47 protein-coding genes and 1 pseudogene are annotated in these 44,754 nt (G+C 30.5%); 10 read left to right on the top strand and 38 right to left on the bottom strand.

Going from position 1 to position 44,754, the window contains the following annotated elements:
* Positions 1–110: 110 nt before the first annotated feature.
* The 13 genes from virB11 to CQA38_RS08360 are packed head-to-tail and all read right to left on the bottom strand — an operon-like array spanning position 111 to position 11,103.
* On the bottom strand, positions 111–1,109 hold the full coding sequence (gene virB11, locus CQA38_RS08305) for a P-type DNA transfer ATPase VirB11 (protein ID WP_137633540.1): 999 nt from the start codon (positions 1,107–1,109) through the stop codon (positions 111–113).
* Positions 1,109–2,299 (bottom strand): type IV secretion system protein VirB10, encoded by a 1,191-nt coding sequence (virB10, locus tag CQA38_RS08310; RefSeq protein ID WP_137633541.1) that lies wholly within the window; start codon positions 2,297–2,299, stop codon positions 1,109–1,111. Before virB10 ends, virB11 begins: the two co-directional genes overlap by 1 nt.
* Positions 2,292–3,278: a P-type conjugative transfer protein VirB9 gene (virB9, locus tag CQA38_RS08315; protein WP_137633542.1), complete on the bottom strand. Its 987-nt coding sequence runs from the start codon at positions 3,276–3,278 to the stop codon at positions 2,292–2,294. The genes virB10 and virB9 overlap by 8 nt, the downstream gene beginning before the upstream one ends.
* The gene (locus CQA38_RS08320; RefSeq protein ID WP_137633543.1) at positions 3,275–3,928 is read right to left on the bottom strand and encodes a type IV secretion system protein; all 654 of its coding nucleotides are present in this window, start codon (positions 3,926–3,928) and stop codon (positions 3,275–3,277) included. Before CQA38_RS08320 ends, virB9 begins: the two co-directional genes overlap by 4 nt.
* A 9-nt stretch (positions 3,929–3,937) precedes the next feature.
* Entirely contained in the window at positions 3,938–4,090 is a 153-nt protein-coding gene (locus tag CQA38_RS09245) for a hypothetical protein (protein ID WP_170999497.1), read from the bottom strand.
* Between the two features lie 25 nt (positions 4,091–4,115).
* Positions 4,116–4,445, bottom strand: a complete 330-nt coding sequence (locus tag CQA38_RS08325) for a hypothetical protein (RefSeq protein WP_137633544.1) — start codon at positions 4,443–4,445, stop codon at positions 4,116–4,118.
* A 6-nt stretch (positions 4,446–4,451) separates the two neighbouring features.
* Positions 4,452–5,090: a hypothetical protein gene (locus CQA38_RS08330; RefSeq protein ID WP_249355251.1), complete on the bottom strand. Its 639-nt coding sequence runs from the start codon at positions 5,088–5,090 to the stop codon at positions 4,452–4,454.
* Positions 5,083–6,135 (bottom strand): type IV secretion system protein, encoded by a 1,053-nt coding sequence (locus tag CQA38_RS08335; RefSeq protein WP_137633545.1) that lies wholly within the window; start codon positions 6,133–6,135, stop codon positions 5,083–5,085. Before CQA38_RS08335 ends, CQA38_RS08330 begins: the two co-directional genes overlap by 8 nt.
* An 11-nt stretch (positions 6,136–6,146) precedes the next feature.
* The gene (locus tag CQA38_RS08340) at positions 6,147–6,968 is read right to left on the bottom strand and encodes a type IV secretion system protein (RefSeq protein ID WP_142931815.1); all 822 of its coding nucleotides are present in this window, start codon (positions 6,966–6,968) and stop codon (positions 6,147–6,149) included.
* 51 nt (positions 6,969–7,019) lie between these two features.
* Positions 7,020–7,559: a BRO family protein gene (locus CQA38_RS08345; protein WP_137633547.1), complete on the bottom strand. Its 540-nt coding sequence runs from the start codon at positions 7,557–7,559 to the stop codon at positions 7,020–7,022.
* Positions 7,560–7,569: 10 nt separating this feature from the next.
* Positions 7,570–8,031 carry a single-stranded DNA-binding protein gene (locus tag CQA38_RS08350; RefSeq protein WP_137633548.1) on the bottom strand — a complete coding sequence of 154 codons (462 nt, stop codon included), beginning with the start codon at positions 8,029–8,031 and terminating at the stop codon, positions 7,570–7,572.
* A 10-nt stretch (positions 8,032–8,041) separates the two neighbouring features.
* Positions 8,042–10,810, bottom strand: coding sequence for a VirB4 family type IV secretion/conjugal transfer ATPase (locus CQA38_RS08355; RefSeq protein WP_137633549.1), 2,769 nt, complete (start codon positions 10,808–10,810; stop codon positions 8,042–8,044).
* Between the two features lie 8 nt (positions 10,811–10,818).
* Positions 10,819–11,103: a TrbC/VirB2 family protein gene (locus CQA38_RS08360; RefSeq protein WP_137633550.1), complete on the bottom strand. Its 285-nt coding sequence runs from the start codon at positions 11,101–11,103 to the stop codon at positions 10,819–10,821.
* Positions 11,104–11,270: 167 nt separating this feature from the next.
* Here CQA38_RS08360 and CQA38_RS09250 point away from each other — a divergent pair, with 167 nt between their 5' ends.
* From CQA38_RS09250 to CQA38_RS08395, 7 genes are all read left to right on the top strand, one after another.
* Positions 11,271–12,095 carry a hypothetical protein gene (locus tag CQA38_RS09250; RefSeq protein ID WP_170999498.1) on the top strand — a complete coding sequence of 275 codons (825 nt, stop codon included), beginning with the start codon at positions 11,271–11,273 and terminating at the stop codon, positions 12,093–12,095.
* A gap of 15 nt (positions 12,096–12,110) precedes the next feature.
* Positions 12,111–12,563 (top strand): YopX family protein, encoded by a 453-nt coding sequence (locus CQA38_RS08370; RefSeq protein WP_137633551.1) that lies wholly within the window; start codon positions 12,111–12,113, stop codon positions 12,561–12,563.
* 263 nt (positions 12,564–12,826) lie between these two features.
* Positions 12,827–13,510 carry a hypothetical protein gene (locus CQA38_RS08375; protein ID WP_137633552.1) on the top strand — a complete coding sequence of 228 codons (684 nt, stop codon included), beginning with the start codon at positions 12,827–12,829 and terminating at the stop codon, positions 13,508–13,510.
* Positions 13,511–13,517: 7 nt separating this feature from the next.
* The gene (locus CQA38_RS08380) at positions 13,518–14,171 is read left to right on the top strand and encodes a helix-turn-helix transcriptional regulator (RefSeq protein WP_137633553.1); all 654 of its coding nucleotides are present in this window, start codon (positions 13,518–13,520) and stop codon (positions 14,169–14,171) included.
* A gap of 293 nt (positions 14,172–14,464) precedes the next feature.
* Positions 14,465–15,091 (top strand): recombinase family protein, encoded by a 627-nt coding sequence (locus CQA38_RS08385; protein ID WP_137633554.1) that lies wholly within the window; start codon positions 14,465–14,467, stop codon positions 15,089–15,091.
* Between the two features lie 138 nt (positions 15,092–15,229).
* On the top strand, positions 15,230–15,676 hold the full coding sequence (locus CQA38_RS08390) for a replication/maintenance protein RepL (RefSeq protein WP_137633555.1): 447 nt from the start codon (positions 15,230–15,232) through the stop codon (positions 15,674–15,676).
* Positions 15,673–16,140, top strand: a complete 468-nt coding sequence (locus tag CQA38_RS08395) for a replication/maintenance protein RepL (RefSeq protein WP_283202098.1) — start codon at positions 15,673–15,675, stop codon at positions 16,138–16,140. Before CQA38_RS08390 ends, CQA38_RS08395 begins: the two co-directional genes overlap by 4 nt.
* A gap of 209 nt (positions 16,141–16,349) precedes the next feature.
* Here CQA38_RS08395 and CQA38_RS08400 read toward each other — a convergent pair whose 3' ends face one another.
* The 14 genes from CQA38_RS08400 to CQA38_RS08465 all read right to left on the bottom strand — a co-directional run bounded on the left by CQA38_RS08400 (position 16,350) and on the right by CQA38_RS08465 (position 26,700).
* Positions 16,350–16,712 carry a hypothetical protein gene (locus CQA38_RS08400; RefSeq protein ID WP_137633557.1) on the bottom strand — a complete coding sequence of 121 codons (363 nt, stop codon included), beginning with the start codon at positions 16,710–16,712 and terminating at the stop codon, positions 16,350–16,352.
* A gap of 70 nt (positions 16,713–16,782) precedes the next feature.
* Positions 16,783–17,766, bottom strand: a complete 984-nt coding sequence (locus tag CQA38_RS08405) for a hypothetical protein (RefSeq protein ID WP_137633558.1) — start codon at positions 17,764–17,766, stop codon at positions 16,783–16,785.
* A gap of 194 nt (positions 17,767–17,960) precedes the next feature.
* Positions 17,961–18,158 (bottom strand): hypothetical protein, encoded by a 198-nt coding sequence (locus CQA38_RS08410; RefSeq protein ID WP_137633559.1) that lies wholly within the window; start codon positions 18,156–18,158, stop codon positions 17,961–17,963.
* On the bottom strand, positions 18,155–18,760 hold the full coding sequence (locus tag CQA38_RS08415; RefSeq protein WP_137633560.1) for a recombinase family protein: 606 nt from the start codon (positions 18,758–18,760) through the stop codon (positions 18,155–18,157). Before CQA38_RS08415 ends, CQA38_RS08410 begins: the two co-directional genes overlap by 4 nt.
* A gap of 468 nt (positions 18,761–19,228) precedes the next feature.
* A complete protein-coding gene (locus CQA38_RS08420) occupies positions 19,229–19,480 on the bottom strand; it encodes a hypothetical protein (protein ID WP_238386995.1) in 252 nt (83 codons plus the stop codon).
* A gap of 9 nt (positions 19,481–19,489) precedes the next feature.
* The gene (locus CQA38_RS08425; RefSeq protein ID WP_137633561.1) at positions 19,490–20,170 is read right to left on the bottom strand and encodes an AAA family ATPase; all 681 of its coding nucleotides are present in this window, start codon (positions 20,168–20,170) and stop codon (positions 19,490–19,492) included.
* 188 nt (positions 20,171–20,358) lie between these two features.
* Complete coding sequence (gene vapD / locus CQA38_RS08430) at positions 20,359–20,793, bottom strand: VapD family protein (protein ID WP_137633562.1); 435 nt, start codon at positions 20,791–20,793, stop codon at positions 20,359–20,361.
* Entirely contained in the window at positions 20,790–21,104 is a 315-nt protein-coding gene (locus CQA38_RS08435) for a hypothetical protein (RefSeq protein ID WP_137633563.1), read from the bottom strand. The genes vapD and CQA38_RS08435 overlap by 4 nt, the downstream gene beginning before the upstream one ends.
* Before the next feature lie 225 nt (positions 21,105–21,329).
* Positions 21,330–21,704 (bottom strand): hypothetical protein, encoded by a 375-nt coding sequence (locus CQA38_RS08440; RefSeq protein ID WP_137633564.1) that lies wholly within the window; start codon positions 21,702–21,704, stop codon positions 21,330–21,332.
* 19 nt (positions 21,705–21,723) lie between these two features.
* Complete coding sequence (locus CQA38_RS08445; protein WP_137633565.1) at positions 21,724–23,526, bottom strand: AAA family ATPase; 1,803 nt, start codon at positions 23,524–23,526, stop codon at positions 21,724–21,726.
* Between the two features lie 550 nt (positions 23,527–24,076).
* On the bottom strand, positions 24,077–25,273 hold the full coding sequence (locus CQA38_RS08450) for a DUF5710 domain-containing protein (RefSeq protein WP_137633566.1): 1,197 nt from the start codon (positions 25,271–25,273) through the stop codon (positions 24,077–24,079).
* A gap of 115 nt (positions 25,274–25,388) precedes the next feature.
* Positions 25,389–25,979, bottom strand: a complete 591-nt coding sequence (locus CQA38_RS08455; RefSeq protein WP_170999499.1) for a hypothetical protein — start codon at positions 25,977–25,979, stop codon at positions 25,389–25,391.
* Positions 25,980–26,131: 152 nt separating this feature from the next.
* On the bottom strand, positions 26,132–26,377 hold the full coding sequence (locus CQA38_RS08460) for an EexN family lipoprotein (RefSeq protein WP_137633568.1): 246 nt from the start codon (positions 26,375–26,377) through the stop codon (positions 26,132–26,134).
* Between the two features lie 35 nt (positions 26,378–26,412).
* Positions 26,413–26,700: a hypothetical protein gene (locus CQA38_RS08465; RefSeq protein ID WP_137633569.1), complete on the bottom strand. Its 288-nt coding sequence runs from the start codon at positions 26,698–26,700 to the stop codon at positions 26,413–26,415.
* Positions 26,701–27,024: 324 nt separating this feature from the next.
* Here CQA38_RS08465 and CQA38_RS08470 point away from each other — a divergent pair, with 324 nt between their 5' ends.
* The 3 genes from CQA38_RS08470 to CQA38_RS09255 all read left to right on the top strand — a co-directional run bounded on the left by CQA38_RS08470 (position 27,025) and on the right by CQA38_RS09255 (position 29,262).
* Positions 27,025–27,564 (top strand): hypothetical protein, encoded by a 540-nt coding sequence (locus CQA38_RS08470; RefSeq protein WP_137633570.1) that lies wholly within the window; start codon positions 27,025–27,027, stop codon positions 27,562–27,564.
* A complete protein-coding gene (gene mobP1 / locus CQA38_RS08475; protein WP_137633571.1) occupies positions 27,561–29,051 on the top strand; it encodes a MobP1 family relaxase in 1,491 nt (496 codons plus the stop codon). The genes CQA38_RS08470 and mobP1 overlap by 4 nt, the downstream gene beginning before the upstream one ends.
* Before the next feature lie 70 nt (positions 29,052–29,121).
* Positions 29,122–29,262, top strand: a complete 141-nt coding sequence (locus tag CQA38_RS09255; RefSeq protein ID WP_162056971.1) for a hypothetical protein — start codon at positions 29,122–29,124, stop codon at positions 29,260–29,262.
* 107 nt (positions 29,263–29,369) lie between these two features.
* On the opposite strand, the gene CQA38_RS08480 is transcribed toward CQA38_RS09255, so the two are convergent.
* The 11 genes and pseudogenes from CQA38_RS08480 to CQA38_RS08525 all read right to left on the bottom strand — a co-directional run.
* A complete protein-coding gene (locus CQA38_RS08480) occupies positions 29,370–30,317 on the bottom strand; it encodes an Abi family protein (protein ID WP_137633572.1) in 948 nt (315 codons plus the stop codon).
* A gap of 58 nt (positions 30,318–30,375) precedes the next feature.
* Complete coding sequence (locus tag CQA38_RS08485; protein ID WP_238386997.1) at positions 30,376–36,441, bottom strand: SNF2-related protein; 6,066 nt, start codon at positions 36,439–36,441, stop codon at positions 30,376–30,378.
* A 96-nt stretch (positions 36,442–36,537) separates the two neighbouring features.
* Positions 36,538–38,556: a DNA topoisomerase 3 gene (locus tag CQA38_RS08490; RefSeq protein WP_137633573.1), complete on the bottom strand. Its 2,019-nt coding sequence runs from the start codon at positions 38,554–38,556 to the stop codon at positions 36,538–36,540.
* 3 nt (positions 38,557–38,559) lie between these two features.
* Positions 38,560–38,730 carry a hypothetical protein gene (locus CQA38_RS09260; RefSeq protein ID WP_162056972.1) on the bottom strand — a complete coding sequence of 57 codons (171 nt, stop codon included), beginning with the start codon at positions 38,728–38,730 and terminating at the stop codon, positions 38,560–38,562.
* 117 nt (positions 38,731–38,847) lie between these two features.
* Positions 38,848–39,504, bottom strand: a complete 657-nt coding sequence (locus CQA38_RS08495) for a hypothetical protein (RefSeq protein WP_137633574.1) — start codon at positions 39,502–39,504, stop codon at positions 38,848–38,850.
* 85 nt (positions 39,505–39,589) lie between these two features.
* Entirely contained in the window at positions 39,590–40,648 is a 1,059-nt protein-coding gene (locus tag CQA38_RS08500; protein WP_137633575.1) for a hypothetical protein, read from the bottom strand.
* Positions 40,648–41,346 (bottom strand): TrbM/KikA/MpfK family conjugal transfer protein, encoded by a 699-nt coding sequence (locus CQA38_RS08505; RefSeq protein ID WP_137633576.1) that lies wholly within the window; start codon positions 41,344–41,346, stop codon positions 40,648–40,650. Before CQA38_RS08505 ends, CQA38_RS08500 begins: the two co-directional genes overlap by 1 nt.
* Positions 41,346–41,777, bottom strand: coding sequence for a cag pathogenicity island Cag12 family protein (locus CQA38_RS08510; protein WP_137633577.1), 432 nt, complete (start codon positions 41,775–41,777; stop codon positions 41,346–41,348). Before CQA38_RS08510 ends, CQA38_RS08505 begins: the two co-directional genes overlap by 1 nt.
* Positions 41,767–43,623 (bottom strand): type IV secretory system conjugative DNA transfer family protein, encoded by a 1,857-nt coding sequence (locus CQA38_RS08515; protein WP_137633578.1) that lies wholly within the window; start codon positions 43,621–43,623, stop codon positions 41,767–41,769. Before CQA38_RS08515 ends, CQA38_RS08510 begins: the two co-directional genes overlap by 11 nt.
* On the bottom strand, positions 43,620–44,306 hold the full coding sequence (locus CQA38_RS08520; protein WP_137633579.1) for a hypothetical protein: 687 nt from the start codon (positions 44,304–44,306) through the stop codon (positions 43,620–43,622). The genes CQA38_RS08515 and CQA38_RS08520 overlap by 4 nt, the downstream gene beginning before the upstream one ends.
* A pseudogene (locus tag CQA38_RS08525) lies at positions 44,303–44,754 on the bottom strand (hypothetical protein); the annotation flags it as partial. The pseudogene CQA38_RS08525 and the gene CQA38_RS08520, both read right to left, overlap by 4 nt.

Raw genomic sequence — 44,754 nt, forward strand, 5'->3', positions numbered from 1 at the left:
TATCTTTTAAAGCTTTAATAGCCTTTTCACATTTTTCAATGTTTTCTTTAGCGTTTTTTACATAGTTTTCTAGTTCTAAAATTTTGTTTTGAAGTTCTTGTTTTTCTTTATCACTCCTCACGATGAGCTTCCTTAAAATAAATTTCGCTTATGCGTCTTTTGCCGTGATGGGCATAAATATGCACGATAACATCGATGAGATCGGTAAGCATTTTTTGAATAATGTCAAAAGGCACGCATTGCCCTTGTGGATTTTGTAAAATCATCATTGCAAGGCGTTTGAAAGCGTCTTTGCTACTTCCTGCGTGGCAAGAGGTAATACTTCCTCCGTGTCCGCTACTTAAAACATTGATGAAATCATAAGTTTCAGCACCTCTTAACTCAGCAAGTAAAATTCGATCAGGCTTCATTCTAAGACAAGATTTTAAAAGCGTAGCCGAGTTTAAAAAATCAATACTTTTTGCTTCGCTTGGGTAGAAAAGCTGGACGAAGTTTTTGTGTTCGTAAAATTTGATTTCTTCAACATCCTCAATAGTGATAATTCGTTCATCAACTGGGATAAAATCAATCAAGCTTTTCATAAAGGTAGTTTTACCACTTCCTGTTTCCCCGCAAATAACTACATTTTTTCCAAATCCAACAGCTTTAGCAATAAAATTTTTATAATCACCTTCATTGTAAAGCTCTAAAAGTTCTTTATCCTTTGGGCTTATAGCGTTATTATCTTTATGCTCTACATTTTCAAATAAACCACTTTTTTCGTGATCGTCGATTGTAAAGCGACGCTGTGAAGGCTTTCTTATAGTGATAGAAATTCGTTCTTTTTTTGTGGCAGGTGGCATAACAATTTGCACACGCTCGCCATTTACTAAAATACAACTTAATATAGGGCGTGCTTTGTCTATTTGATCTTCTTTATAACTTGCTGCCGCTGCAGCAAAAGCCTTTGCACCCTCAAAATTAAGATTTGTATCCTCGCTTTCCCAAATGCCATTAGCATTTTCAAACCAAATTTTATTTTCTCCGTTATAACAAATTTCATTGATAAGAGGATTTGTTAAATATTTTCCAAAATACGATGAAGAGTATTTTTGTAAAGAAATTGACATTATCTTTTCCTTCTAAGCTTATATACTTTTGAAAAATCAATGTCTTTATTAACATAAACACCAACTAAATCCCCTTGATTTTTGTATAAAGTAGGCTTTATATCAATCATTTTTTCAAGTGCAGTGTTTGCTATTTCGCTAGCTTGTTCCCTTGTGTTTTCAGTAAAATTATAATAATTTGTGGTATTATTGCCACTTTTCCTAGAAAGTTCACTTGCTAAAATAGCGAGGCTATCATCAATAACACTTAATAAAACTGCAGCTCCAAAACGCTTCATATAATGATGATTTACATAGCCTTCAACTCCAGCAGCACCTAAAGGATCGGTTGCTCCTGAAAATACTGGTATAACGATATTATAAGGCGTTCTAATTTCTTGCCAAATGACAAAAAGTCTTGTGCTTCCATCGTTTAGCTCCCCACCACTATAAGCACCTGTGATAACACTTCCTTTTTCTATGAGCAAAGTATGTCCATTGCTTGAATAAATATCATTGCTTACCACACAAGAAATTCCGCCCTTTATTTCACTTATAAGCCTAGTTTGTAAAGCACAACCTATATAAGTGCCTTTTGGCAAAAGTAGGCTTGGATTAAACTGAGAAAAACTTGCTGCAGTAGGTGTGAATACTTCCCCTGTGTTTGAATTTGTGCTTGAGCTTATTTGATTGTTTGAGCCTGTTGCTCCATTTTGCCCAAATTCAAGCAAGGTTTGAGGTTTTGAAGCAAAATTAGCACCATTATTTACACTATCGCTTGCATAAGGACTGCCACTTTGTCCTGAATCGCTAGAGCTTGCTATTACAGCAGTGCCTATGCCTTTAATGATTCTAGGCTTTGGCAAGGACTTTTCTGCTAGCATAGGCTCTAATGTGGTTGTATTTGCTTGACTTGGTAAAGTTTGAGGAGTTTGTGCCAAATCAAGCAAATTCTTTTCTTGTGAATCGTTTGTGAGGATAAAATCTCTATTATTTTTTACAGAATCACTTAAATTTATATTTGTGTTTTCTTGTTGGGTATTTTGTTGTTCTTCTGCTTTGCCTAGCGAGCTTAAAGTCCAAAGAATAATAAGAAAAAATAATAAAGCACCCAATGCAAACAAAGCATAAGAGATTAATTTTTTATTATTTTTTGAGCTAAGCTCAAGTAAAACATTCTCATTTTGTGAATTTTGTTGATTTTCACTCATTATTTTGCCTTTGTTCAAGCATTTTAAAAGCTTTTTGCGTCTCGCTTTCTATTTCTTGGCGTTTTTGAGATTTTTCATCTAAAAGCACTCTTTCTACTTCTTCATCATTAGAAGTTTGAGGCGTTGATCTTAAAGGATTTTTGGCATAGCCTTTATTAAAAATTCCAACGACCTTATCTCCACTACGAAGTAAAATTTGTGGTAATACTTTGTGAATAACTAATACATCATAATTACCATCTTTTTTAATGTGTGAATTAAGTATAGATTCTTGTTTATTTTCATAAGCAAAAACAGCAGGGAAGCTTTTTGTATTGTCAAAACCAAGATAAGTAAAAACTCCATCATCATAAGCAAAATTTGGGGTAATGTTTTCACTTCCTTTATTGACTTTCATATAAAAATCCCAATTTCTAGGCACTGACACCCTATTAAGTGAGCTATCAAGCTTATCTTGTTCGATTTGCTCATCAAGCTTTTTTTGAAGCTCGTTTATATTTGCAAGCTCTCTATCAGGGTATGAAAAGCTGAGTTTATAAATTTTTGATTTAGAGTTAAGCACTAAATCAAAAACATACATATTCATATTTGTGGTTACTATAAGGTTCGTTTTCCAAGTTGCAGGTGTTGGATCAACGACAATTTCGCTTATTGCATTGCCTTCTTCTGGATTTTCGCTATGCACAAATTTAGTCGTATAAGCTTTTGGTTTTATAAAAAGCAAATTTGCACGATCAATAAGCTCCCAACCCTCGCTAAAGCCTGTTGAAATGGTAATAATTCTTTCATCTTTGCTAAACTCCACCACGCTAACATATCCATTAGCTGCAGCAATTTGAAAGACATCATTGGCATTAAACACAGCATAAGTGATTTTTTTGTCATACTTGCTTAATTTTGGCAGGCTTAAAGCATAAGCCTGATTTATAAAAACACCAAAACACAAAATAAGTGTCAATGATTTGAGTAGCTTTTTCATCTTGTAATTTCCTCATCGATCCTATAATTTGTTACTTTAAATCCTAAAGGATTTAAAAGTCTATTTTCTTCATTTACCTGAGCGGTTTGGTATTCATAGCTTAAAGTAATAACCTTAGTGGCGATACTTTCAGCCTTTGAATTTTTGTTTATTGTTTTAAGATTAATTCTTGCAGTTGCTGTTTTTGCTCCATTACTTTCATTTAAAACTATGCTTAAAATTTGCACTTCTACCTGAAAATTATTTCCTAGTTTCGCATCTCTTGGATTGTCGCCTGAATAAATAGCTCTATATGCTTCTGCAATTTGTGGGGTTGAAAGGAGTTGGACAAAAATATAGTCTTGATTAAGCATATCATAGTAATACCCTTCTCTAGCTTTAATATATTGTGATACAAAATGCTTGTCTAAAGCTTCAATAGAAGTTATTTGTTCCTCATCGAGCGTAGTTAAAATATCTACCATTCCTGTGGTGTTATCTACCCTGATAACATAAGGCTCAACGCTTTTAAGTGGAGTAAGCAATAACACTGCTACAATACTTAAAATTGCCACAAATATGCTTACAAAAGCTACAAGCCAAGCTCTTTTATTGCTTTGCTCTATCAAATAACGCACAGAGCTTTCAAAATCGATAGCTTCCTTATACATACTTTCTCCTTATTCGCCTAGCTGTCTTTGGATTTCAGCCGAGTTGATAGGAATTAAATTCCCATCATCTTTAAAAAGTTCCTCATATTTTGAAAGGTTTTTTTGCTCATCAATGCTTTGTTTGTGTTTTGCAGAACAAGCTTGAAAAAGTAAAAATGTCATAAAAACTCCTATTAAAATACTTGATTTAGTTTTCATTGATATGTTCTCCTTGTTGAAAATGTGCTGGATTGAAATTATCCAAATCAGAGCAAGAAACTAATATTTCATACTCTTTAAGTTCTTTTGCAAGCCTTTCATTTTCATCTTTAAGCGATGAATTTTCAGCTTCAAGAGTTGCGATTCTTTCACCAAGAGTAGTAGCAAAATGTGAATTTGGTGTGTTTTTTCTACACTCTTCAAGTTCTTGCAATACAGAGCTTAGTCTATCTGCAAGGAGTGAAATTACATTGCATAAGTCTTGCCTTAACCATTCGTTATTTTTTTGCTTTAAAAGTTTTTCAGCATTGATTTTCATAAGCCTTTACCTTTCTTTGTTTAAATTTTTATCCAAGTCTTTTTTAACTTGTTTTTCACTAATAGTTTTTACTTCAGCTCTTATGTTTGCAAGCTTTTCTTCTTTGTTTGCTTCTTGACTTTTTGGCGTGTTTTGTATCGCCTCAAGACCTTTATAATACTCTGCTACTTTTGGATTTTTAAACTCCATTCTTTGATTAAGATTTCTATCAGAATAGAATGTTATAATTTGACTATCAGAGGGGGATAGTGGCGTATTCGAGTGACCCTCTCCTCTGATTCTATCTATAACTGTTCTAAATCTCACACCTTCATCATTTTGCCATTCATAAACGCTTGCTGTTTCGTTATCTTTATAAGGTTCTTTAAATTGTGCTTTATAAATTCTTATAGATTTTCCTAAGTTTAAAAGCTCTTCAACTTTTATCTCGCCATTACTTCCTTTTTTCAAGTGAAGTTTAATGTGTTCTGCACCAGCTCCTTTATCTCTTCTTTCATTATGCCAACCCTTAACATAATAGGTTAATTCAGCGATTACAGCATCTTCAATAAGCTCGATATCTGTTTTTATGGCTGTAGCCTTTTTCTCGTTGAAAGTTACATTATAAATCCCACGAAGTTCTTTTTTATCTTCCATTTCAACCATTTCTTGCTTTTGATAAAAGATTTTTAGCAGCACTTGCAGCACCTGCTAAACCACCTGTAGCTTTATTTGCAGCAAAAGACATTGCTTTTTTGGCTGCAAATCCAGCAATCCCTGTCATACCTCCTCTGCTTTCTGCTTTTCTAGCAGAACCTGAGAATGCTCCTAGAGCAAGCTTGCCAGCCCCTCTAGCTGTCATACCTGCTCCTTTTCCAGCACTTCCTGCAAATGATTGTAAGCCACTTGCAGAGGCTGAGTCTAAAGTAACTTGAGCTAGGTTAGAAGCAAGAGATTTAATCACTCCTATACAAGTAACTAAAATGCCTGAAATAAGAATAGGCTGCAAAATACTTGCTATTAGGCTATCTTCCACAACTTTAACATCGCCATATAAGGCAGCCATATGTTTGATAAGAAAATCAGCAAAACAGCTCATAAAAATAAGTAAAAATACATTTGAGATAAACATATTCATCCATTGCACAAAAACTTGTTTGGTGTTTTCATACATAAAACAAAATAAGGCTAAAGGTAAGGCAATGATTAAAAAAGTATTTGTAATAGAAGTCGCAATGATAGTAAAAGCAAAGGTGATGATAAGCCCTAGAAATGATAAAACCATAACAAGAATAATTAGCCCATTTGTTATAGCTAAAAAAGGATCAAAGCGACTATTACTATTATCTATAACAACTTGCAATGATTTTCCAAAGCTTACACAAATTTGATCAAGCTGAGCGTAAAATTGTGTTCCTCCACCAGCCCAAGTATAAATTCCATCAAGGGCTGATATAGCAGAGTTAAGCCAGCCATTGACATTTAAGACAAAGGTAAGTATCAAAAGTTTTCTTGCTATATCCCATACAAGCTCTCTTATTGGATCTTGCGATTTTCCAGCCATAGTTTGATAGCCTTTATACATAATGCTTAAAACAATAAGTATGCTTACTATGCTTTGAAGTTGAATAAATTTGTCATTCAAAGAAGCATTTTGGATTGTTGCAAAAATGTTTTCGACTATCTTGCCTATGCCTTGAAAAATATTCATTTTTTACCTTATTAATCCAAACCTAAAGCTTGAATAGTGTCATAGCTGGTATTTGAAGCCCTTTTAGAAAAGAGTTGTTGAGCTTGTTCTTCTCTAATGGCTCTTTGTTTTTCATATTGTGCGTTTTGTAGATTGATATTTGATTGAATCATTTGTATTTTAAGTCCTTCTGAAGCTATAGCGTTTGCTATATCTTGAGCTTCTTTAATATCTTGAGTTTTTCTTAATTTTTGATCCAAATCAGCTAAGTTTTGATTTATGGTATTGAGTTGTTTTTGAGATTGATCAAGGTTTTGCTCTTGAGCTACATAAGTAAGCATATCAACCATACACAAGGATTTTTGTTCTTGGTTGCTTATATTTTCGCAACGATCAAAAAGTGTGTATTTTTTATAAGCGTCTTTTAACTCTCCTTTGATAAAAGACATAGGATCGCTTAAAACTTTATTGTTAAAGTCTTGTATGTTTGTATATGCCCTACCAAAATCAGAATAAATTTGCTTTAAATCTCTAAGCGAGGATATTGATGATTTTACCCCTGTTAAACTATTAAGCTCATCACTATAGGCTTGTAATTGTTTTTTATAATGAGTTATTGTATCCGCCCATCGTGTAGCTTCTTTTACCCATTCGGCTATTTGTTTGGCATTTTGAACCTGCATTTGCGTATTTGCGGCAGCATCAATTACAGGAATGCCTGCAGCTAAAGCTTGATTTGACACAAGAAAAAAAGAAATTAATATAACAATTTTCTTGGTATAAAGGCTTATTGGTTTTTTTGTTCTTTGACAAGATGGGGCTTTATCGTGGCTATAAAAAGAATTTGTTTTCATCATTTACCTTTCAAAATTTGATTTTTGGTTTATGTTTTCTTGTTTCCTATGTTATTTGGTTTCCTTTGAAGCAAACTTGACATTCAAAAGCTCATTTTCTTTTTTCTCTTTTTTCATCTTGGCTACACCTACTGAGTAGTGCAATGAAAGTTCTTTTCTATTGTGCCAATCATTTATATCTATCTTAACTGAGAAATCATAAGGAGGGATATTTGGGGTAAGCAAAGCCATAAGCTCATTGATATAGTCATTTGGAGAATATACGCCTTGTTTGCGAATTTTTGGTAAAACTTCATCTGAAATCCAACGCCTAAAAGGTTTAGCCTTTGGTTTATCACTACGCATAAGCACGAAGTAAAGCTGCGGCTCGGTTATCATGGTAAATTTTTTAACGCCATAACCAGTATCAAAGCTGGCGGAATTTAATTCCTCCCACTCAAACTCCTTTTTTATCATATTTGCTATTTTGTTAGGATAGGCTAAGCCTAAAATTTTGCAAATATCAGACAAACAAAATAAAGGATTTTCAAGATCACCTTTTATTCTTATTGCACCTAAGTTTTCGTTTTTAAAAATTTGAATTTCTTTCATTTTATCTCCTTTAAAATGGAAGTACTGACATTTCAGATTCGCTTATATCCACATTGTCATAATCTATTTCTTCTTGAGCTTGGTTTTGTTGTGTAGGAGGTTGAGCCTTAGGAACAACTTTATTTGGCGTTGTAAAACTGCCATCTTTCTTATTGCCACTAAGCCAGTAAAACTTATGTACTATTACACTAAAACTTGTGCGATTGTTTCCATTAGAATCAGAATAAGTGCTTGTTATTAATTCTCCACTGCAAGCAAATTGAGAACCCTTAGGAAAATGCAAATACGCCGTTTCTGCCATTTTTCCAAATATAGTAATGGGTATCCAAGAAGTTTGGCTTTCTTCATTACCTTTAGCATTTTTAAAACGCTTTGTAATTGCTAGTGAGTTTTTAGCATAGCATTTGTCAGCTTGTGTGTAAGCGACATCAAAATCTGCACCCAAATAACCTATCAAATTTACAGCATTCATTTTTTCTCCTTTATGCTGATTTATATATTTCTTTTAAAGCTTTGATTTTTTCATCTAGGCTTTTGTTTTCATCTGCAAAAATAGCTTCTATAGTATCTATATATGCACTTCCTGTAGAAAGTATCATTAAATTTTCTTTGCCTAAAGAGCTTAAATCAAGCGTGCAAATCACTTTTTCATCTTGTCTTTTAACAAGAAATTGTCTTTTTGAAGGTTGAAAATCTCTAATGATTTGATATTCATCAATACTTAAATTTAACCCATTCACATAATCATCTTCTTTTGCTAAAGGATTTGGTAGAAATATCTTTGTAGCTGATTGCTCTATAAGTGTTTTTGCGATAGGTAGCTTCAAAAAATCTTCTACACTTTGTGTAGCAAGGCGTAAAAAGCCATTTTGTTTTCGTATGGTTTTGAATTTATTTTTAACTTCTAAAGCTACTATTTCATTTTCAAGCCATTTCCACGCCTCATCAATATCAACACAAAGCCTTCTTCCATCTGCCAAATTCATAACACGCCAAAGAATAAAATAGCTTAAAATTCCGCTTACATCGCTATCATCTAAAAACTCTGTCCCATCAATTCCAAAAACATTAATTTCATCTGGAAAGTCTAAAATATCAGTTTTGTTATCAAATACCCAACCAAATTGATTGCCTTGTTTAAAAGATAATAATCTTGACTTTAAAGAATTGTCATCATTAATGTCTTCTGTTAAATTTTCTAAAAGTAAAGAAATAGGGTATTCTCTTTCTTTAGGCTCAAATTGTGTCATTATAAAATCAACTGCGTCGCTAAGACTCTTTTCTTCTTTGGTATTTAAAACTTCGCCTTTTCTTGTTACACAAAGCTTTATGAGATTTTTTAGTTGTCTTACATTTTCTTGAGTAGATTCAACCATAAAAGGATTAAATCCTGTCGGTTTGCCATTTTCTATAGTAATGTAGCGACCTCCAGCACATAATATATTGCCTAAAGCACCTTTGTCCTTGTCTAAATATACAGCTGTAAATTTTTTATTTTCTTCGGGCATATTGCTTGGAAATGTGGATTTATCTGCGTATTTAAGCATTTGGTTAAAAGTAAAGTTCATAAACACTGTTTTGCCTCCCCCACTTTGTCCCAAAATAAGACTATTTGCAAGATAGAGTTCGCCAAAATCATCTTTATTTTTACCACTACTTTGATGAAAATTAAGATAATAAGGGCTTTTATTTGGTGTTTTAAGCATTGTTACAGCTTGTCCCCAACAATTGTTTTCTCTTTTGCCTGAATCAAAGTTATGCAAGGCTATAAGAGAGCTAAAGTTAATACTAGAAATCAAATTGATACGAGGACGAATGGTAAAATTGCAGGGTATGGTTGAAAAATAAGCACTTGGTAAAGCGATATTAGCAATACTTGCCATAAAACCCAACTCATTAAGCCTTGTGATCACTTCATTTGTTTTGTCTTTACACTCTTTTATGTCATCAGCATAAACTACAATTTCAAAATGATATTTACCAAAAGAAATATCTCCGCTTGCTAAGCTATCAAGTGCAATATCAAGTTCTTCTACTTGAGAGAGTGAGTCATCTTCACTTGCTATAAGTTGCTTTCTTTGTTTATTTAAAGCACTTTTTGCATCAACCATAGCTAGAGGCTGAAAACTTTGCGTAATGGTGTATTCTACTTGTAAATACATTAATGAATCCAAAATGCCAGCAAAAGTAGAGTTGGTGTAATCCTTAATCTCTATTATGCGAGCAAAACGCTTTGTATCATCGTTATAATTGATTTGAGCCATATCATAATTGAAATAAATAGAATTTAAACCCCCTGTCAAATACTCATAAATAGGGGTTGGCAATATTCTAATAGGCTTAAATTTACCACCTATAAGAAAGTTATAAAACTCAAGTTGCTTAGAATAAGCATACCCATCTTTTTCATAGGTGCTGAGTTTTTTACAATCAAAACTTTTCAAATTTGATTCAAGACGAAGTAGATATTCATTAAATTTTTGTATGAATATCCTAATTTCTTGTTTCTTTGTATCAAAAGAACTCTTCTCAAAACTCTTTTTTTCAAGGCGTGAAAGAGGGTTAAAGATGATTGTTAAAAACATAGAATTTTTAAACAAACTTCCTTCTTTGAAGCTTTTGTAATAAGATTCATCTATATCTTTAAGATATGAATTATCAAACCTAGAAACAAATTTATCATTTATACTATGTCTTGCACTATGAAAATAAAAGCTTATCGGTTCATTAGAAAAAGCCTTAAACAGCATATTTAGTGCTTCATTTTTAAAATCTAAGTCTGTATCGCTTTCGCATTCAAATGAAATTCCATCAATTTGATAGGTGCAAAGTAACAAATAATCTTTTGTAATCACTATGCCATCATCAACCACGGAGCTAAAAGGGATAAGCTTTTCAAAGTTTGCTTCACTACTAAGAGCAAAAAGACTTAATTTGATGGGATCAGTTTTTTTGTAATTCGTTTTAGTGTAACTCATCGCTTGAAAAGTTTTTACGCCGTGAAATTTTTTTGAAAGCGGATTGGTAAAAAATCGCATTTTTAAAAAATAAAGCCTAAAAATGAAATTATCTTGCTTAGCCATTTGTTTCATTACAAAATAGGTAGGTATGCAAAATAACGCCATAAATAAATTTTGGATATAAAAGCTTAATAAACCAATTATGCTCATAGCAACAAATAGTGGCGTAATTGGCACACCAAAAATCATAGCAGGGCGTGTAAGTCCTTTAAATAAAGGGTGCAAGTCCATTTGAAAACCTAGCTTATAATATATCCAGCTATAGCAGAAGCACAACCAACAATAACACCGCCTATAAAAGTAGGAGCAACTTGTTGTAAAGTTTGTCCTTGAAACATAATCTTAAACCCAGCCCACATAAACGCTATGGTAAGCACAATAGCACCTATCGCATAAAGAGCGGTTGATATGTTTTGTAAAAAGGTATTGACCTTATCAATACCACCAGCAGCAAAGCTAAGACTAGGCAATAACATTATCGAGCCAACAAGAAACAAAATTTTAAAAAATTTTTTGTTACGCATTTTTTTCCTTTAGTTTAAAATAATCGACCGATAAATTTATATTTATTATTTAGTATAAATATACGATTTATTTTTAATTTAAAGTTAAAAATAAATATTTAAATATACCTTTTATTTTAATTTAATCTAAAAATTAGAATAAAACTTAAAAAATAAGGAGGGAAAAAATGAAAAAAGAATTAAAAGGTAGAAAAACAATGAAAAAAATTAAACTTGAAGATTTTGATAACAATAGGACTATCAAGACTTATCTCGAAGGAAGTTTGGAAAAGCTTGGCTTTGCAAGTCTTTGTTTTATTATGATTATACCTTTTGTTCTTACGCATCAATCGCTTGGAGAACTTTTTGGAGAGGGCGGCATATTTATTGCATTGCTTGGAGGCGGTTTATTTTTTATTTTATTTTTTATTTATATTTTTGGCGTATCTAGGGATATAGAAGGCTTAGCTTTGTATTGTAAAAATTTAGAAGACGAACAAAATATAAAGGACAAGGAGAATCAAGAAATGGATAACATTATGCAAATCGCAATGATAGATAAAAAGGAATTTTTTGATAAGTTTAAAAGCAACGACAAGATTAGATTTCTTTTCGGTTATAAAAATAAAGAAAAATATGACAGCGATGACTATTTTGAAATGACGCTTAGAGTATGGGTAGATGAAAAATATTTTAATGAAATTTATAATAACTCCAAAGCAAAAGATGACTTAGACGCAATGATTTTATTTGAAAAAACTTCTTTTTTTAAAGAGTTAAGAAAACAAACCATAAAAATTGATTTTTTAAGTCAGAATTTTATTGTTCCTGACTTTTTTAAAGAGCATAATATAAAAATAATCCCTTATTTTCAATTATGTAATGATGAAGATTTAACCACAAAGCAATTTTTTAAATTTTTAAAAGAAATGAAAGTTGATAAATTAAATTACATAACCTACATTTTAGGCGATGATTTGATTGAAGATGAATATAGGCACATTCATAAATAAATAAGGAGGTAAAAAATGAAACTACAAGACTTTGATTTTAGGGTGTGGGATATACAAAGACAAGAGTATGCTCTTTGTGAAGATGGTTATGAGTCAATGGATGGCGAGCGTTGTGGTGATATGTGTATAGAAATAAGAAAATTTAAAAGTTATATGCAGATGTCTAGTGAAGGTGAAAAAGGTTATTATCAAAATATAGAAAAAGCAGAAATTGAGCTTTACACAGGCTTAAAAGACAAAAACGGCGTGAAAATCTTTGTAGGAGATATTTTAGAACTTAAATGTGGCTTTAAAAGAGACATTTTTGAGGTGTGTTTTAGTCTTTTTGAAGGAGTAAGTATAGACAAGGCTGGAAGTTCTAAAAACGCCAAAATATCCTTAATGCTAGAGGACTACGATGAGTGGAAAGAATTTGCAAGTGTCATCGGCAATATCCACGAGAATGCAGATTTATTTAAACAAGGGTAAAGCGATGAGCACTATATTTTCAATAATTCGTATTTCTTTATCAATAATTCTTATTTCTTTAATAGTGTTTTCTTTTATAATAGGTATTTGTATTTTTTGCAAAATGTTTAATGATGCTATTAAAAAAATAAAAGCAAGGGATTATAAAAGTGCTTTTTTGTATATTTGTGGGCTTATTATTATAATATGTGCTTTCATATGTTGTGTATTACTTATTGTTATGTATTTTAGCAATATAGATTTAAATTGTTAAAGGAGGAAAAATGAAAATAAAAATTGATAGTGGCAATCTTGGATGCCAAGATGTTGATATGGATGCTAGTGAAGTTAAGGGGAAAACAATGTTAGTTATTTACATTTCGACAATGTTGATTATTTGCATTTTGACAATTTGTTTTGCCCTGTTTTCTAACTTGGTGTTTATTTCAAGTGATATTGCAAATCTTTTTCCTATATCTTTTATAGATGATTTTGGTATTTATGTGCTTTTATTTTCTATTTTAATACTTTTTGAAGCCATTTTCTTAGATGCAGGTAGGAATAGTCTATCGTTTGCATTCTTTAATACTTTAATGTTATTAATTTACTGGGTAGTAACATTTGCAATGATCCCACCATACTTTTCAGGCGAAGAGAATGACATAAAACGCATAGAGACTTTAATTTACGAAAATTTAAATAAAGAACAACAAAAAGCTTTTGATAAACAAAGGGATTTGTATGAGTCAGATAAAGGCGATTTTAAAGGGAGCATAAATAGAGCAAGCTTTTTATGCAAAAAGTATAAATACAATCATTTGTGTGAAGATTACTTGAATTATCTTATTGAAATCAATCAAGAAAGAGCTGATTATCTTATTAATAAGCATAAAGAGAGCAGGAAAGAAAAGGAAAATCAAGAAAAAAGCTCTGATGATTTTTTTAACAAATTCATAAAGGAGAAATAATATAACTATGAAAACGATCGGCGAAAAATTACGAGATTTACGCAATATTTATGGATTAAGTCAAAGAGAATTTGGCGAAAAAATAGGTGTAGCTAGAGGTAGTATAAATTCTTATGAAAACAATGTTAATCCCCTTACTCAAGGGGTAAAATGGAAAATTTTACAAGGCACAGGTATAGGATTTGATTATTTTGATACTGATATGAGCCTTAATGAAGCTTTTATAAAGTATGGTATAGATCCAAGCAAAAAGCTTGAATTCAAAGAAACAAAAGAAAGCATTTGTGCTGTTTATAAAGGAATTAATAACTTTATGGATGGCAAGTGCGAACAAGAACCTCTTAATATAAAATCTTGGTTTTTAGATAGTTTATTTGAGGGAATAGGAAAGTTTGATATTTGTTTTATCAATGTTAGTCATAATGAATTAGAACCTTATGCTAAAAATAATGAAATTTTAGTCGTTGTGCGTGATGGCAACCTTAAAAATGGCGATAAAATCATCATCGATTTTAAAGGAAGCATTCTTGTAGTGCAGTATTTTAAAGAATTTGATGAAATAAGACTTCAAACCTTAAGCGGTAAGGAAAATAAGCTTAAAGAAAGTGATTTTAAAAAAGAGATAAAAATATTAGCCATTATTAAAGGCAAGATATGCTAAAATTAATAAATTTCATTTTAAAGGCATTTTGTGAATACCCTAAATCGATTGTATAAAGAAAAGAAACAATTTATTTATCTCATATTTGGAAATTTGGCAATAATATTTCTTGTAGCAATTAGGCATTATGATGATAAGGCAAATCTTATTACAGGTTTGACTTTTCTCGGAATTATCTTAATAATCTTTTGCATTGGATTAAGAAATACGCTTAAAGCCATACGATCGTATCGAAAATACCTTGAAAGGTTAGAGCATAAAATGATACAAGAAGAGATATTGAAAAGAGAATAATGGTTGTAGCATATGTAAGGGTAAGCACAAATAAGCAAGATACAGATGTTCAAAAAATGCAAATTTTAGAATATGCACAAAAAGAAAAGCTCATTATAGATAGATTTATAGAAGTTCAACAAAGTGCAGGAAAGAGTTTTAAAAAACGCAAAATAGATGAATTAAAAAAGCTAAAAAAAGGTGATGTTTTGATAGTTTATGAACTTTCAAGACTCGGCAGAAGTATGTTTGAAACAATGAATTTTATACTAGACTTGTCAAACAAAGGTATCCAATTTGTTTTTCTTAAACAACTTGAACTTAGTAGCTTTAACAACCCACATTCAAAGCTATTACTTTCTTTTTATGCCTATATAGCTGAAGTAGAAAAAGATTTTATATCTCAAAGGACAAAAGCAGGGCTTGAAAAAGCAAAAGCAAGCGGAAAGATTTTGGGACGCCCATTTGGTGTTTTGAGTAGTATGCACGATGAGTCGAAAAATATAATACAAGAATTGCTAAATAAAGGCATGTCGATGAAGTCGATTTGGATCTATCTCGGCAAAAAAGGGACTTATTCAAATTTCTATCTATTTTGCAAGAGTAGGAAACTTCATAAAAGGATTGAAAATACTACTTTAATATAAATATTAATAAAAATTTAAGTTTTTTCAAGTAAAATTTATCGGTCCCTTTTCTTTTACTTCAAAAAAGTAAGGAAAGGACATTATAACGCAATGAAAGACAAAAGTCAAGGCACAAAGCCTAAAACAACGACAAAGATAATGGCACTTGCATCAAAAGCGACTTTTTATGAAAAAGCCGTTGATAAAATTACAGGTGAGGTTAATTTTATTGAGGTTGCAGGAATGACTTATAAATATATGGGAGAAAGGGATTTTAATTTTATGAAAATGTTTTACGAAAATTTCATAAATGTTTTAGAAAGCTATTTTCAGGGCTCAAATTTTAAGGTTAGCGTTTTAAAATTTTTGCTTTTAAATGCCGATAAACAAAATTGCGTATTTGCAACAAGCCAAGAGATCGCAAATGTCCTAAAAACAACTCAACAAGCAGTGGCTAAAGAAATGAAGATTTTGCAAGATTGTAATTTTATAAAAAAAGTTAGAAATGGTGTTTATCAAATAAACGCTGACATTCTTTTTAAGGGTAGCGCGAAAAAAAGACAAGAGGTCAAAGAAAAATTTACAACACCATTTGTTAAACATTGATCACAGCAACAACCTATAAATACATAGGAGAAAGGGATTTTAATTTTATGAAAATGTTTGATAAATTTTTAGAAGTAGCAATTAAGCCTTTTATGCCAGAAAAAACTTTTAATGTTCTCAATTTCATTATTTTAAATGCTGATGAAAATAATTGTATTTTTTCAACCGCTGAAATGATTTCTAAATATTGCAATACAACCTTATTAACAACCCAAAAAATATTAAGGGAATTAATTAAAACAGGTTTTATTAAGAAAATTCAAAATGGTGTTTATCAAATTAATGCAGATATTCTTTTTCGAGGTAGTGCAAAAAAAAGGCAGTTAGTTAAGCAAAAATTTGAAGAAAAGCCTAAATACACGCTAGCAGAAAAAAAAGAAGAGACAAAAAAAACAAAGCAAAAAGCAAGGAGACAGGCGAGATTAGCTTTGTCGAGATCACAGCAACAACATATAAATACATAGGGGAAAGGGATTTTAATTTAAGGAGAAACTAACAAGGAGAAAAAATCCTTATACGCCGTTTTTTCGTTGAAACGCATTATTTTATAGTCGCCCTTTAAGTTCCTATATTAGCGACTTTCAAACGATTAACCCCTAAAAAGCCTCGTTAGTTGCTGTAATTATAGCATAATTTAGCTAAAATGTAATACAAAATCTAAAAAAAGAAGCTTTTACCTTTCAAAATTTTTACGCTCAAAATCTCTACTTCTGCTTTTTGAATGATAATCCCTCTTTCTTTTTTCTACAACTTCCCTTACTTCTTTTTGAAGTTCAGCGATCTTTTCGGCTTTTGTTTTCTCTTGATTATTAGGCTTTTGTGCTGTTTTTTCGTTTTCTTTATCAGTAAAAAAGCGTCTTTCTTTGCTTTCAGCTCCGCTTTTAAAGCCTTCTAAAAAGCTTTGAAGTTCCTCGCTTGGGATAGTTTCTAAAATCTTGCTAGCCTTTTGAATGCTTTCAAGATGCCTTAATTTATCATCATCTAAGCTTTTTTCTTTGTCTTTTAAAGTCTCTTTTGCTTCGTTGTCTTTTGCCATTGTCCTTTAACCTTTCTTGAGTATTGAAGTTTCAAAATTGTAACACATAAAACGCCAAAAAGAAAGGGTTTTACCTTTCAAAGTCTTTGTCTTTGGTGGTTGTTTGCTCTTTGTATCGGTTTTGTGTGCTTTGGCTTACTTCTTTGCGTAAATCAGCTATTTTTTGAGCTTTTGCGTCTAGCGTTTGATTTAAGCCATTTTTTACCTGTGGTGCTGTGTTGGTATTAGTTAGGTTGCGTTCGTTGAAATTTACCCCCTTTTCTTGCGTTTTTTCGTATTGTCTAATTTCTTTTAAAAGTCTTTCAGCTTGTTTTTCTTTTCTATGTATCATTTGCCATTTACTTAAATGCCTTGTGCTTTTTTGTTCTTTGTTGATCTGCATTCCTAATGCTTTAATAAGCCTTTGTTGGCATTGGCTAAATTCTTTTTTATCTAAGCCCCTTAAAATAGTCCTGTGCGTGTTATAATCATAATTTTTAAAAATTATGTGTGCGTGATAGTTTTTTATAGTTTCATCGGTTAGTTCGTCTTTGTGTCCCTCATCTCTATGTATAGCTATATGCACCGCTTGCAAAGGAAAATTACTTTGCTTTAATGCGTTTTGAATATCTTGTATAGTGTGATGAGCTTCTAAATTTAACACCGCTTCAACAAATGGCTGGCTATTCTTTGGCATTTTTCGCTTATGAAATTTTTCATAATCATTTCTTATTTCTTTTTCATATCCTATAAAAAAATTCTCTTGTGTAGGTTCAATATTGCGTTTTTTTAATGCTTCGGCTTGTCTTTCTGTAAAAGGTGTGTATTCGTTAGCTTCTCTTTGCTCTTGTGGGAGTAAGTAGCTTACTTCTTGTTCTCTTTTATTGTGAGCTAAAATCCTTTTAATACCGCCTCTTTTTGATTGTTTGCTTAATCTTGAATAAGTGGCAAAGTGAATATTCCCTTTTGCCTTTCGACTTCGCCCGCTAAGCTTTGCAAAAGCTTCTTGAAATTGTGGCAAATTTTTAACTTTTTTTGCTTTAAATTTTAACTCTTCCCAATCACTTTTTTTCATTTTTTACCCTTTCTTTTTTGGCGTTTTTATGTTAATTTTTGGTATCCTTTTTTTGCGTTTTTTCTTATAGCTAGCAGATATAAGAAAAAAATCTGTGTAGCAGATTATGCAAAAAAACCATAGTAGCAGATGTATATCTGCTATTTGGTGGATACCAAAAATTAACTTGTGAAAAGTTTTGCCAAATTTTAAAATTACATTTCATCAAAAAGGCTAGGTTGATTTTTGTCATTCATTAGCTCTTTTTTGTGTAAAAATTCTTTAAATTCTTGAGTATCTTTTAAAAGCTGTATTACAAACTGATTTGAATTTTCTAAGCTATCTAAAAAATCTTTTAAGTCCTGATTAACTCTAAAAGTTTTTATGTGTGTTTGTTCCTTTTTGCTTCTCATTCTATGCCTTCCCTTTGACAAAATAAATAAAACCCTGCATAAGTTCCCCTAGCTCCCAAGAATTTCCAAATAGACTTAAAAGGCATTCCCATTTCTCGCATTTGTTTAGTCCTTTCTTTGTAAGGTTCAAATATGCTTTCACTTTTTGCACCTTTAGGGCGTCCCAGTGTTTTTCCTCTTTGTAAGGCTACTTTTAGCCCTGCTTTTGTCCTTTGGCTGATTAGCTCTCTTTCGTGTTCTGCCATATAAGCATAAAAGCTCAAAAGTAGTTTAGTTGCACTTTCTCGCATTAGGTTAAGCTCTGGTTGTCTGATGAAAATTACCTTTACGCCTTTTTTGATTAGGTCAAAAATTAGGCTTATTGTTTCAAGCATATCACGCCCTAATCTTGAAAGTTCAGCAACGATCAGCGTGTCGCCATTGTCTAGCCTATCGTAAAGCTCATTAATTCGGCGTTTCTCTAAGCTTTTGCGTGAGCTCATCTCAACGCTTATATATTCATCAAGCTTTATTTTATAGGCTTTACAATAGGATTTTATCTCTTGTTCTTGATTTATGTTATCTTGTTTGTCTGTGCTTACCCTTGCATAAGCTAAAACCACTTTAAACCCTTTCTTTTTGGCGTTTTAGTTCTTATTAAGCAAAAAAAAATTAAAGGCAAAAGCTTACAAAGCCCTTGCAAAGTTCTATAAAATAAGACTTTAAAGCTAGTTTGTCTTTTTGCTTAATAAGATATTACAGTAAAAATCTTATAAAAACTGCTTTGAATGCCTATTTTATAGGTTTTTGATTAAGTTTTATTTTACATATAATTAATTATGTAAAAACACATATTTAATTATATGTATTTTAAGCTTAATTAAAGCTTAAAATTGGTAAAATTTTGGAGTTTTTGTAAATGAGGATAAAAAAGGGTAAAAGAAAAAGGAGTAGATTAATGATTTCTTTTAATTATACATCAAAAGAAAATCGTTCGTTTAGGCTTTATGCGAAGCGAATTTTAATCGGTCGATTATTTTAAAATCCATAACTCCAAAATAATAAGTAAAACAAGCTTAAAATACCATAAATTAACTTTTATCTCCACTAAAAACTTTAAATCGTAGATATTGAGAAACATTCATATTTATTTTGTATGCAGCTTCTTTTAAAATAGCCATTTCCTCATCATTAAGATAAAAAGCTATTTGTTTTCTTTTGCTTTTAGCTGGTATTTTTGGCCTGTAGTTTTTTTGCAACGAAGTTTCACCCCGAGCAGAATTTAAAAAATCTTCTTCCTTTGAAGCGTGTTCATTTTTTTTACTCATTGCTTTAAATCCCATAATAACTCCTTATATTCTTTCTTTTGCGAGCTCTAAAAATTCTTTATAAAAAGCCTCAAAATCGCTCAAAGCTTTTTCATTTGGTGTGCAAAATTCTCTAATACTTTTGCCATCAATTACAGCTTTTCTATAGGCTTGTCTTTCATACAACGCATTCTCAAGCAAAATGACATTTTCCAAACCTTTTTCGGCTTTTGTCGTATTGATAAATTCCCTCAAATTTTCTAAATCTTTGGCTAAAAATGGATTTGGCGAACTTCTATTGATAAGCACAAAAGCCAAAAGATTGGAATTTATTTGTCTTGAGTCATCATATATTTCAAGCATATGCTCAAGAACTGGGACATCATATTGTGAAGGAATGGTTGGTATTATAATAATGTTTGATTTAAGCATAGCTTTTCGCATTTCCTTTGAATCTCTACCACCTGTATCAACAATTATGCTATCAAATTTGCTACGCATACTTTCAATTTCATCGCCCAAACTTATACCTGTTTTTGAAACATTGCTAAATAATGGCTTTAAGCCAGACTGACTTCTCATATCTGAAAAAACCTCAGTAGATTTTTGTGGATCAGCATCTATTAACAAAACATTATCATCATCTTCTGCTAAACGAGCTGCCAAATTTACTGCTAAAGTAGTTTTGCCACTGCCACCTTTTTCATTGACTATTGAAATAACCATATAACCTCCTTTTTTGATAAAAAGTAAATTTTATAATGAAATAATATCATAAAAATATTAATACAATATTGTAAAAATATTTTTTCATTGACTAATAAATATTTATAAAATATTTTTAATATATTTTATAAATATTGTATATTAAATAGATATTAATGCTATTTAATATACTAAACGATATTACAAAACTATCTTTCTATGTTTTTATTTTTGGTGTTTAAATTATGAGTTTTAGATTGGGTAGCTTTGTTAATTTCAGTTCTAAGTTCTGCAAGCTTGGCTTCTTTATCTGGAGAATTTTTAGGTATATCTTTATGAATAGATTTTGAAAGAATTTGCAGTTGATCTGTTAAATCATATTGTTCCCCAATATCAGTAACATCAAATCTTTTTACACAAGAAGCTAGCCAAGGGAAGTTTGTGACAAGTTTAGTGCTTAGTTTAGAAATTGCTCTTTCACTTAAAGAATTTTTAGAAGCATACCCTGAATACTGCCTATGCTCAAAACCATTTTTGAGCATAAACTCTTTGACCTGTGCATAAGCTTCTCTTGTGTCTTGGAAGTGCTTTTTTAGCTCATTTGTGTATAAATCGAAATTTATAGCCTTTCTGCTTACGCTCACGAAGCCCAAACTCCCATTTCATCGCCAATTAAACTCTCATTTCCCTCTTTTTCGCTAATCCAAGTCCATTTTTTAACATTAAGAGTAAACCATTTGAAATTCATAAGATTATTATAAACTAATATACCTAGTTTTGCCAAATCATATTGATTGCCTTTACAATGATAGGTATTTTTATCTATTTTAATAAGTCCTACTTCAAGAGCAATTTCTTCAATGGTTTTATACATTGTCTCTAAATTATATATCCCCTCACGCTTAATTTTTTCTTCATCAAGCTCAAAATGAGTGCCTAAAAGTGGGTATGACATTTTAACTCCTTTGTAAAATTTTAACAACATTTTATCATATTTTATTTCAAATAAATTTTTAAATTCTTACAATTCTTTTGTTCGAATTGAGGATTTGTTGTTTAAGTGACAATAACAATATCTTAAAAATACTTTATAAATATTTTTAAGATATTGTTTATATAATTTTAAAATATTTCTAAGATATTTAATAAATATTTTAAAATGAGTATATGTAGTCATAATTCAATATACAAAGTATATATAAGCAGAAACCATAATTACCCATAATTTGTAAAATGTATAAAAAATAAAAAACAAGCAAAGCGAAAGAGATATTTTTATTATGTTTATAATGAAACAAGTAAAGTTTTCAAGCTTAACATACCAATTCCATTTTATAAAGAATCTATTTCGTAAAAATACTATAAAAATAAACACATATTTTAAGATATAAAAAATAATAGCCAAAATAATACCTAAAAGCCCTATTAAACATCCAGCTAATCCGCCTACAGCCTCGCCTGAAAAGTCCATATCTTTTTTATTTTGTTGTTCAATAGACCTATTATTTTCCTCTCTTATCCTTCTATTGTTTTCATCAATAAGTCTTTGATCCATTGTGTTAATCCTTTGTTTATTATTTTAAATCTTCAGGAGTAAATAAGCTATTTGATAAATACCTATTTGCCTTTATGTTAAGCTTATTCATCGCATCTTTTTTATTGATAAAACGCTTAATTTTTCCACTGCCACGATATATAAAAATTAAATCGTTGCTATCTGCAAATTTTTTATGTAACACTTCGTTATCATATGGTTTTAAAGGAGAATTCCTTCCATAAACATTAATCCCAAATTCAATTAATTCATCTTTAGATTCTATAATTTCTTTTCTTTGTTTTGAAATAAGGCTTCTATGCTTGTAATCTGAATAAGCTTTAATTTTGCAAAATTCAGTAAAAGTAAGCTTCATATTGCTATTGTCAGGAAAAGAACTTAAAAATCGTATTAAATCCTGCACAACTAAAGATTTTAAATTGATAAGAATTTTAGCTAAGTCTTTATCATAAGAAAGAGTTGATTCTGTCTTCAAACGCCTTATATATTCTTTTCTAATGGTAAGCTTAAACATAGCTATGATTTTTCCATCATTTTTAGTAACCCTTTCTATAGAATCAAACATTAAAATGTCTCTATCCCTTTCAGTTTTCTTTTCTCGTCTTCCATCGATATTTTGAATATGTGTTAAATCATAAGAAAAGCGAGAAATCTCATCAAATTTTTCTTGTAACCATTGATATCTTGTTGGTGTTTTTCCTAAGTAGTTTTTTAAAAATTTATATGGTTCTAACAAAATTTCCATATCCCAAAATTCATCTTGGTATTTTTTGATAGTAGTGCTATCCACATTATCTTTCACATAAAGAAACAAAGCATCTAATATGCTTCTATGAGTTTGTGTAAGTAACTCATTCTTTAAATTGATAATATAGGTTGATCCGCTGTCTTTGTGTTCCATTTTAAATTCGCATTGTCTATCATTTTTAACAAATTCTTTATAAAGTGCTGAATCTATTATCTTCTTACTACTAAGATAAAAAACTCCTCTATTTTCGTGCATAGTAATATAACCATTATTATCCATAGTGGCTAAACCATTACTCAAATCTTTTATTTCATTATCTTTATCTACTTTTAGCAAAAAATGCTCTTCTTGCTCTTCTAAAGATTCATTTATGTCAGAATTTACTAAAATTTTAATTCGCTTCTCTCTATCACCATTATTAATATTATTGCTATCTTTGATTATTTTCAATATTCTATGAGTTGTAGTATTTTTATTCTCTCCTTTAGCAAATGTAAGCTCATAGATAATTCTAGGGACATTTTTTATCACTGAACTTCCCATAATGCTCTCGCCCTTTTTATCTAAATGATGAAGCAATAAAATTGTTTGATTGTTACTAACCGCTATATTTATAAGAGTATTAAAAAAGCTTTGCACATCATTTTGATTGTTTTGATCTTTAAAACCTAAATATGAAAAAAAAGCACTAAATGTATCAAGAACAATTAAGCTGCAATCTGATAAAGTCCCAAGCTCCTTTGCTAAATTTTCTTCAGGACTTAATCTTGCGTTAAATTCAGGCAAATCGGTAGAAAACTCAAGATCAATCATCTCAAAAGGATAAAAACTTTGTATATTTTGAATTCTTGCTAGCAAAGCTTTTTCATTATCTTCTATACTCCAAAAAAAAGATTTCACGCCATCATTCAAAGCATTTGCACAAGTTTTAAGAGCTAAAAAAGATTTTCCAACTTCACTCACTCCACACAATAAGACAACAGAACCTAGTTCCATTTTCAAAGTATCTTCACATATAAGGTTTTCACACTCATCAAACAAATTTAAAGTATCCACTGTCTGGCGTTTTGGCATAATTTATCCTTTAAAATTGACATAAATATAACATTGTATATAACCTTTACGACTTATATACAAAATATAGAAGTAAATAATAGCAAAATATTATATTAAAATCAACAACTTATTATAAAAACATCTACAAAATTAAAAAAAGTTGGTATTTTTATAATAAATTATTATATTTATGTCAATTTTTATAATAACATTATATTTATGCCTACAAAACATCTACAAAATTAAAAAAAGTTGGTATTTTTATAATAAATTATTATATTTATGTCAAAAAAAATCTTTCGATACAAACAAAAATCAAAAATTAGTTGGTATTTTTATAATAAAATAAGCTATTTTTATAATAAAATAAGCTATTTTTATAATAATCTCTTAAATTTATTAAATTTTAAACCCCCATAAAATAGAGTTTAAAAATCACTGAGCTATTTTTATAATAATCTCTTAAATTTATTAAATTCATTAAATTTGTATCTAAATAGGAAATGGTAAAAATTTTATTTCATAAAATTTTGACCTTTTACATTATAAAAACGCCAAAACAAAGAAGTTATCTTTCTAGATCTAGTTTATTTTTGTCTATAGTATTTTGAAATGTTTGTGTGTGATATTGTTTTCGTATTTCATCAAGCCCCTTTTTTGTATAAATATCGTTAAAATCGCTTATCCCTTCTTTAGCTTCTTGTTCTGTTATTTGAGGAATAACAAGTTTTACATTAGGGTAATTTTGTTGAATTTTTTTTGCAGCTTCTAATCCTACATTAGTTCTTCCTTGAATTTCTAATTTGTAGTCATTATCTGCAATTATAGTTAGTTGTTTGTTCGGAAAAGTTTTTTTAAGATTTTCAACGACATTGCTTAGATTTCCTGCGTCAATAGCCATTATAGTAGGCTTTTGTAATGCTTTTTGTATAGTCATAGCAGTAGCAAAGCCTTCACATACTATGAATTCTTCTTGTTCTTTAAGTGGAATTTGAGTAAAAAAACATCCTTTTTTTCTAGCCGAGTATTCCACATTTTTATTTTGCTCTTCTTTTGTTTTAATTACGCCAATTATTTTTTTTCCTTCTTTTGTAATTCTTTGTATTGACCAGATTTTCCCTGTTTCATCTTGAAATGGAATAAGTAAATTTCCATAATTATCTACTTTAAGGTTATAAGTTTCATCAAGCCCTTTTTTTATAAGATATGGATGTAACTTTATAAGAGGTTTTGCTTCTATCCATTCTTTTTCTAGCCTAAGGGCTGTTTTCTTTTGCAAATTTAAGAGTTCTTGATCTTTATTGATATGTGTCTCATTAAAATTACTTTTTGGGTTTAAAGGCTGTCTTTGTATCTTTATTGAGTTATTGTGAGTTGAAAGTTGAAATTTCCAGTTTTCTTTATAACCTGTTTTAAAGTTTTCGATATAACCAGCAGGGAAGCCATCTAAGTATCCTACATATGCTCCACTTTTTTCATGTCCTTTATCATCTTGAGTTGCACAGCGTTGAATTTTTCCATTCATTATAGGGGTATCTACAATTAAGCCTTGAGCCTGTAAGGCATTTTTAAATTGAAACAAAGCTTCATTTATGTTGATATTGTTTTGTTTTATGGGTGGATTTTCCCATTTTTTAAATATGCTTTGATCCATATAAAAAGGAACATAAAACTTTTTTTCTTTTGCGTCCCAAATAGCACCAAGTTTTTTAGCTTCATCTTTATCATTATATGGTACATATAAAAACTTTCTTTCTCTAGGCATAGATTTTCCTTAAGTTTTTTTTAAGCTAAAGTAGTTTAAAATTATAGTGCAAACGAGGAGGGTGGTTTGTATATATTATAAGCCGATCCTTCTTTTTTTGATACAAAAGCGAATTTTATTTATTGAGCTGAATATCTCTTTCTTTATTTACCTCTCTTGAAATTTTAAGAGCCGATTTACTTTTTTTTTGAGTGCTAGTTTGCACCTCTTTTTGAATTTCTGCTATCTTATCAGCTTTTGATTTTTCTTGTTCATTGCTTTTGTTTTCTTGTTTTTGTTCTAAATTATTTTCTGCTTTTTGATCTTCTTTGTTGCCAAATAATTGAATCCTGCATTTTTCATTACCATTCATAAATCCTTGCAAAAAGGTTTGGAATTCAGGAGAAGGGATAGTGTCTAAAATTTTGGCACACTTTTGCAAAGTTCCTAAGCTACCTTTACTAATCACATCCATTGCTGGAGGTTTCATAAGAAATTTATCAAATTTCTTACTCAACTCCTCATCAAATTGTTTAGTTTTTATATCTTTTTCCCAATCTTGCTTACCTATCTTTCTTAAGTGATTTATGCCTTTTGTAAAGTGTCCTTGCCCAAGAGGAACTTGTAGATTTTCTACTTTTGCACCTTCGTTATCATTGTAAAGAAAAGAAAATTTGAGGACTTTATTACTTATTTTGGCATTAGAAGCGTCTTTTTCTTTTTGCACTTCATCAAGCACAGCAAGGTGAGAAAAAAGCTCACCTATTTCTTCTTCGCTAGTATAAGGAGCTTTTTCAAGCAGATATAAAAATTCCTCATCATTGTTTTTGTCTATTTGAACATTAAAATAGCTATTTTTATTTTTCATCTTTTAGTCTCTTACTTCCATAGCTTTCCTGCTTCATCTGCATTCATACAATCTTTTCCAAGTACTTTTTCAAGATCTTTGTCTTTTGCTTGAGGATTTTTTGCTATGTAATCATACAATTTTTTTCCGCATTCATCGATTTTTTTCTTTCTTTCTTCAGGGTTATTTTTATAGTATTCAACGCTTTTTGGTTCTTCTGAGCAAGCACTAAAAAGTATTGTAGCTAAAACAGCCAAGAGTAAAATTTTTGTTTTCATTGTGTGTCCTTTTTTAAGAAGTTAAAATTTAAAATCTACATATAAGCTTCTAAGAGTTTATTGTAAATCTTTTTAATTTTATCATATTTTTCTTGATTTATTATTTTAAAAAAAGAATTTTTAAATTCTTCATCATTTATAAAGCTTTCTAAGATAAGTAAAGAAAATTCTTTATGAAGCTTTTCTAATTTGGCGTTTTCTTTTTCTTGTATTTTTTTAAGTTTTTCTTTATACTCTTTTTCAAGCTCTTCGACTGCTTTTGTTTTTAATCTTGTTCTTAATTTAGTTTTTTGATTGTTATCTTTAATTTCTTCTTTACTCATAAATATATCCTTTTATATGTAAATACATTTTTATTAGATTGTATCTTAATTCTGCTTAATGATAACTTAAGAAATAAAGTGTATAATTTGATGATTTTTTACAATATACAGGATAGGGATAAAATCCCAAAAAGTATATACTTTTTTAAAATAATTTTTTAGAAAGTCCTAAAAAATGGATTTTATCCCACCTGCTCTGCGAGGCTCTTTTGATATTTTTTGAATAATATAGACAAGCAATTTATTCAAAAAATATAAAGTTTTTCTTGCGAAAAAGCATTTTTAAAGTGTTAAAAATGTAGATTAATTGTTTTAGGTACAAAAATGAAAAAGTTTTTATTTAATATAAATGAAGAAAATTTAGCTTTCATAACTAATATAAGTAAAAAAACAAAGACACCAAAATCAAAAGTTGTTAATAAAATTATTAGCATATTTATTAACAACGATAAGGAAAATACTCCAAATAAAGTATTGCATTATAAACAAGAATTATATCAAGCCAAAACAAAACAGGTAAAGATTTTTTTTACTCAAAATGAGTATGATTTTATAAAAGAAAGTGCTAAAAAAAATGGCTATTCATTTTTAACTCAAGAAGTAAGATATAGGATATTTAATTCTATATATAATGATAAATTTAGCAATTCTATTGAATTGAGACAATTTATACTTACCAAAACTTCTCTTAATCAAATGGGAAGAAATATTAATGAACTTAATAAAATATTAAAACAAAGAAGTGCAGTTAAAGTTAATATTAAAAATCTTGAAGATACTTTGCAAAATATAATATATAAAATAGATCAGCTTACTCAAAATATAAATACTTTAGTTGATAAATCAGAGGATAAAATAAAGTGAGTTCTATTCCAAAGTTTTTAAAAAATAATGACCAAGAATGGAAGCAATGGAGAGCTAAAAAGGTTATAGAACATAGAGATTTTATTTCAAATTTGCCTAAAAATTACAAAAGCAAACGATCAGGATTTACAAATTCATCGTCTAATATCTATATGCCAAGAACAAAATTACCGCTTCAAATTTCTTCACATAGAAGTAACGAGGTTGTGATAAAAATTACTTCAAGCTCTAAACACTTTCAATCAGTTTCTCGACATATAGATTATGTAAGTAGAAATGGAGAGCTTCAAATTGTTACTAGTGAATTACAATATTATCAAGGTAAAGATGAAAATATAGAAGTTAAAAAAGCATTAAAAGATTATGGTGCAACAATCCCAAATCAGTATCAAAACAAAAGAGAAATTAGACAAACCTATAATATAGTTTTTTCAATGAAAGAACATTCAACAACTCCTCCTCAAAAACTCAAGCAAGCAGTTTTTAAAACTTTAAAAGAAAACTATCCTGATAACTTTTTTTCTCTTGTTTTTCACGCAGATACAGACAATCCACATTGCCATATTTGCCTTAAAATTTCTAAAGCAGATGGCACAAGGATTGATATAAGAAAAAATGATTTAGCTCATTTAAGAACTGAGTTTGCTAAAAATTTAAATGATTTGGGAATACAGGCTAAAGCAACCCATTCAAAACAAGTTCAACAAAACATTGATCTTGCTAAACGCCAGCAAATTTTAGATAGCTTACAAAATAAAACTCAAATGAAAATTAAGCCTCATCATTATAAAGTGCTTGATTATGGCGAAGCAAAATTTGATTTTAAAGATGAAAATAATATAAGTTTTTTTGTGTCTTATCTTACTCCAAAAGGCGATACAACTATTTGGGGTAAAGATTTGCAAAGACTTGTTAAGGAGCTTAAAATTGAAAAAGGTGAGTATGTTCGTTTTGCTAAGATAGGAGATAGGTTAGAGCCATATAGTTTCAAAAAGAAAATCCAAAATAAAGATTATGAAGTGCATACACAGCGTAAAATTCCTGTGTGGGACGCAAGCATTGCCAACCGAGCAGAAAAAAACTTTGCTAAGCTTGCACCTGTAAAAATTACCACAGAGCTTAAAGAAATTAAAAAGGAAAGGGTAAGAAGTGGATCAACTACAAGAAAATACACCAAATCAGAGTGGGCAAGATATTATGCAGCAAAACGAGGAGGAATACATCTCGCCAACAATGCTTATAATAAAGGACGAGCTACAGCCAAATCCACCAACGATTTGCAAAAATTGTCCAAAATCCCTATGGTTTGGAAACGATCAAGAGATGAAATGCTTCTGCACGCTAATGCACAGCATAAGTTGGAGCTCAGAGGAAAAAAACAATCCAATCACACACTGCGACGGGCAGATATTAGGGCTAATGGAGTTACAAAACGAGGAGATAAAGAGCTAATAAAAGCTCAAAAGTCAAACGAGAGGGAAATTTAAATAAGTAAAAGTTTTATCAAATCTTAAATAAAATTATGATAATTTACATAAATTTATATAAGGAAAATTAATGACTAATACCGAACTTGCTATTTTGTTGGGGATAATTGGATTGTTTGTTTTACCAGCTTTATTTTTTATCTATTACGCTTCAATAGCACAATCAATAAAAGATGATTTAAACAACACCAAAAAAGACGATAAAAAGTAAATTTTTAAGATATTAAGAAGCGAGTTCGAACGGATCTTACTCGCTGTGTCGATGTCAGAATTATTATATATATTTACTTAAAATAACATTAATTTTCTAAATATTTTTTAATTTTTTATAATGTTAAAACTTTTTTCAATAAATTCAAAGAAGTTTTTTAGCTTTTGATTGCTATTTAATGTTTCTTGGTATTTTCTGACATATTGCATAAAATCATTAAAATTCGTAATAAAATTATTCTTCATATTTCTACTTTTACAAATTTTAAAGAATAAATGAATCATTTCTAAAAAATCCACAACAAGAGATTTGCTCATCATGCTTTCTAAGGTATATGTATCGTCTTTAAATACAAAATTCTTTCTATAGGCACTTAATTGTTTATACATATATTTTCTTGTAGTTGTATCTAGTATTTTAATCAATATACAATTGCTATGGGCTGATAGATTTCTAAGCCATTTTGTACTATCTAGTCTGTCTTCAAGTTTTATATCTTTATTGTTTTGATTTTGTATTATTTTTCTATTGGTATCCTTTTGATAAAAAGTTAATAATTTTATAAAATTATTAAAGCTTATAATTTCTATTAAAACCCATATTGGCATTTGATTGTGATATTTTTGAACAAGAGCATAGTTGCCTCCACTGTGCAAATTAACTCCATTTAAGTAAGATTCTATAGTTTTTTGGGTATTTTGTCCCTCTTCAGAGTCTAAAAATCTTTCTATTATACTATATCCATCTTCATTGCTTTGATTAAAATCATTAAGCAATAGTGTCTTTGCTAAATGTTCTATAGCCAACGCCACATCCAATATAAAACTACGCAAAGCCACATCAATTTTAGATATTTCATACATATAAGCAAATTCTAAATCAACATAACGCCCCAAGTTATCTTTGTTGTAAATTTTTGCATAAGATTTAAGCTTGAAATAATAAGTTCTACTAGACAATATATCTTTAGCTTCATTCTGATTTATAATGTTAAATTGTATGCCTTTGGCTTCCATATGTTTTATTTGTTCATCTAGGGATAATTTTGGCTTCATTAAAACCTCCGAATTTAATTTTGTGTAATTATACAAAATTTTGAGTAAGTTACTTAGATTACTTCTCAAACTCCTGTATATTTTCCTTAGTTTTATTTAAAGAATTTAAAATCTCGGCAGACTTTGGCACAAATTCACTTTTGTAGTCTTTGTTTGTGCTTATTTTTTCTATTTCTTCTATCACCAGACGATTATCTTCTCTTAAGGCTTCTAAATATTCTTTCCTAGTGTAGCTTGGTGTATTTTCTCCTGTTATCCTTTGCAAATCCACAATATCTTTGTGAAGTAATTTGATTTTCTCATTTGTCTCCTCCATAGTCTTATCAATACCATTATAAAAATTGTTCATCCTTGTAATAAAACCGCTAAAACTCACATAATCTTCAATCTTAAATACCTCATTTGCTTTATTAGAATAAACCATATTTTCAGGTTCTATAAAGAGCTTCTTGTCTTGGGTGCTAATATAAAAACAAAGTGAATTTGCACTTGTTTTTTCAGCACTAATAATAAGTCCTTTATATTCTAAAATATCGTATTCTTTCTCATAATCAAGGGCTACAAGCTTTACAGCAGCATTAAAGGCTTGTTTAAGCGTTTCTTGCCTTGATTTATTTGCTTCGCTATCGTCATTTTTAAAAACAAGAAAATCTTTTGTTTTAGAAGTCTTATCGTTTAAGTTATGGATAAAATATTTACCTTTAAAATGTTCTTCTTTGTGCTGAGAAATAATATCTTTAAAAGTTTGTAATTTAGTGATTTCTTCTTTAAAAAAATTAAATTTAGATTGCAAATTTTTAAGTGTTTCTTCATTGTGATAAATTTGTCTTTGAAAATTATTATAAAGCATTTCTTCCTGCCTTAAATCATTGTTTAGTTGCACTTGCATTAGGATAAAAGGATTGCCTGTAGCCTCTGCTTTCATTTCTGCGGCATCTGCTGCTGAGCTTGTTATATCATCAAGAGTCCTTGTATCAGCCCCAGCACTTCTAAACTGCTCTATTGATTTTGCCTTGCTTTCAATAGTTTGCCACATTCTCGCATCATATGTTCTTTCAGTAGCATATCTAAATTCTTTTATTCTAAAATTTATTGGATCACGCATAAAAAGTTCATTGCCTTGTCTAATAACCCTACCACTTCTTTGTTCTAAATCACTAGGACGCCACGGACAATCTAAATGGTGTAAGGCAACGACTCTTTTTTGCACATTTGTCCCAGCTCCCATTTTTTGAGTTGATCCTATGAGAATCCTTGCTGTTCCTGAGTTCATATCTGCAAAAAGAGCAGCTTTTTGTAAATCAGTTTTTGCGTCGTGGATAAATCTTATTTCATTTTGTGGTATTCCCATATTTACAAGCTTTTTTAAAATATCACTATAGACATCAAAATTAGCTTTTTCGGCTAAGATTTCATCTAGGCTTTTGACTTCCTCTTCATCTTTTTCTAAAACTTCATTGATATTAACAAATTCCTCTTTTTCTATTTTTTGCTCTATTTCATTGGTGTTTGCAATCTCTTCTCGAGTTATTTTTTGAGAGTGCCTTTTTGGCGTTGATAAATCACAAAATATAAGCTGTGTGCCTTTGTCATTATTGTAGGCTTTATATTCTGCTAAGACATTTTGCACAAGCTTATTGACTTTAGAATCTACATAATCTTTAGCATTAGGATCGATAAGTCTAAAGTCAAGTCCAGCCTTTCTAGCGTCTGTGGTGCAAGCTAAAAGATTGTTTCTTCTAATATCTTTGTCTTGATTTTCCATTCTCCATACTATTGAGTCTTCGTTCCACATTCCATTTTCATCTTGAATGCCTATAAATTCAGCTATTTCATCGCTTCTAGGAGCAACAACATTAATAGGCTTATTATTATAAAGTTTTGGCACAAAGTCTTTTTGAAACTTCATAATATCAGCATTTGTAACAATATCAGCCACACTTTTATACATAGTTGCAAGCTCTGGGACATTTTTAAATTTATTAAATCTTGAAACAATTTTATAGTTTATGCCTGAACTATCAAGTTCCCAAGCACTTGTAACTTCACCAAAAGTTGAAGCCCACGAATCAAAAATATGTATTCTCTTTTCTTTCAAAACGCTAGGTTGTATGTAGCGTTGCAAAGTAAAAAGCTCTGTGATAGAGTTGCTTATTGGTGTGCCTGTTAAAAAATAAAGCTTATGATTGTTTTTGTGTAGATATTGTGTTTTGCAATACAAATCATAAGCTTTTTGAGAACCTTTTAAGTTACCAAGTCCACTAATATCGCCCATAGAAGTTGTAATAAGCAAATTTTTAAATTCGTGAGCTTCATCAACGATTAAGGTGTCAATCCCAAGCTCTGAAAAATCAATTGATTTTGATTTTTTATGCGAGGATTGTAAATCGGCAAGCTTTGCTTTGAAATTATCAATTCTTTTTTCAAGTTCTTTTACTGAGTATTTTTTGACATTATTATCGCTTTGCTTTGTTCTTAGAGTATATTCTAAAATTTCTATGTCTTGTTCGTATTGCTCTTTTTGAATTGAATAAGGAGCAGGCAAAAGTTTAAATTGAGAATGTGTCATAATGATTGCGTCATAATCATTTGCTGCAATTTTTGCAAAGAATTTTTCTCTATTGTCTTTTTTTAAGTCATTTTCACTAGGGGCTAAAATATTTGCTGAAGGGTAAGCACTATAAAATTCATCATTCCATTGTTTAGCTAAGTGGTTTGGCACAATAATAAGAGCCTTATTAATAAGCCCCATTCTTTTTTGCTCTATAATCGAACAAATTGCTACAAGAGTCTTACCAGCCCCTACTTGATGATCAAAAATTATGCTATTTTCTTGTATAGCTTTATATATTGCATTTTTTTGATGAACTCTAAGTTGTATATTTTTGTTTAAATTAGGTAAGATTAAATCTTTTCCATTATATTTTGGCTCCACATTAGTGTTAAATCTTTCGTTGTATATCTTTTCAAGATCGCTCCGCCTGTCAAAGTCCTTATAAATCCATTCTGCAAAGTCATTTTTGAGCTTTTCAAGCTTTATATTTGCTAAGGCTGTTTCTTTGGCGTTTAAGATTTGCTTTGTTTTATACTTTCCACTTGCACTATCATATTCCTCAACTTTATCATAAATTCTTATAGGATTTCGCTTAAGGGCGTGCAAAGCTAGCTCAAATGCTCCTATTCTTTCAGTAGCGTATAAAGAGCGAGTATAAACACTCAAACTTGCTCCAAAACCTGAAAAATTCCATTCCCCTGTTTTTTCATTGAAAAAAAGATCGTAATTTTCTTTTTGAATACTAAAAGTTTTTTCAAAAAATTCGCTATAGTATTTTAAAGGAATCCAAGATGTACCTAGTGATACTGATATATCAGAAGCCTTTAAGTCTTTTGGCAATATTTCTTTGAGGCTTTCAAGGTTTGGTATAAATTCGTTTTTTCCATCTTTAACAAGTCGCTCTACTTCTTTGTATTTAGCCTTTACATTACCTGAAAGATATTTTTGAGCTAAGATGTAAGAGTCATCGGTATGATTTTTAAAGATTAGCTTTTCTTCAAGAAGTTCTTGCAAAGTTTCATCAATAGGCTTAGCTAAATTATCTTTTAAAAATCCCAAATGAATACGCCCATATTGATTAATGCTTGCAATAAGTGCTTCTTTTGGAGTTTGTAAATTTAGCACAGGCTGAGCTGATATAGTTCTTTTGTAAAAAATGTCTGATTTTGTAGCACTAGGAGCAATTGGGCTAATACCTTCTTTCAAAGCTACACTCTTAGAAATTCCTGCATTATAATTTTTTTCAAGTGCTAAAATCTTATTTGCCTCTATATCTTCCCTAAATGCTCTTTTGTTTGAATCCTTATTTAAAAAGCCTTCAGTTTTTACAAAGCTATCATAAAGCTCATTGAGTTTATTTCTATGAATTTTGAGTTCATCATCGCTTAAATCTGATTTTTCAAGCTCTATAAGTGTGTTAAATTGATCTCTTAAAGCGACAAGTTTAATAATTCTTCTTTTGTCGTGTTCGTTAAGATGTGGTTTTTTAATCATATATTCACTACTAAAGCCTGAAAGTTTAAAATAAACTTCATTGTTATATACAAAATAATTGTAATCTTTGATTGTATTTAACTTATACTTCATATACTCACAATCAGAATTTTGCTCATTAATAATGATAATTTCATCTTGTATGATTGTGGGGCTATATTTATATATGTTCTTAGGTAATGAGTTTATAAATTGATTTAAAGCAGTTTCTAAATTTCTCCCATCATCAACGCACTCCAAAGAAAATCCAAATTGCGAATTAACAAGCTTCATTTTTCCAAGTATATTTTGAGGATTTGCTTTGTAATACTCATTTATTTTGAAATTCTTTGCTTCATTTTCACTGAATCCATTTTTTAAGCATAGTTCATCAATATTTTCAAAATATGATTTGCTTTCAAGCCACTTTTTACTTATGTTTTCATTTTTTCCTTTTTTGAAAAAAACAATATCGCTTGTAACTTCAGTATTTGCAATTTTGCTAAACATTGTGTTAGGAAGTCTAATGGCACCTAAAAAAGTAGCTTTTTGATCGATAAATTCCCTAACCGCCTCATTTTTAGAGTCTAAAAAATACCTTGATACTACAAAAGCAGCAATACCATCTTCTTTAAGATTATCAATGCTTTTAGCTAAAAAATAATTATGCACGCTTAGTTTGTTAAGTTCGTAATTTGTTATGTCTATGATTTTCTTTTGTCCAAAAGGAGGATTTCCAATAAATGCGTCAAATTTTTTGATAAAATTAAAATTCTCAAAGCCGTGATTTCTTATATCTTGATTTGGATACAGCTTTTGAAGCAATCTCGCACTAATGTTATCAAGTTCTATGCAAGTGAAATTGTAATTTGAAGCATAATTTTTTGCATAGGCTAAAAAATTACCTATCCCTGCACTTGGTTCAAATATGTTTTTATCTTCACTTGTATTAAAACCCATTGTATCTAACCCCTTATAAATTGTATCAATTACAATTTTGGGTGTATAAAAAGCGTCTTGTGTTGAGTTTCTTGCAGCTTTATATTCTTCATCATCAAGTAGATCAACAAGCTCTTTGTATTCTTTTTGCCACTCTTTATTATAAGGATCAAACGCTGATGAAATACCTCCCCAGCCTGAAAACTTACTCAAAACCTCTTGTTCTTCTTTTGTAGCTGGGCGGTTGTCTTCGTTTTCTAATGTTTTTAATAAAGTGATAGCTTGAATATTTTTTCTAAATTTATCTTTTAAAGAGCCTAAGTTTGGCTCTTCATTTGTGCTAAAGTCTATTTTGTTGTTTGTATGATTGTTCTTGCTTGTTTGTAAAAGTTCTCTATGTTCTTTTTCAATACTAGTGGATTGTCTTGTTCCTGTATTGCCCTCAAGTTCTCCTGCATTGGCTTGAGCTGCAAATAAATCCTGTCCATCATCATACAAATTTGATTGTCTAAGACTTTTATTTTCTCCGCTTGTGGCTCTTGTGAATTCTCTAGGATTTGTATCTCCTCGATTTTTTGTGCTATGAAAGGATTGTTCTTCACTTCCTGATCGATCTGATCGATAGCCTTGTGTATTAAGTCTATTTTCTCCGCTTGCGTCAATTCTTCTTGCACTAAAGCTAGCTTCTCTTCTCTCAAGCTTTGATTTAAAATCGGTGTTGAGAGCTTTGGTTTCTTCGTTAAATAGAACTCTTGATCTACCCCAAAAACTTCTAATATCTCCATTTGTGTCATTCCTTGATTGAATCTTGTTTGTGCTTCCTTGCTCGTTAAAATTTTTAGCTCCATTTGTGTTTGTGGAAGTGCTAGGCTGTGAAGCTGTGAAGCGTCCAGCATTTTCATTGTCTTGGGATAAAGGCTTATCCATCGCTCTATAATCTTGAGTTCGTGAGTGTCTATTTTCTTGTCTATATACCATTGAGAAAGCGTTCTGTAAGTCACTTCGCTCAGTTGTGTTTTGAGATAACTTAGATTTGCTTGCATTGTCTATCCTTTCATCTTTTTGTATTTTTCCTTGAGTGAGTTCTAAATTAGGTTGAAATTCGCCAAATTCATCAATCACAAACAGCATTAAATCATCATTTTTAATCTTTGTCATTATATCCCTTAATAATAAATTTTCATTAGCCACCCTTTCTAATATTAGATAATGATACTATATATCATTTATTCTTAATACTAGATAAATGCGTTTTTATTTATTTTTTAAAATCGGCTCACCTTTTTTATCTGCCATACATATGAATTTACAACCTTCTTGATAACGAGAGCAACCGTAGAAAAAGCCTTTTTGCCCTTTTCTTTTGATTAAAAATCCATCACATTCAGGGCATTTTATCCGTTTTGCACCCGCAATAGAAAAATTACCATTTTTAATCTTTTCAATTTCCGTGCTTATAGATGTATAAACGCTTTTTATAAAGGCTTCTTTGGTTGTTTCGCCTTTTTCGATAGCTTTTTGATATTCAAACCATAAAGCTGTCATATCAGGGCGAGAAAGTATTGGTGTAACAAATTTAATCAAATCTTTACCTTTTGGAGTTGATTTGATAACTTGCTTTTTATCATTGCTGACTTCAATATAGCCTTGTTTTATGAGTTTTTCTATCATATCACTACGAGTAGCAGGCGTTCCTATACCACCACTTTCGCCTTTTTTGTCTTTGTCTTTTTCTAGTAAAAGCTTTTTAATTCTTTCATTTTCAACATATTTAGCTACAGAGTTCAAATCTTTTAAAAGTGTAGTCATTGTATATAAAGGACGAGGCTTTGTTTGTAATTTTTTAATTTCGACTTGTTCTATATTTGCTAAATCACCATTTTTAAGCAAATTTATATCAAATTTAATTTCATCTTCTACATTTTCTTCATCACTTATATGGCTAAAAAAAGCTTTAAATCCAGCTTTAAGTGTTTTAGAAAAACTTGCTCCAAATTCTAATTCATTGATTTTAAAATTAAGTGAGTAAGCTATAAACTCTCTAGGTTCGTAAAATTGCATTAAAAAACGCTTGCAAATAAGTGTATAAATGGCTTTTTCTTCACTACTTAATTTATCTAAACTCAATCTTGTTTCAGTAGGCACTATACCATAGTGAGCACTTAATTTGCTATCATCAAATGCTTTTGATTTAATGCCAAGATTTACATTTGTATAGCCTATATCTTCACTAAAATTTGCTTGAAGTGCTTGAATAATTTTTGAAGCTTCTTTGTATAAGGTTTCAGGTAAATATTGACAATCTGATCGATTGTAGCTAATGGCTTTATGTTTTTCTCTAAGGCTTTGTGTTATTTGTAATGTTTTGGCAGCAGAATATCCTAAAGTTTTGCTTGCTTCAGCTTGCAAAGTTAAAAGATTATAAGGTAAAGGGGGATATTCTTTTTTGTTTTGCGAGCTAATGTTTAAAATGGCTTGCTTGCCCTCACAAGTTGTTTTGATTGCATTTGCCTTGTTTATATCCGTAATTTTTTCTTCTGACTTCACTTTCAAGGTAGTTTTAATCTTGATATTATGTATATTCATTTGAGCATTTAAAACATAATAATCAATGCTTTTAAATCCATCATTTTCTAAATCTCTTGCCACAATAAGCCCCAAAATTGGAGTTTGAACTCTACCAACTGTGATCGCTCCCTTTTCGCCACCCTTAGCACGATTTGCTAAAGTATAAGCACGAGTAAGATTTAATCCTACAATCCAATCAGCAAAGCTTCTTGCAAATCCTCTTTCACTCATACCTTTAAATTCGCTATTTAAACGCATATTTGCAATTTCTTTTTTTACTGCACTAGGCGTAATGTCATTAATCAAACAACGCCAAACAGGTTTTTGAGTTTTTGAATACATTAAAATTTCATCCACAAGTATTTGTCCCTCATCATCTGCGTCCCCACAATGCACAATTTGCTTTATTTTTTCATTTTTGATAAGCCTTAAAATGACTTTGAGCTGATTTTCTTTATCTTCTATAGCTTTGTGTTTAAAATCCTTAATGACAATAGGCAAGTCTTCAAAACGCCAAATTTTATATTTTTCATCATATTCGTGAGGCTCTAAAAGTCGCATTATATGCCCATAAGCCCAAGTAATGTAGTCGTTTCCTCTTTGTATATAACCACAATTTTTAGGTAAAGTGTTATTATACTCCCCATTTAATCCCTCAGCAATAGCCTTAGCTAAATCAGGTTTTTCTGCTATAAAGAGCCTCATTATTTACTCCTTGTTCTTTTTAGCTAATTTCTTTTCCATAATCTTTTCATAGTCTAGTTTCTTGTTATAAACTGGTGTTTTTTGGATGCGTTTAACTTGCAACTCTTCTTCGCTAAAAAGTTTTGGCTCATTTTTGTCTTCATCGTAAAAATCGCTATGTATTTGTGGATTCATTGTAGCTCCTTATAAAATATTGATATAATATTGAAAAAATATCTTTAAAATATTTAAAAAATATTTTTACAATATTTTAAAGATATTGAAACGCCCTATAAAAAAGGGCGTTTAGATTTAAGCCATTTCTATTTCATCTTTTTTCTTGGCTTGAGTTTCTTTTTGAGGTAATTCATTTTCAAGTTCTTTGCTTACTGAATTTTGAACCTCCTGAGCACCCTTTTTAAGATCGGCTTCAGATTTTATTTCTATGCCGCTATTTGATATAACTGCTATATATCCGGGACCCTTTTCTTTTAAGGCAGCTTGTAGCTCATCGTTTTTTAGTGTAGCTCTGCCTTCTACATATGAAAGCACTTCACTATTTTGATCTTTTTGCCAATCTCTCGCACTTAATCCTTGAGTAAAGCTTCTTCCAGCTTCAGTCTTTTCATTAAATGCATAAAAAGTTTTACCCTCTTCAGTAACAACAGGATTGATATATACAAATGTGCTTGCATCTTTTGGTGTCTTTGTAGGACGCAAGGTTATTGTGCCTGTTTCTTTATTTTTATTGATATAGAAATTTTCCCATTTTCCATATTGTTTAAAAGAGGCACTTACATTGCCAGCACCCATACCTTCTACAGCTGCAGCATCGTGTATGATGTTAAGAGCAGCTGTTTTTGGCTCTCTTTGTTTAGTTTCTCCATCTTTGGTTACATAATTTAAAGCCGAATTTGTAACCAAAACAATATTTTGATATTGTGAATTGTCTAATTTTGCTAACGCCATTTTTTATATCCTTTTTAAAAAATTTTTTAGGGATTTAAATCCAACTCATTTTTGCATGTTGTTTAAGCTTTATATAATTTCATTTCTACTCCTTTATTGTGATATGTAGCCTATCTTTATCATTGTCTATACTAGCATTTGATTTTGGTAAACTTAAAATAAGATTATTAGCTTCATCTTTTTTTACTGCTATGCCATTAATTCTTTGTGAGAGAGAACGCATTTTATTTTCTATTTCTTGATATTCTTGATATTTTAAATAAGTCAAAGCACTTAAAACACCAAAAAGTATCCCAAATACCCCAAAGCAAAAGAGTAAAGCAAAGGCAAAGTGTTTTAGTTTTTTGCTTGTCAATTCAAAATTATAGGCAAGTTCCTTGAAGCCATCTTTTGATAAATCTATTTCTTTGCTTAGCTCTTTAGAAAAAATTTGTGCTTTATCCTTTTGATCTATATAAAGATTATCCAAAAGCTCATTTTGTCTTTGAATAAAAAGTTTTAAAATTTCGTTATAGACAGGCAAGCTTGAATCAAGGGCTTTTCTAAGATTGTTTTCAAAATTATCTATTCTTTCCTTTGAGCTTCTAATTAAATTTCTAAATTTTTTTTCAAATTCTTGTGTTTTTTTGATATATTCTTTACTTTCAAAGAATTTAATTAAATCATAAAGTTCGCTTAAATTTTGTTTTAAAAGCAGCGTCCTATTAATTAAGGCTCTGTCTTGATCGCTGATATTTTCGCCAAAATACTCCATAATTTTTAATGTTTTTTCATCAAGAGCAACGAGAAGCTTTTGAAAATCTATTAATAAGCCCTTAGTTTCTTCATCAAGTTGTATATTTTCAAGTCTTGTAGCCTTTTCATCTAAATTTTTTAAAAGTTCGCCTTGTTCGTTGAGCAAGGTTTTTAAATTAACAGGCTTATCAGGATCAAGAGGCTCAAAAATTTGAGCCTTATTTTCTTGCTTAGGGCTTACTTGAGTAGCTACGATAACTTCTTGAATAATTTCGTTATCTTGTTTTTCTAGTTCTTGCCCTATTATATCATTATAAAGATGTGTATCATCAAGAGTGTTTTCACTCAAATTTTCAGCCTCATCAAGATAGCCTTCAATTCCAGCAGCTATATCATATTCTTCGCTCATTATTTGCCTTCATTAATCCAGCAATCTTTTTTGATGGGAATTTTTTTATAATAAACAATCTCTTGTTTGTTAAAGCCTATTTTAATGCTCTCTGTAGTCCTTTCATTGTTTGCTAGAGTATCAAATTCTTGTTTGGATACTTTTTGTTTTGTGTAGCCATTAAGCCAATCACTTTCTTCATAAAATGTAGAATTGCAAGTATATTTAAGATTGTAGTTTGTATAGCTACTTTGAGAAAGCAATGCACACGCTTGTGTAGGCTGAGGATTTGTTCTATATCCATAAATATTTACTTTTCGACAAGTCCTATCGCTCCCACTTCCCTCGCAAACTTCTATAACTCTTAAAATCACTTTTTCAGCTCTACTATTGAGCAAATCTATCGAGCATTCACCATCTAAATTCGGTAAAATATCATTTACATATTTACTCATTTCTATATCATCGCTTGAGCTCGTAGGACAAAGTTTTAAAAAATCTTTTCTTGCTTGTATGGTTTTCCACGGCTTTTTAAACTTTATTGAAAAATATCTAGCAATAGCAGCACTGCATTCAGGTGGTTTAACAGGACTTGCCAAGCAAAGCATAGCTTCGCAAGCACTTGCTTCATCGCCTTTTAAATACTCAAGCTCTATAGCTTTTATGCTAGAAATCATTAAAAATAAACCTGCAAATAATGTAAATAACTTCTTTTTCATTATTTATCTCCTTGTGTTTGGTTGAAAAATAAAAGATTGACTGTGTTAATATCTCGTTCTATGGGATCAACATCTTGAAGCTCAATTAAAGCTTTTACTTGATTTTTTCGTAGGTATTTCTCATACTCTTTAATTAAGTCTTTTTTGCCTACAATAATGATTTTAGTAGCATTGTGGGCGAGTAAAAATACTTTTACCATTTGCTCGTTTCTAAGCAACTCACCATTTTCTTTAGTAGCATTAATGTGATAAGTCCAATTAAAGCTACTTAAAAAAGAATCTTTAGGCACAAAGTTGTATTGTCTTTCAAGCAAAGCATTGTTAATTGATTGAGCTGAATTATCATCAAGCTCTTTTGGCTTTTTTGCCGCACATCCAGCGATAAATAAACTTATCGCAACTGCAAATGTTAAATAATGTTTATGAAACATTTTTTACTCCTTTTAAATTTGATTTGTGTATAGGGATTAAAACATTGCATTCCCCAGATAAAATAGCGTTTTCAAGTTCTTTTCTATTTGGTATGCCTTTGATCTTAGCAAGGCTTGGGGATACAGCTTTAAACTTATCCATAAAATAAGTATCATTGTAATAAAATGCTTTATTGCAAAATATAGGCTTGCCACTATCTATGGTGATAAGCTCTTTTTCAAAAGGCATTTCTCTGAGCTCTTGAGGTAGCATTAATGCCCTATGTGTTTGGCTTGTGCTTGTGCTACCTCCACCATTTGCACCTTGATTAATGCTTCTTGAAGTTTGATTAACTGTTTTATTGCCTAGCGTTTTACTTAGTTCTTCAGCGTCTTTTTCTTCTCTAGGAGCGTAGAAAATTTGACAAGCGTGGTTGGTAAGTAAAGTTTCAGCACCTTCATTTCCATATCCTAAAGGAGGAGGCGTTCTAAGTTGCGATTTGCTTTGATAAATCATTAAAGAACGCAAATTGTATCCTGCTATAAACGAAACAGAGGTTTGATAAATTTGAATTTGCCCAGGTGCTGTAAATTCATCCATTACAAGCAAGCAGGCATATTTTAAAGCGTCATTTTGCTGTGGTAGCTCTTTTGTGTTTAATAGTATGAGCTGACTCCAAAAAATATTTAAGATAAATCTAGCATTGTTGAGCTGATCAGGAGTTATGCCTATGTAAATAGTCATTTTTTCCTTGCGTAAATTTCTTAAATCAAAATCACTTGTTTGTGTAGCAAGGCGTAAGGTTTCACCCTCAAAAGGTGAAAGTGGGGCATTAAAGCTTGACATTACACCGCTTTTTGTATTAGCCGAATCAATTTGTATATAAGTGCTTATTCTTCTTTTGGTTATTTCTCCTAAGATTTTTATCTCATCAAGGAGCTTGTAAGTTTCTTCAAATCCAACCGCAAGCTTATTATTTGTATGAGGATCGATGATTTCAAACCCTTTGCTAAGCTGTAAAATGCCATAAAAATTAAATTCTACTTCTAAACCATAAGCTTCTAAGAAAAGCTTACCTTTTTCACTCATTGTTAAATCTTTGTAAAGATAACAAAGCCCTATAAAAAGGTTTTGTGCTTGCTGTGAAAAGAATTTGCTTGTATCATCGTTGCCTAAAGGATAAATGATATTTGCTAAGTCCATAAGCTGAGAATCAGCATTTTCACTATCTGCCATATCAATATAAGTAAAAGGATTATAGCGGTGTGTTCTTGTGCTAAATGGATTAAACAAAAAAACTTTATTTCCTAGTTTCTCGGCTCTATATTTGCTTGTATAATCAAAGCATTCTTGTTTAATATCTTGCACGACTGCTGATTCTTGCCAATGGAGCAAATTTGGTATAACTATACCCACTCCTTTACCGCTTCTTGTTGGTGCTCCTAAAGCAACGAATTGCTGTCCTCCAAATTGCAAGAATTTTTTACCATATTTACCGATGATTATGCCTCTTTTTACGAAATTGTTTTTATCTCCAAAAAGCCCCATTTTACGAATTTCACCAAAATTCGCAAAACGAGCTTCTCCAAATAAACTTTCTTTATTTTTGAAAAGAATAAGCAAGACTAAACATAAAACACCAAAAAGACAAATGAATGAGGCTAAGCCTATGCTTTGCCAAGTTTTTGGGTAATTTTTACTCAAAGCTTCAAAAATAAAATTAAAATGCCACAATTCAAAGAACTTAAAAAAGCCTACCTTATTTAAGATAAGCACTAAACCACCACTTAAAACATAAGCTCCTATGAGAGCTAAAATCGATAAAATACTTATAAATACAAGCTTTTTTGATTTATCATCACTCATTTTTCAAATCCTTTATCTAAACTTTTATTTGGTGTGTTTTTGCCAATTTTTGTGCTTGCTTGTTTAGTTTCAGCTATAAGCTTTGCAAGCTGAGCTTCCTTTGAATTTTCTTGACTTTGTGGCTTTGTTTGTGTTATACTAGACGAAACAGAGTTGTGGAAATTAGGGTTGTAAAACTGTCGGCGGAGCGAACCCTGTCCGTCCGGCTCTGTTCTCTCATTTTCATTTGTTTTACTATGAATTGTCAGCAATCTATGCCCTTCTCCAAAGTCCCTTTCTCCATATTTGATAATATTGCCATCATTTGCTTTAGCTTGCCAATCAAATCCTCGTTGTTGAGGATTAAACTCAGCCTCCACATTTTTAGCCACCTTAGGAAAGCTTAAAAGCTCTTCAGTAGTTACCATACCTCTTAATTTTGGATTATCAAGGTGCTTTTTAACTTCTTTTTCCATAAACTCTTTATCAACTTTGATTTGACCTACATTGCTTTTTACACTTGTATGTGATTTTTCATCATTTAAAACCTTATACATTTGTGAGCTTTCTTTCTTGCTTTGTCTATCCCAAGCTATATCTTTTAAAGCTTTAATAGCCTTTTCACATTTTTCAATGTTTTCTTTAGCGTTTTTTACATAGTTTTCTAGTTCTAAAATTTTGTTTTGAAGTTCTTTATCATTCATCTTTGTATATCCCTATTTAAACCCTTATCTAAGTCTTTTTTAGGTTGTTTTTTGCTAATCGCCTTTACTTCAGCTCTGAGTTTTGCAAGCTGAGCTTCCTTTGAATTTTCTTGACTTTGTGACTTAGCTTGTGTTATACTATCGCTGTTGGCGGATTTGCGAAAATTGAAGTCGTTAAATATGGAATGATAGGGATGACTACGCCTATCCTCTTCCGCCATTCTCTGCCCTTGTTCTGTCTTGCTATGAATTGTTAAAAGCCTATTTTGTTCATTGTATTCTCTACTTCCATAAGCTAAAGTATTTCCATCATTTGCCTTTGCTTTCCAAGTGTAGTCATTGTTTTTTTGATTAAACTCAGCCTCCACATTTTTAGCCACCTTAGGAAAGCTTAAAAGCTCTTCAGTAGTTACCATACCTCTTAATTTTGGATTATCAAGGTGCTTTT

It is taken from the genome of Campylobacter sp. MIT 12-5580 (genome assembly GCF_005406235.1).
Lineage (GTDB): Bacteria > Campylobacterota > Campylobacteria > Campylobacterales > Campylobacteraceae > Campylobacter_D.

What these genes read in the sequence shown, in the direction of transcription:
- virB11 (WP_137633540.1), bottom strand. Translation starts at nt 1,109, where the DNA reads ATGTCAATTTCTTTACAAAAATACTCTTCATCGTATTTTGGAAAATAT.
- virB10 (WP_137633541.1), bottom strand. Translation starts at nt 2,299, where the DNA reads ATGAGTGAAAATCAACAAAATTCACAAAATGAGAATGTTTTACTTGAG.
- virB9 (WP_137633542.1), bottom strand. Translation starts at nt 3,278, where the DNA reads ATGAAAAAGCTACTCAAATCATTGACACTTATTTTGTGTTTTGGTGTT.
- CQA38_RS08320 (WP_137633543.1), bottom strand. Translation starts at nt 3,928, where the DNA reads ATGTATAAGGAAGCTATCGATTTTGAAAGCTCTGTGCGTTATTTGATA.
- CQA38_RS09245 (WP_170999497.1), bottom strand. Translation starts at nt 4,090, where the DNA reads ATGACATTTTTACTTTTTCAAGCTTGTTCTGCAAAACACAAACAAAGC.
- CQA38_RS08325 (WP_137633544.1), bottom strand. Translation starts at nt 4,445, where the DNA reads ATGAAAATCAATGCTGAAAAACTTTTAAAGCAAAAAAATAACGAATGG.
- CQA38_RS08330 (WP_249355251.1), bottom strand. Translation starts at nt 5,090, where the DNA reads ATGGTTGAAATGGAAGATAAAAAAGAACTTCGTGGGATTTATAATGTA.
- CQA38_RS08335 (WP_137633545.1), bottom strand. Translation starts at nt 6,135, where the DNA reads ATGAATATTTTTCAAGGCATAGGCAAGATAGTCGAAAACATTTTTGCA.
- CQA38_RS08340 (WP_142931815.1), bottom strand. Translation starts at nt 6,968, where the DNA reads ATGAAAACAAATTCTTTTTATAGCCACGATAAAGCCCCATCTTGTCAA.
- CQA38_RS08345 (WP_137633547.1), bottom strand. Translation starts at nt 7,559, where the DNA reads ATGAAAGAAATTCAAATTTTTAAAAACGAAAACTTAGGTGCAATAAGA.
- CQA38_RS08350 (WP_137633548.1), bottom strand. Translation starts at nt 8,031, where the DNA reads ATGAATGCTGTAAATTTGATAGGTTATTTGGGTGCAGATTTTGATGTC.
- CQA38_RS08355 (WP_137633549.1), bottom strand. Translation starts at nt 10,810, where the DNA reads ATGGACTTGCACCCTTTATTTAAAGGACTTACACGCCCTGCTATGATT.
- CQA38_RS08360 (WP_137633550.1), bottom strand. Translation starts at nt 11,103, where the DNA reads ATGCGTAACAAAAAATTTTTTAAAATTTTGTTTCTTGTTGGCTCGATA.
- CQA38_RS09250 (WP_170999498.1), top strand. Translation starts at nt 11,271, where the DNA reads ATGAAAAAAGAATTAAAAGGTAGAAAAACAATGAAAAAAATTAAACTT.
- CQA38_RS08370 (WP_137633551.1), top strand. Translation starts at nt 12,111, where the DNA reads ATGAAACTACAAGACTTTGATTTTAGGGTGTGGGATATACAAAGACAA.
- CQA38_RS08375 (WP_137633552.1), top strand. Translation starts at nt 12,827, where the DNA reads ATGAAAATAAAAATTGATAGTGGCAATCTTGGATGCCAAGATGTTGAT.
- CQA38_RS08380 (WP_137633553.1), top strand. Translation starts at nt 13,518, where the DNA reads ATGAAAACGATCGGCGAAAAATTACGAGATTTACGCAATATTTATGGA.
- CQA38_RS08385 (WP_137633554.1), top strand. Translation starts at nt 14,465, where the DNA reads ATGGTTGTAGCATATGTAAGGGTAAGCACAAATAAGCAAGATACAGAT.
- CQA38_RS08390 (WP_137633555.1), top strand. Translation starts at nt 15,230, where the DNA reads ATGGCACTTGCATCAAAAGCGACTTTTTATGAAAAAGCCGTTGATAAA.
- CQA38_RS08400 (WP_137633557.1), bottom strand. Translation starts at nt 16,712, where the DNA reads ATGGCAAAAGACAACGAAGCAAAAGAGACTTTAAAAGACAAAGAAAAA.
- CQA38_RS08405 (WP_137633558.1), bottom strand. Translation starts at nt 17,766, where the DNA reads ATGAAAAAAAGTGATTGGGAAGAGTTAAAATTTAAAGCAAAAAAAGTT.
- CQA38_RS08410 (WP_137633559.1), bottom strand. Translation starts at nt 18,158, where the DNA reads ATGAGAAGCAAAAAGGAACAAACACACATAAAAACTTTTAGAGTTAAT.
- CQA38_RS08420 (WP_238386995.1), bottom strand. Translation starts at nt 19,480, where the DNA reads ATGGGATTTAAAGCAATGAGTAAAAAAAATGAACACGCTTCAAAGGAA.
- CQA38_RS08425 (WP_137633561.1), bottom strand. Translation starts at nt 20,170, where the DNA reads ATGGTTATTTCAATAGTCAATGAAAAAGGTGGCAGTGGCAAAACTACT.
- CQA38_RS08435 (WP_137633563.1), bottom strand. Translation starts at nt 21,104, where the DNA reads ATGTCATACCCACTTTTAGGCACTCATTTTGAGCTTGATGAAGAAAAA.
- CQA38_RS08440 (WP_137633564.1), bottom strand. Translation starts at nt 21,704, where the DNA reads ATGGATCAAAGACTTATTGATGAAAACAATAGAAGGATAAGAGAGGAA.
- CQA38_RS08445 (WP_137633565.1), bottom strand. Translation starts at nt 23,526, where the DNA reads ATGCCAAAACGCCAGACAGTGGATACTTTAAATTTGTTTGATGAGTGT.
- CQA38_RS08450 (WP_137633566.1), bottom strand. Translation starts at nt 25,273, where the DNA reads ATGCCTAGAGAAAGAAAGTTTTTATATGTACCATATAATGATAAAGAT.
- CQA38_RS08460 (WP_137633568.1), bottom strand. Translation starts at nt 26,377, where the DNA reads ATGAAAACAAAAATTTTACTCTTGGCTGTTTTAGCTACAATACTTTTT.
- CQA38_RS08465 (WP_137633569.1), bottom strand. Translation starts at nt 26,700, where the DNA reads ATGAGTAAAGAAGAAATTAAAGATAACAATCAAAAAACTAAATTAAGA.
- CQA38_RS08470 (WP_137633570.1), top strand. Translation starts at nt 27,025, where the DNA reads ATGAAAAAGTTTTTATTTAATATAAATGAAGAAAATTTAGCTTTCATA.
- CQA38_RS09255 (WP_162056971.1), top strand. Translation starts at nt 29,122, where the DNA reads ATGACTAATACCGAACTTGCTATTTTGTTGGGGATAATTGGATTGTTT.
- CQA38_RS08480 (WP_137633572.1), bottom strand. Translation starts at nt 30,317, where the DNA reads ATGAAGCCAAAATTATCCCTAGATGAACAAATAAAACATATGGAAGCC.
- CQA38_RS08485 (WP_238386997.1), bottom strand. Translation starts at nt 36,441, where the DNA reads ATGACAAAGATTAAAAATGATGATTTAATGCTGTTTGTGATTGATGAA.
- CQA38_RS08490 (WP_137633573.1), bottom strand. Translation starts at nt 38,556, where the DNA reads ATGAGGCTCTTTATAGCAGAAAAACCTGATTTAGCTAAGGCTATTGCT.
- CQA38_RS09260 (WP_162056972.1), bottom strand. Translation starts at nt 38,730, where the DNA reads ATGAATCCACAAATACATAGCGATTTTTACGATGAAGACAAAAATGAG.
- CQA38_RS08495 (WP_137633574.1), bottom strand. Translation starts at nt 39,504, where the DNA reads ATGGCGTTAGCAAAATTAGACAATTCACAATATCAAAATATTGTTTTG.
- CQA38_RS08500 (WP_137633575.1), bottom strand. Translation starts at nt 40,648, where the DNA reads ATGAGCGAAGAATATGATATAGCTGCTGGAATTGAAGGCTATCTTGAT.
- CQA38_RS08505 (WP_137633576.1), bottom strand. Translation starts at nt 41,346, where the DNA reads ATGAAAAAGAAGTTATTTACATTATTTGCAGGTTTATTTTTAATGATT.
- CQA38_RS08510 (WP_137633577.1), bottom strand. Translation starts at nt 41,777, where the DNA reads ATGTTTCATAAACATTATTTAACATTTGCAGTTGCGATAAGTTTATTT.
- CQA38_RS08515 (WP_137633578.1), bottom strand. Translation starts at nt 43,623, where the DNA reads ATGAGTGATGATAAATCAAAAAAGCTTGTATTTATAAGTATTTTATCG.
- CQA38_RS08520 (WP_137633579.1), bottom strand. Translation starts at nt 44,306, where the DNA reads ATGAATGATAAAGAACTTCAAAACAAAATTTTAGAACTAGAAAACTAT.